Origin of the sequence: Mesorhizobium sp. M0317, from assembly GCF_040321555.1 — a bacterium.
Lineage (GTDB): Bacteria > Pseudomonadota > Alphaproteobacteria > Rhizobiales > Rhizobiaceae > Mesorhizobium.
On the sequence record NZ_JAMYRV010000058.1, the window covers coordinates 1 to 43,013 of the forward strand.

Genomic DNA, 43,013 nt, shown 5'->3' on the forward strand with positions numbered 1-43,013 from the left:
CGCGCGTCTGCTCGCGCCCCGCCCGCCGGCCCTCTCCCCCTCGGGCTCTGCGCCGCCCGCCCCCCCCCCCCCCCCCCCCCCCCCCCCCCCCCCCGCCGGGCCCCGGGGCTCGATGATCAAAGTGGGCTGGCGTTGCGCGTTCTGTCGCGCTCGGCCTCGATGTCGGTGTAGGGGTCGGCATTGGCATCGAAGCCGGTCCAGCCACCGGCTTCGTAGGCGCGTCGGCGGTCTTGCAGATCGACCGAGTTGGACTCGCCAAGAATACGCTCGGCCTCATCGGCGAGTTCGTCGCTGACCCTGGCGGTCACCATCGTGCCACCGCGGCGAACGCCCTCCGCATAGACATGCGCATCCCTTTCGGGGACGCCGGACTCGGTCAGCGCCCCGACGATGCCACCGGCAGCGCCACCGACGACCGCGCCGCCAACGGCGCCGACCGCGGTGGCGGCCAGCCATCCTGCGGCCACGACCGGACCGACGCCAGGAATGGCCATGATGCCGAGCCCTGTCAGAAGCCCGCCGGCGCCGCCAATGACGGCTCCAAGACCGGCGCCGCCGGCTGCATCCTCGGCGGCGTTGGAAGTGTCGCCGTCGTCGTACCAGTCGTCCGAATTGTTGGCGACGATGCTGATGTCGGCCTGCGGCACGCCGATTGCCTCCAGTTCGCCGACGGCATCGGAGGCATCATCGTAGTTGTCGAAAAGTCCGGTTACGGTTTTCATGGTCTTGATCTCCTCGATCTGGTTCAGAGGTTCAGTTGGCGCCGGCAACGACGTTGCCCTGATAATCGAGCGCCACGGTCGTGGTCTTGCCATCCTTGGTGGCCTGACCGCGCCAGATGCCCTGGTCGTCTTTGGTCAGCTTGGACACGCCGGAGAAGCCGGCATCCTGAATGCGGCTCTTCGCCTGATCCTCGGTGAAGCTGTTGGCACCCGGGACCGGGGCGGCCGAATTGGTGGTGTCGGTCGTGCTCACGGCCGGGGTGGTGGAGCTGGTGGTCGACGATGCATTGTCGGCGGAAGCGATCTTCTCGACCATTTCCTGATGCATTTTGAGCGTCGGCAAGGTCTCGGAAGCGAAGGTCTTCAGCTGCGCGTTGTCGCCGTCCTTGGCATAGCTCTCGAACAGCGTGACCGCCTCCGAATGCGCATCGCGCTGCATCTGGACATAGGGCTTGTCGACGGCATCGTTGGCATTCTGCAGAGCCTCCAGATCGGCCTTGTGCTTGGCGTCCAGCTCCGTCGGCACTTTCAGCTTCTGTTCGCCGGCGATGGTCGCAAGCTTGGCGTTGGCGGCGCCGTGATCGTCGATCATCTTCTTGGCGAAATCCTTGACGCCTTGATCCTGGGCCTTGCCTTCTGCGATCTTGCTGGAGTCCACCTCGAACAGGCCGCCGATGGCAGCCTTGTCGACAAAGTCCTGAGCACTGTCGGCGGCGAAGGCGGGCAGGGCGAAGACCATGGCTGTGGCGGTGGCCAGCGAAGCTAGAAGAACACGTGTTTTCATGGACAGAGATCCTCGTTGGGGCACACATCGTGCTGTGAGCCTAACCAGTGCGGCCAAGCTTTGTTCCGCCGCCCAAGCGTTATAACCGGGAGGGTCGATGCCGCGATGATGGCCCCTCATCTTCGGCTTTTGCGCCTTTGCGATGTCGACGCGTGGCGCGGACGGCGACCCGCTCGATGGGGCGCCTTGCAAGTCCATCGCAAAGGGAAACGAGGCCTTCGCCGCCCGCAAATGAACACCGCCCGCGGTGGCCTATCGAGGTTCAGCGATCGTTGCGTTCGAGGCGGCGCGCAACCTCTGTTTGTGCGACCTGCAGCAGCGTGTCTATTTCGAACATCGCCGCCGCATGGCCGCCGTCGCGAATGACACGGCGGGCGCGGTGGAGCAGGTCGGAGACCGTCCGCAGCGTTTCAGCATGGCTCGATCGATTCGACAAATGCGTGCCCTCCATCAGCCACAACCGTTGGATCGGGAGAGTGTTCCCAAAGTTGGCGGCCGGCCGGGTGAATGACTGTGAGCGCAGGCAGCGGAACCATCCTTGTCCGTTGGCCGTTCCCCCTGCCTCAACGAAAGGAACAGCCATGGCCGACAACGACACCCCGAAGGACACCCCGAAGGACACCGCGAAGGACACCCCCAAGGACACCCCGAAGATTTCCGCCCGAGAGGCCCAGGAGGCCCTGGAGAAGCAGGTCGCATCGCTGAAGCGCGAGATCAGCAAGATCAACCGGACGCTTGCCGAGCGCGCAGAAGATGCCGTTGGCGAAGCCGGCGGCTGGTATGGCAGCGCGACCGAGCGCGCGGCACGGGCAACGCAGCAGCTGAGATCGCAGGCGCAGACGGTGTCCGAAGCCGTCCAGCAAAATCCCGGCACCATCAGCAGCGCTTTCGTGCTTGGTGGCATTGCCGGGTTGTTGATCGGCATGCTGCTCGGGCAAAGCCACGAACGCGACCGAAGCTGGTTCTAGCGGCGCATCTTATGACTATTGCGCCCGCCGGCTTTGCTGGCGGGCTTTGTATAGACGCCAGATCACGTGGCTTTGAGTGAAAAACTCCCCGCTCGGGTAAACGGGATTTGTGGTCGGCGCCGCCCGCGCGGCGCCCTCGACAGGTGAGTTGAGTTTCCCTGCCGCGGTCGTATGTTGTTGACCGTAGTGGAGGATCACAAATGCCCATTCGACGCAAAGCCACCGAGGCCGGCGTTTTGCAGCCATCCGAACTCGAGCTGTTGGGCCGTGTATTCGAGCAGCTTAAGCGCGACGGTCAGTCGCCCGAAGCACGCGACGCCATCGCATCCCGAATTATCGCGAACTATATGGCCGGCGTGGTCGACGAAGCCGAGCTCGTCAGTCTTTCGAGGCAACCGCTGGGCCGGTAGTGCGCTTTCCATTCCGGGTTCAGAAGAGTTTCAGGTCGTCAAATCAGAGGGATAAGGCAATGCCGGCTGACCCACCGATAGAGCGACGGTCGCTTATCCGTGATCTCGTTCTGAAGGAAGCGACAATCCGCGTTGGCGACGCCAGTATCAATTGTCTGGTTTGTAACCAGCACGCCCATGGCGCGGAGCTACGGGTGAAGGCCGATATCGCAATCCCCGACCGTTTCGTGCTTCACGTGCCGGTCGATCATACCAGCTATCGCGCCGTGGTGCGGTGGAGACGGAACGAGCGACTTGGGGTGCAGCTTGATTCGGGAAGGCAGGCCTAGATGGCGGTAGCCGGGACGGATCACCCACCTGTTCAAGTGCAGGGTTGATGGGACAAGGCAGGGCTCGTTTGCGGCACGAACGCTTCTTCCATGCTGCTTGCGATTTGCAATCAGTTGCTATAGCGTCTGACTGCTTGCAAATTACAAGCGGTTAATCCGTGAACCGACTATGTGAAGGCGCTGCTTATGGCCAAACTTATCTTGGGAATGAACGTTTCCATCGATGGCTATGTCGATGACCTTGCCGGAAATCTGGTCATGGGCGCACCAAGCCAGAAGCACTTCGAGTACTGGATCGAGACGATACGCAACCATGCCGGCGCTGTGTATGGCCGCCGGATGTACGAGGTCATGCGCTATTGGGACGATGATCACGCGGAATGGGACGCTCCGCTTCGCCAGTTCGCGACACTCTGGCGCAAGCTGCCCAAATGGGTCGTTTCGCGCACACTTTCACGGGTCGGCCCGAACGCCACGCTCATCTCCGGCAATATTGAAACGCAGATTCGCGAGATCGCGGCCGGCACGGAGGGTATCCTGAGCGTTTCCGGTCCGGAACTGGCCGGTCTTATGACCGGGCTGGGCCTGATCGAGGAATATCACCTGCACGTGAGGCCGTTCGTGCTCGGCAAGGGCAAGCCTTTCTTCCACGAGGCAAGGCCTCCGCTGCAACTGGTGTCGAGCACATTGATCGATGACGATACGGTTCATATGATCTATGTGCCGCGAGGCTGAACGATAAGGCGCTTCAGCGCCAACATGCGAACCAACGCGTACGTTCGCAGTGGGCCTGGTCCCGGCCTTCGCACCGAGGTCTCACATGTCAGCTTGCGTGCTGGGTACCCAAGCAGCAGAGGGTCTGCTGTCGTCCGAAAATCTGCCGGTCAGCAATGCGCCCCATGCCGGTCAAAGAGGCCTTGCCGCCGTTCCTCCATAAGCAGACAATGCAGACCTACAAGGACATCGCTTTTACGCCCGAAGCGCCGCTTCGGTTGGTCCTTCAGTGACCTGGCGGCCCAAGGGCGTCGTCCTCCACCGCCCGCCCTCGTCCGCAACTCACCGTTGCCAGCGGCTCTGCTCCTGGCCTTCCCGCGATGACCGAGCGGGTAGTGAAACATCATGGTCAAGCCTGAAAAGCAAGGTCCAACCTAGCCGCCTTTCCAGGCCTGCGTCATCATCGTCCAGCAGTTCAGGATCCTGCGTGCGCCAGCCGGGTCCGTCGGGTCGGCCGGCCGCACAGTTTTTTTCATCCCGCTGGAACATTGGCGAAGGAATGCAGTTGGGGTCGCTGCCGCGTGGTGCCTGTGGGCGATTGGTGGCAACACCTGATCGGCCGCCGCTCCTTTACGAGGCGGCTTAGCGTGTGAGCCAATCCTGCAGCAAAGGCCTTGGGATTGGAACGACCAACAGGAGGCAGTCATGAAGCACCAGACACTCGATCAACTCCAGTCAGTCGCGGACATCAGTCCACTATCGCCGGCTCTGCTGGCTACAAGGACGCAACGGATAGAGCGGTGGGCGGAACTGCTCTATCGAAATCCGACGCGCTCCCTTGTGGCTCTCACCGGGACTGAGCATCTGCATCCCTCTGTCCGCGGAGAAGCGCGCGCGGTCGGATCGGCGATCAGTGTCGCCTTTGACGATCCACTGCTGCGTGCATCGGGCATGCAATCGGATACCTACGGGGAAGCCAGACGCTTCTTCGAACTCTCGGATTGGCAGTTGCATGAGATCGTCTGCAGTTGCCACACCGGCGCCACCATGCAGGCTGGCTGGGCCGCCGGGCGTGTCCGCAGGGTTCTCAATGGGAGCAAAATATTGGCTTGGCTGAGAAAAGGATTCATGCCGCACTGAGACACAGCGCTTGCGCCTGAAGAAGCATGCAGGCTCCAGCAGAGATTGCGTCGGCTCCGCGAAGGCATGGCTGACCTCAATGGAGTAGGCCGGCCGAGTTGCTTGCGACTTCAGAAATGACGTTCACCATTGCTTAGTGGACCTCGTCAGGGTGATCGGCAATTTCGTGAATAGCGAGTACCAGCGCCAGTTTCGACCAACCGGTCGGCAGCGCCCTCGTGACCAAGCGGGGTTACTTATCCTCGGTGCGTCACATGTGCGCTTCGTCAGCGGTATAGCCTGCCAATCCCTCCACAGCCGTTTTGACGCTGCGAAAAGCTCGAGGCGTGAGGGGGCAATTTAACCCAGGAATCCCGAAAACGGCACTTCCGCTTTCGGCCCCGAAATTGAAATCCGAGGCACCCCGCCATCACCCCGGAAAGATCGTAAACCCGCCATCGACGCGGAGCACCTGCCCATTGATAAATCGTGCGCGGGGGCCGGCTAGAAAGGCCACCGCCTCGGCGATCTCCTCCGGCTCGGCATAGCGGTTCAGCGACTTCTTGCTCGAATCCATGCGCTCCGGATCGACCGTGCGGGTCGCCTGGAAGCGTGCCGTCTTCGTGGCGCCTGGGCTGACCGCGTTGATGCGCACGCCGTCGTCGATCAGTTCCTTGGCGAGACAGCGCGTGTAATGCACGACCGCGGCCTTCAAGGTGGAGTAAACGACCTCGGGCGAGCAGCCGAGATGTGCCGCCGCGGAGGCGATGTTGATGACGGAGCCGCCGCCGCGCTGCTTCATCGGCGGCACGAAGGCCTGGCAGACCAGCATCGTGCCGATCATATTGTTCTCGGTGAGCACGCGGATGTCGTCCAGTTCGATGTCGAGGGCGTTGTTCGGGTTCGGCTTGCCGCCCTTGGCGCCGATGTCGCCGCCAGCGCAATTGACCAGCACATGGACGTCGCCGAGATCGGCCTCGATCCTGCGCTTCATCTCGGCCACCGCCTTCTGGTCGCCAATGTTGCCGGTCACCGACGTGACCTTCGTGCCGTGCCGCTTCAGGCGCTCGACCACTTCGCCGAGATTGGCGAACTCGCCGTATTTGGCCGGCGCCGTTTCGTCCATGTCGTGGATCGCGACATTGGCGCCGAGTTCGGCCAGGCGCTCGGCCATCACGCGGCCGAGGCCGCGGCCGGAGCCGGTTACGAAGGCGGTCAATCCATCGAGTTCACGTGCCGTCATCAGATCTTCTCCATCAAACCAAATTTGCGCATGTTGGCGGCGCTGCGCCGGATCATGTCGAGCTCATAGGAAACCAGTGAGACGTCGGCTTCGCGCTCCCAAGGCGTGCGGTAGTCGGCATCGTCGGGCAGCCGGTTGCGCTGCGCGGCCGCCAGGCAGGCGGCAAATTCGCGTGCCGTCTTCTGCGGATAGCCGCGCCACCAGTCGTCGCTGAGATAGCGGACATGCCGGGCCTCCAAGGCGCCCGGTTCGAGAACGGCGGTCATGCGATCGTGGTGTTGGCCAAGAATGGCGAACAGCTCGGCAAACGGCACCGCACCGTCGCCGATGGCGCAGCGGATCAGCCGGTAACCTTCGGTCGTGAACTGCACGCGGTAATCCTTGAGGTGGACATGGCGGACACAGGGGGCGATCACCTTCGTGAAATCGAGCGGCGCTTCGCCGACCGGGAACGTGTTGCCGGTGTCGAAGGTGACGCCCACACTGTCACCACCGAGGGCGCAGAAATCGACGAGTTCCCGGCTGGTAAAGTCCTGGTGGTTTTCGATCGCAAGGACATACCCTTCGGCATTCGCGCGGGGACCCCATTCCACCAATCGCTCTCGAATGATGCCGACGTACTCGCTCCATTTTTCGCCGGCCGCGTTGCGGTCGCCGCAGAGAACCGGCGTCAGCGCCGTCCGGATGATTTTGGCGTTGAGCAGGCGCGCGGCCCGAAACGCATCGTCGAGCGGTTCGCCCACCAGCAGGCCGCCGCTGACGACCGGCGCGATGCGAAGGCCGGCGAGCCGTTCGCGCAGCGCGATCACCGCGTCGTCGGAAAGCTCGGTCAGCCATGGCACCCAGATCTCCAGCACGCGCGCGCCGAGATCGGTCGCGAGCGCGATGAAACCTTCGAGCCCCGCAGGTCTAGGATTGGCGCGTGGCGTGCCGCGGCCCTGGAGGCCGAGATGATAGGTCAGGCCGTAGGGGTTCAGGCCGACCTCGAGCATGAAGCGGTCCTTTGAGTCAGGTGTGGTCATCGCAGGCCGGCGTCCACGGTGATCGACTGCTTGGTGATCATGCGGCTGTCGTCGGCGGCGAGGAACAGTACCGTGCGCGCGATCTCCTCGCCGAGCAGAATCTTGCGGATCACCTGGCGCTGCACGACCTGATCGACCGAACCTTGGGTCTTGTACCAAAGCTCCCGCTGCCGGTCGGTGATGACGGCGCCCGGCTCGATGGCGTTGACGCGGATGTTGTCGGGGCCAAACGCCCGCGCCAGCGCGAAGGTCAGCCCGACCACCGCAGCCTTGGCCGCCGCATAGGGCGCCATCTCTGACGCGCCGAAACGCCAGGCGATCGAGGAAAAATTGACGATCGAACCAAAGCCCACTTCCTTCATGTGCGGATGCACGGCCTGGGCGGCAAAGAAGTGGTGCCTGAGGTTCACATCCTGGGCATGGTCCCATGTCGCCTGGGTCACGTCGGCGACCGGCTGGCGATTGTCATCGGCGGCGTTGTTGACCAGCACTGCGACAGGCCCGAGGCGGTCGCGCACCGTGCCGATCGCGGCCTGGAGGGCGGGGATATCGGTCACATCGCAGCGCAGGAACAGGGGCGCGTGCGCTGCCGCGGCGGCGAGGTCGCGGGCAAGCTGCTCGCCGGCCTCCTGCTGCAGATCAAGAAACGCCACTCGTGCGCCATTGGCGGCGAAGGCGCGGACCGTGTCGGCGCCGATGCCCGACGCACCGCCGGTGATCAGCACGACACGCTCGGACAGGCTCGGATAGGTGACGAAGGACAAGGCGGAACTCTTTTCAGATCAAGCTTCGGTCAGATCGGGTCAGATCAGGCGTTGGGTCGTCGGGTCGAACAGGCACGCCCGCGCCATGTCGATGCCGAGCGTCACCGTCTCGCCCATAAGCGGCGTGCCGTCGGGGTCGAAACGGCCGGTGATCTCCTTGCCGCCCAGGCGCAGGACGGCCATGGTCTCCGCGCCTGTCGGCTCGACGAGCTCGACCACTGCATTGATCTGCGCGATGCCCGGCTTGCGGCGCGCAAGGTCGGGATCGAAGCGGTAGATATGCTCGGGACGGATGCCGAGCACGAGCTGTCGCGGCGTGTCGGATGGGAGCGCCTGGACCATCGGCAGGCTGGCCGTCTTGCCGTCGGCGGTCTGCAACACAACAGTGGCGCGACCGCCTTCCTGGCTCAGTTCGGCGGCCAAAAAATTCATCGCCGGCGACCCCATGAAGCCGGCGACGAACATGTTGGCCGGACGGTTGTAGATCGTGGCGGGATCGTCGAATTGCTGGACCTCGCCCTGGTGCATCACGGCGATGCGCGATGCCAGCGTCATCGCCTCGACCTGGTCGTGGGTGACGTAGACCGTGGTCTTGCCGACGCGGTGATGCAGCTTCTTGATTTCGGTGCGCATGTCGACGCGCAGCTTGGCATCGAGATTGGAGAGCGGCTCGTCGAACAGGAACAGTTTGGGATCGCGCACCAGCGCCCGGCCCATGGCGACGCGCTGGCGCTGGCCTCCCGAAAGCTGTCCGGGCTTGCGCCCTAGCAGCGGTTCGATCTGCAGGAAGGCAGCAACTCGGCTGACGGCCTCGTCCTGCTGCGGCTTCGGGACGCGGCGGCTTTCCATGCCGAAGGTGATGTTCTCGCGCACCGTCATCGTCGGGTACAGGGCATAGGACTGGAACACCATGGCGATGTCGCGGTCCTTCGGCGCCACCGAATTGACCAGCCGCCCGTCGATGCGGATCTCGCCGGAGGTAACGGATTCGAGCCCGGCGATCATCGCCAGCAGAGTGGACTTGCCGCAGCCGGACGGTCCGACCAGCGCGATGAACTCGCCGTTCCGCGCTTCGAGATCGATGCCCTTCAGCACCTCGACCGCGCCGAAGTTCTTGCGCAGCGATCGGATGATCAATGTCGACATGCAATGCCCTTCACTTGATCGCGCCTCATTTGATGGCACCTTGCGTCAGGCCGCGCACAAAATACTTGCCGCCGAAGAGATAGATCAGCAGCGGCGGCAGCGCGCCGATCAGCACGGCGGCGCTCATGACATCGTAGGCGCGCACATTGGTGCCGCTTGCCGTCAGCGCGACGAGCGCTGCCGTGATCGGCTGTTGCTGCCCGGAGGTGAAGACGACGCCGAACAGATATTCGTTCCAGATGCCGGTGAACTGCCAGATCACCGTGACGATCAGGATCGGTGAGGAGAGCGGCAGAATGATCTTGCGGAAGATGCGCCAGAAGCCGGCGCCGTCGATGCGCGCCGCCTTGATCAGGTCGTCGGGGATGCTGACGTAGTAGTTGCGGCAAAACAAAGTGGTGAACGAAATGCCCTGGATGACGTGGATGAGGACGAGCCCGTAGACCGAATTGCTGAGGCCGAGATTGCCGAGGATGAACGCCCACGGCATCAACGAAATCTGGCCCGGAATGAAGACGCCGAGCAGCATGCAGGTGAACAAAGCTTCCGAACCTCTGAAGCGCCATTTCGACAGGATGTAACCGTTCATCGCGCCGACCGCCGTCGAGATGATCGTGGCCGGGATCGTCATCTTCAGGGAGTTGTAGAAGTTGCGCTGCATGCCCTCGCAGGTGCCGCCGATGCAATAGGTGCTCCAGGCCTGGCCCCAGGCATCGAGGCGGAAGCTGCGCGGCAGCGAGATCAACCCGTTGCGCGCGATCTCCTGCTGGTCGCGGAATGAATTCAGCACCACCACCAGCAACGGGACCAGGTAGATCGCCGCGAAGACGACCAGCAGCCCATAGATGGCGAAGCGGGTGAGAAAATGCCGGCGCGACGCGACTGCGGCAGCGCGACGGTCGAGCGACTGGTCCAGGGAGACGTCAGCCATGGCCGGCTTCCTTGCGCCGGCGCCAGACCACCCAGAATGAATAGGGCACCAGCACCACGGCAACAGCGGCAAGCATCATGATGGCGGCGGCCGCACCTTCGCCGATCTGGCCGCGTTGGAACATCAGGTCATAGACGTAGATGGCGGGGAAGGTGGTCGAGATCCCCGGGCCGCCTTTGGTCAGGGCCGCCACGAGGTCGAAGGTCTTGATGGCGAACTGGATCTGGATGACGGCGACCGCCAGGAAGATCGGCGCAATGGTTGGCAGAAGCACCTTGCGATAGATGCGGAATGTCGATGCGCCGTCGATCTGCGCGGCCTTGACGAGGTCCTGATCCACCGAGCGCAGGCCGGCCAGGAACAGCGCCATGGCAAAGCCCGAGGCCTGCCAGACGCCGGTGATGATCACCGCGTAGATCGCATAGTGCCGGTCGCTGGCCAGTGCGAAACTGAAGCTCGTCCAGCCGAAACCGCGCACCATGGCCTGGATGCCGTCGGTCGGATTGTAGAGCCAGCTCCAGACCGTGCCGGTGACGATGAAGGAGACGGCCAGCGGATAGAGGAAGATCGTGCGCCATGCCGCTTCGCCGCGCACGCGCTGGTCGATCAGGATCGCCAGCAGCAGTCCCACCGCCATCGAGCCGACGATGTAGAAAGCGCTGAAGAAAAACAGGTTGTTGTAGGCGATGTTCCAGCGCCGGTTCGCCCACAGCGACGCGTAGTTGTCCAGGCCGACGAAGCCGTAGGTCGGCAGCAGCGAGGAGTTGGACAGCGAGATATAGAGCGTCCAGCCGGTGAACACGAAGACGTAGACGAAGCTCGCCACGAGTGAGGGGCCGAGCACGAGCAAGGGCATCGCGGAGCCCAGCCGCTCGCGCCAGGGGCGGGCGGGCGTCGGTACCGACAGGATCAGGTCTTGATTTGACATTCAGAGTACAGCATTGGCAGAGCACGGGACTGAAAGGGAGGACGGCCGGGCGGATAGGCATCGCGCCCGGCCATTCCCGTCTATTTCTGTGCTTCCGCCGCGTCGGCCATCGCATTGGCGCCATCCTCGGGCGACATGTCCGGTGTCGCCACGAACTCGGTAATGGAGTCCATGATCGCGCCGCGCATCTTCTGCGGGATGGTCATGTTGTGCGCCATCGAGCGGACCAGCGTGCCGTCCTTGATCGAAGCCTGCAGATCCTTCTGCGAGAGCTGCTGGCACGGATTGAAGCCCTTCGACAGATCGATATCCAGGCGTGCGGGGATCGAGCCCTTGGCCTGGTTGAAGACCGTCTGGAAGTCGGGCGACAGGATCAGGCTGGCCAGCAGCTTCTGGCCGTCGATGTAATCCTGGTCCTTCTGCTTGAAGAACACGACCGAGTCCGAGTTGAGGATGAAGCCGGGTTTGCCCCAATCGGTCGGCGCCTGGGCGCAGACATAGTCGGTGCCTTCCTTGAAGCCGGCGGCGGTCAAAAGGCCGATCGTCCAGTCGCCCATGATGTGGAACGCCGCGTCGCCCTTGCCGACCAGCGCCGACATCGAATCCCAGTCGCGGCCGACCATGCCCGGATCCATGTATTTGCTCGTCATCAGGCGCATCTGCGTGAAGGCCTTGACCATTCCCGGGCTGCGCATGGACTCGACATCGCCTTCCACAAAGGCCTTACGGTAGAGATCGATGTCCTGGCCGTAGAGCACGACCTCGAACACCGTCGAATCCGTCCAGTCGGCGGTCGAATGCGAGATGCAGATCTTGCCTGTGGCGACGATCTTGTCGCAGGCCGCATTGAACTCGGCCCAGGTCTTCGGCATTTCCGCTACGCCGGCCGCCTGCATGACCTTGGGCGAGGCCCAGAGCCAGTTGATGCGGTGGATGTTCATGGGCGCGGCGACCCATTTGCCGGTCGGCTTCATCACCGGAAGCAATTCCGGCGCCACCACTTTCTCCCACCCTTCCGAGGCCGCCAACTCGTCGAGATCGGCGGTCATGCCGGTCTCGTTCCATTCGGCGATCTCAGGGCCCTTGAGCTGCACGGCAGGCGGGGCATTGCCGGCGATCACGTCGGCGCGCAGCTTGGCCAGCGTATTGGCGGTGTGGCCGGCGATCGAGGTCTGTTCCCATTTGCCGCCCTTGGCGGTGAACATCTCGCCGAGCTTGGCGATCGCCTGGGCGTCCGATCCGGTCGCCCACTGGTGCAAAAGGTTCGTCTTGGGTTCGGCGAAGGCTGCCCCGGCGAAAAATGTGCACGCAGCAGCGGCCGCAAGCGCGGTCATGACGGACTTCATCGTTTCACTCCCATATCGTGTTGCACGGTTCGTCTCGACCGCTTATGGCCGCGGTTTGAAGCCGCCGCCGGCGAGATGCGTCAATCTCGAGTTCTTTCCAAGATGACATATTGGAGCTATCAGTCAACGATGTTTATGTTGAGTCATGACAAAACCTTCGCTTAGAACCTGGCTGATCGACAGACCCTCCGCGTCGCCGGAGAGCATGATCGTGCGCTGCCTGAGCGAGCGCGGCGCACTCTCCGCGTTGCAGATCGCACGCGCCACCGGTCTGGCGCGCTCGACGGTGTCAACCGCGCTTAACGGCTTGAAAAGGTCTGGAATGGTGATCGAAGCCCCGACCAGCCGCGACGGCATCAGAGGCATCGGCAGGCCAGCCGCGGCGGTGACGCTCAATCCGACAGCGGGCACCTGCGTCGGCATTCACCTGGCTCTTCAGCAGATACGGCTCATCGTCGCCGATGTCTCGCATTCCGTCATTGCCGAACAAAATATTCCAATGGGGCTGGACTACCAGCCGCAACAGGCGGCCCAGGCGGTCAAATCGGCGATTGCCCAATCCTACAGGGAAAATGGTCTGCCGATGGCGGGGCTCCTGGGGGTTGGTGTCTCCGTCTCCGGCCCTGTCAGCCGCGATGGAGTGGTGCTGCGCGCAAGCATGGTTCCAACATGGGCCGGCGTCAACATACGAGATGTGTTCGGACCCGTCCTGGAACAGCCGATCTTCGCCGACAACGAGAGCAACTGCGCGGCCATTGCCGAGCTGATGTGGGGTGCGGCCGTCGGCCAGGACGATTTCGTGCTGTTCAAGATCGATCTGGGTGTCGGCGGCGCCATTGTCCAGCATGGCCGGCTGGTGACGGGCATCGCCGGCGGCGCCGGCGAATTCGGCCACATCAGCATCGATCCCGGCGGCGACCTTTGCCGCTGCGGCAATCGCGGATGCCTGGAGCTCTACGCGAGTTTTACCCGGCCGCTGGAACAGATTTCGCGTGTCGTTGGGCGGCAAGTCACCATGGACGATGTCATCGCCATGGCCGAGCAGGGCGACGTCAGGGCGTTGCGGATGATCGAGGATACCGCCGAGATCGCCGGCCGGGGTCTCGGCCTGATCGGCTCGGTGCTCAATCCGCCGCTCATCATCATCGGCGGCCACATGGCTTTGGCAGGGGACATTCTGTTGACGCCGCTGATCGCGTCCTATGAACGCCATACGCTGATCAAGTCCCGCGATGTCGCTCCCGCCCTGCGCACGCGCATCATCGTTGGCAAGCACACCGAGAACGATGCTTTGCTGGGCGCGGTCGGCCTCGTTTTGAGACACCAGACGAAGGAACTGTCGCTGGGGTGATCGTCAGGACCTGCCTGTGCTTGTTCAAGTCAATTGCATGTGTCCGCAGCCTTGAGCGCTTCGGCGCGGGACGATTTGGGCAAATCCGCGATCCGCCGGACAGAAGCGTAAAACCTTGGATAGTCGCCCGAACACAGGTCGAACAAGCGAAGAAAGGCCGGAACCTGTTCACCGTAGACAGAAGTTGCGGCGAGCTTTGCGTTGTTGATCGGGGCAGCGAACCAGGCGTCGTATCCCCGGTATCCCGCCCAGTGCTTGTCGCGCATCTGCCGGTAGCGCGCCCGCATCCTCTCGATCGCGGCTTTCTTTGCAGTCGCCATCTGCTCCGGGGTACGGGGACTACCATAGACCTGCCTTAGCTCGTCGCGCGTCTTCGCCACCAGCCCGAGAAAATCGGCGCTGCGTTTGCGATCGGCTTCGTAGCGGCGCAATCCGGCCCGGTCGCCGGCCGCGCGCAGCCATTTCCTGACGCCGCTGGTTTCGACGGCAACGGCGAATGCCTCGTTGAATGCGGAATCGCCATCCACATAAAGCCGCTGATGCGCCAGTTCATGAAAAACAAGGCTTGCGAGATAGGTGTCGTCCTGACGCAGCATGGTGCTCAGCAGCGGGTCACTCGACCAGCCAAGCGTGGAATAGGCGGTGACGCCCGAGACATAGACGTCGAGGCCTTGTCTTTGAAGCTCGACAGCGCTTTCAGCCGCGGATTTCCGGGAGAAATAACCCCGGTATGGAACGCAGCCGAAGACCGGAAAGCACCATGTCCGTGGCGCGAGCGAGAATTGCGGCGCGGCAAAAACGGCCCAGGTCACGGCATCGCGATGGATGTCGACATAGCTGCGGTAGCTGCTGTTCTCGGGCAATGCCAGTTCATCCGTCGCAAACCGTCTTATCGCGCTGGCCGACGCCAATTTCGCGCGCAATGCCTCGGGCGTCGAAGGGTCAAGGATGAGTTTCCCGACATTCCTGCGCGCGGCCATGATCTGCGCGTGACCCTGCAACGACTGCGCGTAGTAGGAAATGCTCGTGCAGCCGGTCGCCCCGGACGCCATGATCGCCGCGGCAAGCATCCGAAGAACGCGCTTCACTGTTTGCCCACCCTTGCCCATCTCCCCATGCAGCAAACGTCCTGGTCCACCTCAAACAGGAGGCACCGGTTTCCGTCAAGAGCTGCAGGGGCAGGGGGCGACACCGACCTGGGCAGGGCAATGCGGGCATTCGCCTAGGATTGACGAAAGTCCACCGCAGGGCGGAGCGGGCGAGATACGGACCGTCCGTTGGGACGCCGTTCCCCCAAGCTGCCGCGCGCTACTGGTCCGAAAACTTCACGCTCACGCCGCGCTGGCGAAAATAAGCCTGCATCAACTTACGGCCCGAGCGGTTGTTCTGCGCCAATTTGGCCGGATCGAACACCGCCTGTTTTGCGCCCTCTCGCGTCAGCGCAGCCTTGAGCGTCGCGATATGGGCGTCGATGTCGGCATTGTCCGCCCGCAGCGAGGCATAGATACTTTCGGTCGCTTCGGCCACAGTCGGTTCGCTCACAGATGTCGTCCTTTGGTTGGTTGGGCGGCGGCTTTACCACAGATTTGCGGCTCCGACGATATCGACCGAACCGTCAGAGCACAGCGCCCAGGGCGCAAAACCGCAAAACGTATGTATTCGGCCCTGCTAAACATTGCCCGGCAGGCGAATGGGTCTAACTATCGCTAGGAAACGGGGGGAATCAGGTGGCTGCCAATCGTCGAAACGACATCTCATCGTCCGAGCGAGGGCTAGGACGGATTCTTGCGGCAGGCAATGCCCATCCGCGAACAGCTCTGCCTACCGTCGCAACCATCGTCACGACGGTAGCTGCGCTGTATTTCGGTCGTGAGGTGTTCCTTCCCATTGCCATCGCGCTGCTTTTGACCTTTGCGCTGGTGCCGATGGTCTCCGCACTGAAGCGTGTCGGCTTGCCTCGGCTGCCCGCAGTGCTTCTGAGCGTGATTGGCGCATTCGCGGCCCTGGGCCTGTTCAGCTTCATTGTTGCGACCCAGGTAAGCGAGCTTGCTCAGAACATTTCCGTCTACCAGACAAACATTCTGACCAAGGTGCGTTCCCTCAAGGAGACGGGGGTTGGTGGCGGCATAATTGCCAGGCTGAGCGGGGTGATCGAGCGTGTCGGTCAGGAGATCGACAAGCAGGATGTGGCGCCGCCTGCGGCCGACAAGCCCCGGCGTGAGCCCGTACCGGTCGAGATCGTCGCCCGCGAGAGACCTCTGGAGGTATTGCAGAACATCATCGGACCGTTGATCAGCCCGCTGGCTTCAGCTGGCCTGATCATCATCGTCGTCATCTTCATGTTGCTTGAGCGCGAGGATCTGCGTGACCGGTTTATCCGCCTCGTCGGCTATGGCGACCTCCATCGCACAACGCAGGCATTGCAGGATGCCGGCAAACGGGTTGGCCGCTATCTGATCATGCAATTGGTGGTCAACATCGTCTACGCGATACCAATCGCGATTGGCCTTTGGGTGCTCGGCATTCCCAACGCGCTGCTGTGGGGATTGCTGGCACTGGCGCTGCGCTTCGTTCCCTATATCGGCCCTGTTATCGGCATGCTGCTGCCCTTGTTTCTGGCCTTGGCGGTTGCGCCCGGCTGGTCGCTGGTGCTGTGGACCGCCGCACTGTTTGTCGTCATGGAATTGGTAACCGGCAACGTCATCGAACCGTGGCTCTATGGCTCGCGCACGGGACTTTCTCCTTTGGCAATCATCGTTGCGGCAATTTTCTGGACATGGTTGTGGGGGCCGCTCGGCCTGGTCCTTTCGACGCCGCTGACAGTTTGCCTCGTCGTCCTCGGGCGACATGTTCCGCAGTTCGAATTTCTCGACGTCCTGTTTGGCAACGAGCCCGTCCTTGAAGCTCACGCCCGGCTCTATCAACGGCTCCTGGCCGGTGATCCGGACGAGGCAACTGACCATGCCGAGGAGATCCTCGAGGAGAAGTACCTGATCGATTTCTACGGCACGGTCGCCATTCCTGCTCTCCTGTTGGGCGAGCAGGACCGCATGCGTGGCGTGATGGGCGATCAAGAGCGAAGGCAGGTGGCGGCGAGCGCCCAAATTCTTGTGGCAAATCTTGCCGACGATGCACAGGAAGAGGCAAGCGAGGAAGATGCGCCGACAACCACCGCCGAAGGGACCGCGAGCAAGGAAACAGATGGCATCGAAGAGGAAGAGATCGAACTGCCCGACGGCAAGGACATGTCGGTGCTTTGTGCCGGCGGTCGCGGCGAACTCGACGATGCCGCTGCCGCCATGCTCGCTCAGGTGCTGGAGGTGCAAGGTGCTACGGTGGCGAAGGCCAGTTTTGTCGATATGGAGCCGGCAGGTATTCGTCGTCTCGAACTAGAGGCGATCGACACCGTCGTGGTCGGTTTCCTGAACCGGGATTCGCTCAAGCATGCCCGCTTTCTGGTCCGGAGACTGAAGCGCGCCAAGGCAGGTTTGAGAATTGGGATTGTGTTCTGGTCAGACGCGGAGCAGGGCGATGTCGGGCAAGAAAGGCAAGCTTTGGCCGCCGACATCAGCGCCGATTTCGTAGCGCACGGCATGGTCAACGCTGTGCTTGGCGCACTTTCTCCAGCGCCGGCCGTTCCCCTCAAAGTCGTTTCGAAACGCCGCGATCGACGCCGTCCGGCCCCTCGAAAACGGGCCCCGGCCCAGGCGACGGCCGCAACAGCCTAGCCGCACCGCCATGTTTCAGATTTCCGCGCCGGCGCTGAAATGTCTGGTGCGACGGCAAGATCGTCCCCACTCGCAAACCATGGAACAATCTCGCGGCCTTGCGGTTCCTAACGTCGAAGGAGACCCCCCATGCTTAGATTCCTTATCCGCCTCGGCGCGATCTATGCGGCGTTCCAGATCGGCCGGGAGTTCGGCCGCAAGGAGACCGAAGTCGTGCTCCTGCCGCCGCCCGTTGACTACGAGCGGCACCCGACGTCAAGAAACGAAACCGAGTTCGGAGAGACATAGGACCGCTCAATCTGTCTGGTCGATCTGGCCCATGCTGGCGCCGTCCTTGCGGGGGGCGCATTATCATGCGAACGGACCGGCCACTTGGCTGTGCCAGGATCGATCCTCGCAACGCAATAGTTGAGCCGTTATCTCTGCCGTTCAAACGCGGCACAGCGAGGTTGACCGTGCGTCGAGGAATGAGTCTCTCTCAGATCTTGGCGTTGAGCCGATGGAGAAGGCATGATCAGCACGGGCAAGCACGACCCTAAGAAAGTGGAAGGGTATGAAGCACTGGTGCTGTCAATTGCCAGGGAGAGCGGGCATCACCGAGGATCAAGCGCGCGACCTTGTTCGCCTGATCGGCACCGGCCGCAATTCGCTGCTCCGTGAGGCGCGGCAGCTGCTCCGGCAGCGCCTGGCTATTTTAGACCAAAGGTGCTCAGAGCACGGCTATCCCGTCGCCTTCTGCTGCCCGGCGGTCATCGCTTTGAGAGCTCGGACCACTTCTGCAGGTCCGGCGGGTTTCATCACTCTTACGCCAGACGAGAACGCTTCGGGGGTTTCCTCGACCCCCAAGCCGGAATAGACGATGAAAGGAACCGCCCGCCCTGCCAAGGTTTTTGCCGCGTCAACAGCCTCGCCGTCCGACAGCCTGACGTCCAGGATCGCTGCGGCGGGGGTATGGTCCGCAAGAAAACGTTTCGCCTGGGAACATGTCGCAGCCAATGCCACGGCAAAGCCCGCCTCCGAAAGAGTGGACTCCATATCCAGTGCTATCAAGGCTTCGTCGTCGACGACAAGGACCAAGGGTTTGCCCATGCGCGGATGATCGCACGTTTGTAGATGGAAGACGAGTCGAGGCTACGACCCTTTTAGGGTCCGTTTCCCGTACGCAGCGGGTCGAGATCGCGAGCAATGGGAACCAACTGATCCAAGCCGCATTATATTTGGTTGGACTGGACAAGGTGTTTGGGATGCATGAAGCAACACAGGCGACTGTTGTCGCCTTCGAAAACCCGGGAGTGTCCAGCAATGACAGTCTGGATTTCGATTACAAGGATTTCTTCGAAAACGGCGCCGTTGCCCTGCATCTGGTGAACGCAGACGGCGTGATCGTGCATGCCAACCAGGCTGAGCTCGACCTTCTCGGCTATCCCGCAGAGGACTACCTCGGTTGCCACATCGCCGAGTTCTATCCCGACCGGGACGTCATAGAGGACATTTTGGGTCGCCTTGCCAATGGCGAGAAGATCGTAAGATATCCGGCGCGATTGAGGGCCAGCGATGGATCGATCAAGCACGTCGAAGTCACCTCAAGCGGACATTTCCGGGACGGCAAGCTGATCAACACCCGGTGCTTCACGGTCGATGTAACCGACTTGGTGCACACCCGCTCGGAGCTCAGGCAGCATGACAGTACCTATCACCAGATACTCGACGGCCTACCCGTCGCCATCTACACGACCGATCAGGATGGGACGATCACCTATTACAACCGCGCCGCGGCCGATCTGGCAGGCAGGGAGCCTGAAATCGGCAAGGATAAATGGTGCGTGACGTTCAAGCTGTTCACTGCCGACGGCAAGGAATTGCCGCACGATGAATGCCCGATGGCCATCGCGCTCAAGGAGAACAGGCCGGTCCGCAATCAGGAAGCTGTTGCGCAGCGTCCCGATGGATCGTTTTTTCCGTTCCTGCCCTACCCGACACCCCTGCGGGACGAGCACGGCGCTCTGATTGGCGCCGTCAACATGCTGCTGGACCTGACGGACCGCCAACGTGCCGAAGAAACCAGGCAGCACCTCTCGGCGATCGTGGAATCCTCATTTGACGCTATCGTCAGCAAGGATCTCAACACCATCATAAAAAGCTGGAACCAGGGCGCCGAACGGCTTTTCGGCTATACCGCCGAGGAAGCGATTGGCCGGTCGGTGACCATGCTGATCCCCGAAGACCATCAGGACGAGGAACCCCGCATCCTCCAACGCATTCGCCGTGGCGAGCGCGTCGAACCATTCGAAACGACCCGCCAGCGCAAGGACGGCAGCCTGGTTCCGGTTTCGCTGACGATATCGCCCGTGCGTAACGCAACAGGGCAGATCACCGGCGCATCGAAGATAGCGCGAGACATCACGTCGGCGAAGGAGAATGAATATCGCATCCGCATGCTGATGCGCGAGGTCAACCACCGGGTGAAAAACCAGTATTCGGTCATCCTGTCGATGATCCGGGAGACCAACAAGCGATCGGAGACGCCAAAACAATTTGAAACCCAGGTGCGCGAGCGCATCATGGCGTTGTCACGATCTCACGACCTGCTTGTATCGGCGGATTGGAAGGGTGCCACGATCAGCGACCTTTTGGCGGCCCAGGTCGAGCCTTTCCCGCGGGGGGATTTGATCGAAATGTCGGGCCCATCATTGGTGCTCAGTCCCAACGCAGTTCAGTATCTCGGGATTGCCTTCCACGAACTGGCGACCAACTCGGCCAAATACGGGGTGCTCTCAGGGGACAAGGGCCGGATCTCGGTCACATGGGGCATCACCGGTTCCAGTGCTTCGAGGCTCTTTCACCTCACCTGGGTCGAAACCGATGGTCCGCAGGTTCAGACTGTCGGACAAGGTGGCTTTGGAACCGTGGTGCTGAAGCGGGTCGCGCCCGCAGCGGTTAGTGGGCAGGGAATTCTCAAACACGGTCCGCATGGCATAACATGGAGCTTGGAAGCGCCTTTGGCTTCCGTGGCAGCTTCTGCCGTCCATGAAGCTTAGAAGCACGAAGCAGCCCGGCGACGAGCATTCGTCAATTGGAAGCCCTTGATGCGGCCTTTGCCGAGCGAAAACCCCGTTTCCGCTAAAGATCGCCAGAGCCATTGCTAAAGTCGACAGAGCAAATCACCGGCAGAGGGCGCATTTCGTTGCACGGAACGGGACAGGACCGGCGTAGCCAGAGGCGAGGTAACTATGGACATCGACGAGTTCCGTGCGACCCTTCAGGGAGTAGAGCCCCCGGCGAATCTTGGGATGGCGCTCCACGCTCTATGGTGGGATAGACAGGGCGATTGGGAGCGGGCGCATGAGTGTGTGCAGGCCAACGAATCTGATCCGGCCTCTGTATGGGTTCATGCCTATCTGCACCGCAAAGAAGGCGACCTTTCTAATGCAGCCTACTGGTACCGCCGCGCCGGGCAGCCTGTGGCAACTGGCAAGCTAGACGCAGAGTGGGAGTCGATTACAGAATCACTTCTTGCAGGATAGTGAGGGGTCGCCCAAGGGGCAGCCTAGCGCCTCATCGCCCCCGTAGAGGCGAAACTCACCTCCGCCCGATGGGATCGGCTGGAGCCCAGGAGGTCCGAACGTTTCCGCATAAATTGATGCAGCGAGATTGTTCTCGCGATTCCGTAAGGTCTCTGTTTAATAAGCTATATCTAATATTGACTACTTTCTGTCGCTCAAAAGTCGCAGACTTCATTTTACTGATCACCGTTAGCTTCTTGGTAGCTCTCATGACTATAAACTTCTTGCGGGCGAATAGCTTTCATGCTGCCTTCGCGCACTCAGGAATCAGGGAGCTTAGGCATGGCGGAGCGGATTGCGCGTGATGGGTTTTGGGTTTTGCATCTCGCGCGCTTGCCGCAAGTCGTGTCGCTTCGCTCCAGCACTTCCGCCTTGACGATCCTAACTGTTGCCCTTGCGCTGAGCGCCGCGCCGGCTCGGGCCGATGGCGGCAATGGTAGCAGCGCAGGCGCTGGACAAGGTGGCGTTGACGGCGCGCTCGCGAGTGCCACGGGTCAGAATGCCGCCAATGGCGCGACCGCTGGTGGCGGTGGTGGCGGCATTGACCTCACGACGGGTGACGGGGCGCCAGGAGGATCGGGAGCGGTAAGTGGGACAGCTAACAACCCAAATGGCGTTGCCGGTGCCACTGGTGCTACGGGTCTGGTCATCTCGACAGACGGGACCATTGCAACCAGCATCAGCGGCGGGGCCGGCGCTTTGGGCTCCCCTGGCACGAATGGCGTCGTCAGGAGCGGCGGCGGTGGCGGTGGCGGTGTGGGCGTCAGTGCCACGGCCGACGTTACAGTCAATGGCACGGGATCGGTGAGTGGTGGCACTGGCGGCCGAGGTGGGACCAATGGCAACAGCGGCAGCGGTGGTGGCGGCGTCGGCATATTCTCGTCCGCAAACGTGTTTGTAGAGGCGGGCGGCAGCGTTACCGGCGGCACGAGTCTCTCCACAATTGGGGTCCAAGCAGGTGGTGGCGGCGGCGCGGCTGCCATCGTCCTGATGGGCGGCGGGACAATCCAGAACAGCGGGAATCTGCTCGGGGGTGCCGGTGGAAGAACAGTTCTCGGCGGCGGTGGGGACGGTGGCGCCGCTGTTCTGCTGCTTTCAGGTGGAACCGTCATCAACAAGCTAGGTGCGACGATCGTTGGCGGCAGTGGCGGTCAGGGCTCCTTGGCAGGCGGCGATGGCGCCGCAGGGATCAAGGGCGCCAACATCGCGGTCATCAATGCGGGTACGATCAGCGGCGGTGCCGTCGGCACCGGTGGCGGAACGCCGGCAGCCGGCAAAGCCATCCAGTTCACCGGCGGCGTCAATTCGCTGGAGATTCAGGCCGGCTCCACCATCACAGGCAATGTGGTCGCTTTCAGCGCCGCGGATACATTCAAGCTGGGTGGCGATATCAGCGCCAGTTTCGGTGTGTCGCAGATCGGCGCTGGCGCCAAATATGACGGGTTTGGGTTCTACGAGAAAACCGGAAACAGCACCTGGACCCTAACGGGGACGACAACTGCCGTCACGCCTTGGACCTTGTCCGGCGGGACCCTGCAAATTTCGAGTGACAACAATCTGGGCGCCCTGTCGGGCGGCTTGACCTTCGACGGCGGCACGTTGCGCACGACCACCAGCTTCGCCACCAATCGCAATGTCCTGATCAATTCGACCGGCGGGTTCGACACGGTGGCAGGCACGCAGTTGGACGTGTCAGGCCAGGTGACCGGCACCGGCACACTGGTCAAGAGCGGCGCCGGCACCCTCAACGTCACCAATTTGTCCAACAGCTATACCGGTGGCAACATCGTCAATGCAGGAACGCTTGCCGGCAACACCGTGGCGATCCGTGGCGACATCCTGGACAACGGCGCTGTCTCGTTTCTCGACCTCGGCCCCCACACCTTCGGCGGAAATATCTCCGGCTCGGGCAGCGTCGACATCGAAGGCTTCGGCACGCTGACGCTGACCGGTGCCAACACCCACAGCGGCGGCACCAAGGTCGGGACCGGCAAAAGCATCTCGGTCGCGTCGGACCAGAATCTGGGTGCCGCTACGGGCCTGCTGACACTCGACGGCGGCGAACTCGGCACGACAGCAAGCTTCGCCATGAGCCGCGATGTCAAGCTCACTTCCGCCTATGGCTACTTCCGCGCGGCGGCGGGTACGACGCTGACCGCGAATGGCGAGCTGAGCGGCGTGGGCGGCGTCTACAAGGAGGGCGCCGGCACCCTGGTGCTCAACGGCGACAGCACCTATTCCGGCCGTACCACGGTCGACGGGGGCAAGCTCGTCGTCGAAGGTTCGCTTGGGAATACCGAAACGACGGTCAACAGCGGCGGCACGCTGGGCGGCTCCGGCTCGATAGGCGGCGCGGTGATCGTCGCCGATGGCGGCGTGCTGGCCCCCGGCTCCAGTCCGGGTACGCTTACGGTCGGATCGCTCAGCCTGAGCTCCGGTTCTATGCTCGACTACGAGCTCGGCCAGGCAGGAATTGTCGGCGGCGGTGTCAACGACCTGATCGAGGTGACCGGAGCGCTGACGCTGGACGGCAGCCTCAACATCACCGATGTAGGCGGCTTTGGCCCTGGCGTCTACCGGCTCATCAATTATGGCGGCGCCCTCACCGACAATGGTCTCGAACTCGGCAATCTGCCGGCCGGCGTCACGGCGGCCGATTTGACGGTGCAGACTTCTGTCGCCAACCAGGTCAATCTTATCAGCAGTGTCGGTAACGACCTGTTGTTCTGGGACGGTGACGCGGCCGGGAATGCCAACAACGAGCTGGTCGATGGCGGCAACGGCACGTGGACTGCGGCAAGCCCGACGTGGACGACGAGCACCGGCCTGGTGACCGGCGCGATGAAGCCGCAACCCGGTTTCGCCATCTTCCAGACGCTTGGCGGCACCGTCACCACCGACGACAGCGCCGGCGCGCTGGAGGTTACCGGCATGCAGTTCGCTGCCGATGGCTACGGCATCGAGGGCGACTCCGTCACGCTCGCCGGCGCCGGTGGCGAGAGCATCATCCGGGTCGGCGACGGCACGGTGGCCGGAGCAGGTTACACCGCCACCATCGCCTCCGTGCTAACCGGGACCAGCAGCCTGACCAAGACCGATGCGGGCACGCTGGTGCTGTCCGGCGCCAACACCTACACGGGCGGCACCACCGTCCTGGGCGGCGTGCTATCTGTTTCAGCCGACAACAATCTCGGCGTTGCCGCTGGCGGCCTGACGCTCTCCGGCGGGACGCTGCGCAACACAGCGGCGTTCAGCTCGGCGCGCGACGTCACGCTTTCGTCGGCCGGCGGCACCTTCGACACTGTGGCCGACCTGACCTTGTCCGGTGCGATCTCTGGCGCTGGCAGCCTTGCCAAGACCGGCGCCGGCACGCTGACGCTTACGGGAACGAACAGCTATGGCGGCAACACGTTGGTCAGCGCTGGCACGCTGGTCGGCGATGCAACCTCGATTCGTGGCGACGTCGGCAATTCCGGCACTGTCGTGTTCGACCAGGCGGCGGACGCCAGCTTCGCCGGCGATATCTCCGGCACCGGCGCAATGATGAAGGATGGCGCCGGCGTGCTGACGCTGTCAGGCACGTCGCTGCTGGACTGGACCGTCAATCAAGGCGGCCTCGTCTCGGCAGCCGAGCGCTTCGGTGGCGATGTCGCGATCGGCGCCGGCGCCTCCTTCACATTCGACCAAGTCGCCTCCGCCAGCTATGCCGGCGTGTTCTCGGGCGCCGGTACGTTCATCAAGGACGGCCAAGGCACGCTGCTGCTTGCGTTGGACAACTCAGGCTTTACCGGCGCCACTACGGTCAGCGGCGGCACGCTTGCCGCGGGCGCTGCGAACGCGTTCAGTTCCTCCTCGCAGTTTTCCGTCGCCTCGGGCGCCACGCTCGATCTTGCCGGCACGTCCCAGACGATTGCGGGGCTGAGCAACGCCGGAACGGTGCGCATCGCGGGTGGCGTCCCAGGCGACACACTTACCGTAAGCGGCGACTATGTCGGCAATAGCGGCGCCGTCGTTCTCAACGCTGCGCTCGGTGGTGACGGTTCGCCGACAGACATGCTGGTGATCGCCGGCAACACGTCAGGGACGGGTACCCTTCAGGTCGTCAATTTCGGCGGGTCGGGCGCCCAAACGGTCGGAGGCATCAAGATCGTCGACGTCGGCGGCGTCTCGAACGGCAGCTTCTCGCTCGACGGCAATTATACCTTCGAAGGCGATGCAGCGGTCGTCGCGGGCGCCTACGCATACAGGCTCTACAAGAACGGCGTCAGCACACCGGCCGATGGCGATTGGTATCTGCGCTCGGCCCTGGTCAACGGCGATCCCGATCCGCAGCCACTCTATTCGCCCGGCGTGCCGCTGTACGAGGCCTATGAAGGGGTGCTGCAGGCCTTCAATGAACTGGGCACCATGCAGCAACGCATTGGCAATCGGTCGTGGGGCGAGGGTGCTACGCCGCAAGGTGCGGACCTGCCAGGCCAGGGCTCGGTCGACGGCAAGGCGATATGGGCGCGCATCGAAGCTGCCCATGCCGAGATCAAGCCGGAGACGTCGACCTCCGGCACGAACTATGACGTGACCACCTGGAAGCTGCAGGCCGGCGTCGATGGCCTGCTGCACGAAAGCGACGCCGGTACCCTGATCGGAGGGATTACGGCCCACTACGGAACCGCGTCGTCGGACGTCTCCTCGATCTTCGGGGCAGGGTCGATCGCTGCCACCGGCTACGGCGTCGGCAGCACGCTCACCTGGTTCGGCAGCGGTGGCTTCTACGTCGACGCGCAGGCCGAGGCGACATGGTATGACAGTGACATCCGGTCGGCCACGCTGGGCACCACGCTTGCGGACGGCAACAACGGTTTCGGCTACGGGCTGAGCATCGAGACCGGACAGAAGATCGCCCTCAACGGCAACTGGTCGCTGACGCCGCAGGCCCAGCTTGCCTATTCCTCGGTCGACTTCGACGCGTTCACCGACCCGTTTGGCGCCGTCGTGTCGCCCGGCAGCAGCAACAGTCTCGTCGGCCGCCTCGGCCTCTCCGCGGACTATGAAGACCAGTGGGTGGACGATGCGGGGCAAGTCAGCCGCACGCACATTTACGGGCTCGGCAACCTTTACTACGACTTCCTCGACGGAAATGATGTCGATGTGTCTGGCACGAAACTGGTCAGCGAAAATCAGGCGCTGTGGGGCGGTGTCGGCCTTGGTGGCTCGCTGAGCTGGGCGGACGGTCGCTACGCCGTCTTCGGAGAAGGGACAGCGCGGACAAGCCTCAAGGATTTTGGCGATAGCCACGCCCTGGGCGCCAAGCTCGGGTTCGCTGTGAAATGGTAGCGGCGATCAAGCTGGACATGTCGACTTTGGCTTGAGGGTCGTGTCCGGCACGGCTATGGAATCCGGACTTGCGGGCCACCCGGCTCGTCGCCCTCGGACGTTTCCTTACCGGCTGCCGGCATCAAGTACCAGGCTCGCATCCGAAGCACCCTGGCGGTCGATCACAGGGATGCCAGCGCGCTGGACATGCGCTCCAGTCCTTGGCGCAACAGAGGACGCGGGCAGCCGACATTCAGGCGAATGAAGCCTTCGCCGCCAGGCCCATAGACGCGGCCGTCATAGAGATTAACCCCGGCCCGATCGACAAAGAATTTCTGAATTCCACCCACTCGGCGATCGAGCGCGCACGCATCCAACCACACCAGAAACGATGCGTCGGGCCGCATGGGCGTGATGCCTGGAAGGTGTTCACCGGCGAACTCGCAAACCAGATCGATGTTGCCGGCGATGTAGCGCGTGAGTTGGTCGAGCCACGGCGCGCCGCTGCTGTAAGCAACCTCCAGGGCCAGGCGGCCGAAAAAGTTCGCATTCACCATGAATGACGCCTGCATTGCGGCAAGAAGCGCCTCGCGGCGCTTTTTGCTGGCTACCGAAATGGTTGCCGAAGGAACCCCGGCAAGATTGAAAGTCTTCGTTGGAGCGGTGCAGATGAACGATTTCTCGGCAGCATCTTCCGAGATGGAGGAGAAGACGATGTGGGGGCGATCCGACAACCTTATGTCGCAGTGAATGTCGTCGGATATGACCAGGATCCCATGGCGCTCGCAGATGTCGTTGAGCGCCGCCAATTCTTCGCGTGTCCAGGCCATTCCGGCAGGGTTGTGAGGATTGCACAGCAGGAATGCCTTGGCACCGCCGGCCGCCAGTTTCTCGAAATCCTCGAGATCGAGCTCATATCTGTTGTTCTGCAGCCTCAGCCGGTTCGTAAGCAGAACCCGCCCGTTTCCCTGAACCACTTCGAAATAGGGCGAGTACACGGGCGACTGCACAATGACGCCGTCACCGGGCTTGGTGAAGGTTCGCAGTATCGCAGCCACCGACGGCATGATCGCCGGCGCGGGAAGCAAGGTCTCCAGTTTCGGCGACCAGTTGTGCCGGTGCGCGAACCACGATTGCACGATCTCATAGTGGCGCGGATCGCGGCGTGTGTAGCCGTAAATGCCATGCTCCGCGGCCTCGCGCAGTCGCGCGATGACGGTTTCCGGAGCGCGGAAATCCATATCCGCCGTCCACAGCGACAGCAGGTCCTGGCCCTCGACCTGAGGAGAGAACTCGTCCCACTGGTTGGCCCATTTGACGGATCCGAACTGCTGACGGTCGTGGATCTGGTCGAAATCTATTCCCGCGATATGTCGTTGCCCAAGCGCCGATGCGGGCGTGTCTGCACAAGCCATTTGATAGTCACCTTGCCGCGGGCATTGCTTGTGGCATCATCAGCGCCTCCTAGGATTTGTGGCCACGCGCCATTTGGCGCTCCACATATTGCGAGTAACGCGACATGCCGAAGCAAAAGCTCCAGTAGACCAGCCCCGCAAAGAGGTAGCCGGTTGATGAGATCGTCGGGCCTGCCCAGTTCGGATCGACGCGCGCCGTTTCGATGGCCTTCAGGAAATCCGCGATGCCGACGATGGCGACCAGAGTCGTGTCTTTGAACAGACCGATGAAGGTCGAGACGATGCTCGGTATGACGATCGTCAACGCCTGAGGGAGGACGATCAGGCGCATCATGTCGAAGTAGCCGATCCCGAGCGCCTTGGCCGCTTCGTACTGGCCCTTCGGGATCGCCTGAAGGCCGGCTCTCACGACCTCGGCCATATAGGCGGACGAGAACAACGCTATCGCGATGAGCGGGCGCAACAGACGATCAGGCGTCAGATAATCCGGGACGAAGAGCGGCATCATGAAGTTCGCCATGAACAACACTGTGATAAACGGCACGCCGCGGACGACTTCGATGAACGTGACGCAAACCGTCTTGACGAAAGGGAGTTCCGACCTGCGTCCAAGCGCCAGGATAACCCCGATCGGAAGCGAGAAGACGATACCCACGATCGACATCAGCAACGTGATCAAGAGACCGCCCCAGAGCGTCGTATCGATGACAGGCAAATGAAGCCAGGCAACGCCGCGCACGAGAACGAACGCGGCCACGGGGAAGACGAGGAAGAACAGCAACGCCGCCATTTTGCGCCGCGGAGCCTTCGTCCACAGGAGCCAGCCGATGAGGATGGCGCCGATCGCCTGCGCAAGGTCCACGCGCCACCGCTCGGAAACCGGATACGCGCCGTATCGCAGGTAGTCGAACTTCTCGGCGATGAAAGGCCAGCAAGCCCCCTGGCTGTTCGCACGGCAAGCTTCGTGGCCGCCGCTCCAGACCGCGTTGAAGATCGCAAAGCTCAGGAAGTGATGCAGCAGCCACGCGGCGAGGAGGACAAAGCATATTGTCAGCGCGCCTGAAGACGGCGTCGAAAACAGGTTCTTTTTCATCCAGCTCACTGGACCCGGTCGAACGTCCGCGGGAGGCGCCATGGCTGGTATGAGCGCGCTGATCACAATTGGCGAACGCATGGACTGATCGCTCACCCGTCACCTCTCAACGATTGCAAAATGTTGGTTGCACGCGTTCATGGCCAATGACGTGGCAAGGGAGATAACGAGATAGACCGACAGGGTAATCGCCATGACCTGGACGGCGGCTCCGGTCTGGTTGAGCACCGTGCCTGCAAAGATCTGAACGAGGTCGGGATAGCCGATGAACACGGCAAGCGACGAGTTCTTGATGAGATTGAGATACTGGCTTGTCAAAGGGGGAATGATGATGCGCAGCGCCTGGGGAACGACGACCAGACGAAGCGTCTTGCCCGGCGCCAGCCCCAGCGCATGCGCAGCCTCGGTCTGGCCCTTTGGCACTGCCTGGATTCCACCTCGCACGATCTCGGCGATGTATGAACCGGTGTAGACCGACAGACCGATCAGGAGAGCGGCAAACTCCGGATAGAGCTGATGCCCGCCTTGAAAATTGAAACCCCGTAGCTGCGGGGCGACGAACGAGACCGGCTCGCCAGCCGCCAGGAATACGACCAGCGGAAATCCTATCAAGGTCGCCAGACTGACCAGAAGCACCGGCAGCTGCCTGCCCGTCCGTCTCTGGACGCTCCTGGCGCGAAACCAGAATGCAACGCAGCAGGAAATGGCCGCAACGAATGCCAGGCCCACCAGACCCGCTCCCGGATGCAAATGAATCTCCGGAACGATGAGGCCGCGATTGTTGAGGTAGATGCCGCCGGGCATGGCGATGGACGCCTTCGGCGAGGGCAACGGCTTGAGGACGGCGTTGTACCAGAACAGCAGCTGCAGCAATAACGGAACATTTCGCACAAGCTCGACATAGGCGGTCGCCACCTTCGAAACGATCCAGTTCGGCGACAGGCGGGCAACGCCGATGACGAAGCCAAGCAAGGTCGCGAACAGGATTGCGAGGAGACTGACGTAGAGGGTGTTGACCACTCCCACCCAGAACGCCTGACCGTAGCTGGACAATGCATCGTACGGTATCAGGGTTTGATTGATGTCGAAGCCGGCAGACTCATTCCAAAAGTCGAATGAGAGCGGAATCCCCCGGACCCGCATATTCGATGCAGTCTGCATGCCGATGCCCAGGGCCAAGGCCAGCAGGCAGCCGGCGAGCAAGAGCTGGTAGAAGATGCCCCGCACCTTCGTATCGTGCAGCGACAACCTCCTGCGCGACGGCGCGGGAAGCGACAAATGGGACATGGGCTGTTCCTATCGGGTCCGTGCAAGGCGCTGACGGTAACACGCCAGCGCCTTGCAACCATGCCTTTGCCTAAAGCGCGTCGGGTTTGAACGGACTCAGGCGACGCGCTTTAGGGTCTTCGGTATGCATGTCGTTGTCTCAAAACCGGGGCCATTTTTGAGCGACATGCATTAGCGGATCGGCGGAGCGTACTGAACGCCGCCTTTGTTCCAGAGCGCGTTCATGCCGCGCTCCATTTTCAGCGGCGAATCCTTGCCGACATTGCGATCGAACACTTCGCCGTAATTGCCGACCTGTTTGATCACCTCGACCGGCCAGTTATCGCCGAGCCCGATGTCCTTGCCTATGCTGCCTTCCACGCCAAGCAGGCGGCGGATGCTGGGATTGTCCGACGATTTCATGGCATCGACGTTCTTGGAGGTGACCCCGTATTCCTCCGCGGCCACCATGACGTAGAGCGTCCACTTCGCCACATTGAACCACTGGTCGTCACCCTGCCGCACCGCCGGGCCAAGCGGCTCCTTGGAGATCAGCTCGGGAAGAACAATGCTGTCGTCCGGCTTGGCCATGCGAAGCCTCGACGCGTTCAAGGTGGAGGTGTCTGCGGACAAGACGTCGCAACGCCCCTCCTCATAAGCCTTCACCACAGCTTCCTCGTCCGCGAAACCAACCGTCGTGTACTTGATCGACTGCGAGCGAAAATAGTCGGCAAGGTTCAACTCGGTCGTGGTGCCCTGGGTGACGCATATCGATGCGCCGTCGAGCCCCTTGGCCGACGTGATGTTGTCGGCCTTGCGCACCATGAACCCCTGGCCGTCATAGAAATACGTGCCGGCAAACAGTATGCCTAGCGACGTATCGCGGGACGATGTCCAGGTTGCGTTGTGCGCGAGAATGTCGATCTCTCCCGACTGCAAGGCGGTGAAGCGATCCTTTGGCGTCAATGGGATGAACTTGACCTTTTGCGCATCCCCGAGCACGGCAGCGGCCACGGCGCGACAATAATCGACGACAAATCCGGTCCATTTGCCTTCATTGTCGGGGAGGCTGAAGCCAGCCGTGGCCGAATTTGTGCCACAGGTCAGCACGCCATTTTTCTTGACATTGTCGAGGGTTGCGGACCACGCCGAGGAGGCGGTGCACGCGATAGCGAGGGCAAGTAGGCCCTTGAACGTTGATCTCATTTCGGCATTCCCCTGTTATTGTTGAAGGGAATGTGCTCTCCAGGTGAACTATTCGTCAAATCGATTGTTCTCATGGTCAAAATGAGCGCCCTTCATAATTGCGCGGCACCCGCTCGCAGGTACAAAGGCGTTCGAGGGTGCAACAGGCGATAGCGCGCGCGATCTATTTTACGGCGGATCCCGGTGTTCCGACCGTGCCTTGGTGTCTCTTGGTCCGCGATTCGTTGTAGATTCCCACGATGATTTCCCGGAGCCACCTGGTTCCCGGGTCATTCGCCATCTGGCGGTGAACAATAAGCCAGGCATTCACATTCGCTATCGGAAGGGGTGGCGGGACCAACGTCACCTCACTCCTCTCATCCAGCATTTGCAGGATGGCATCACCGCAATGGGTAATCAGTTCAGTGCCGCGAAGCGCCCAGGGCAGCACCGGATAGTTCGAGATGGTCGCAACGACATTGCGGCGAAGACCCATCTGTTTGAGGGCGGCATCCGCGAGGCCTTCCGCCAGGCCATCTGCGGAAATCTGGAGGTGAGAACTGGCCAGATAGGTTTCCAGCGTCATTGCGCTTCTGGCGATCTTGCTTCCGCTCCACACCGCGCAAAACAATCGGTCCTGGCCAAGCTCCACCTTCAAGAGACCTGGGTCGTCGCGTATCGCTGCTCCCGTCAGCGCGCAGTCAACTTGTCTCAGATAGACCGATGAACCGATTTCGGGTCCGTTTGCGGGAATGACGTTCAGCGTCGCGCCAGGAGCTTGCCTGGAAAATTCTCGAATGAGGCCCGGGATGAAAACCATGGCATGATAATCTGTAAGTCCAACGCGAAAGTTGCGCCGCGTCGTTGCTGGATTGAAGATCTGATGCCGGTCGATCGATGCGCGGATCGTTGCGAGTGCGGCGGAAATATTCGACAGCAGCTCAACTGCCCGGGGAGTTGGCCGCATCTCGCCGCCATCTCTGGTGAACAATTCATCCTGCAATAGATACCGAAGCTTCGACAGGGAGTGGCTTACAGCGGATTGTGTTCTGCCTAATTCGGTAGCCGCCCGCGTGACGCTCCTTTCCCGCATCATCACGTCAAAGACCCGCAATAGATTGAGGTCGATATCGTTATAATTCATGGAATTACCTCATCTGCGACCTGAGATCGCACCAGGCGGCACTACCGCGTTGGTTGCGACGGTGACAGATGGGGCACGAAGAGTGAAGACAGAGGTTCGGCGCTACGCCTTTGAAACTCTGGCGGACCAGGTGACGACGACCGCCGCATGGCTCCGCGGCATTTCTGCGCCTGGCTTGGCGAGCAAGCCGGCAATCCGCCATGAACCCAGGGCGAGCATGTGAAGTAAAGTCAGCCGCACCCGCTGGGATGGGAAATCGCAGCGGTTTCAATGGCTTGATGGTGGCGGAGAGAGCGGGATTCGAACCCGCGTTACGGTCTCCCGTAAACACACTTTCCAGGCGTGCGCCTTCAACCACTCGGCCACCTCTCCGTCCTTGCATTCGCGCCGGCCGGTTTTGCCACGCGGGTTGGGGAGATGCATCCCTTTGGGATTTGCGGGAAGACCCGCTTGATGGACACCGCCAACCAGCGGATGCCCTTCCCGGCGCCCGTCAATCAAACAGGCGCGGGGCTCATCTAGTCGATCCGGCGCCGAATGCCAAGCCATTACGGCAGTCTATTCGCTTTGCCGGCCACGCATCGTTTCGCGGGGCGTTGAACGCCTCCGCTTCTAAGGCGCTTCGGTTCTGAATGGTGTGCACGGGCAAGGCGGCAGGGCCGGCCGTGCTTGACTTCGCCCCTCGCCACCTGTCGAGTGCGGCGGAGGCTTTGCGGGGGCAACGTCCAGACATGACATCGAGCAATGAACAGCCGGCCAGCGGAACGCCGGCCGGAGGCATGCCAGGCGGGCTGACGCCGGCAGGGCGTCCGGACAGCGGGCTGTCCTTCGTGCCCGTGGTCTGGCTCCTCTTCGTGATGGCATGGTCGGTCTACTGGCTGGTCTCGGCGCGGTGGCTGTTCGAGAGTTCCGGCCTGCCGGACAGGGTCTTCTATTTCGTGCTTGGCGGACTGGCCTTCGACATCCTCACCATCGTGTGGGGGCTTTATCTGCTCGGCCTCGCCTTAAGCCGTTCCGCGCGCTTTCCGCGTCATTTCACCATCTGGCAGATCACCACTATCGCCTGGCGGCTGGCCGAGCAGGTCTATGCGCTGACCGTGCCCGATTTCACCGTCTCCGCCAGGGAGCTTGCGATCGCCGCCACCGAAATCGTCATCGGCCTGTTTTGCATTTACCTGCTGCGCCGCCGCGACGAGGCCAAGGCCTTTTATGCAAGGCCGGAAGCGCAGGCACCGTCAGCCTTTAGTTCGATCGTCGCCGCGCTGGCCGGCATCATCCTCGGCGCCGTCGTCGGCACTGTCGCCGGCTTCGCGCTTGGCGCGGGGATCGCCGAAGCCACCGACATCAGCTGTTTCGAAGGCGGCTGCGGCTACTTCGCGGTGTTCATCGGCCTTGCCGGGCTGGTGGTCGGGGCCATTGGCGGCGGCGTCCTCGGCGTCTGGCTCGTCCATCGGCGGAGCCGAAAGGTGGCCATATAGGCGGGCGATAGGCTTCAAATTCGCGTATGGCGATTGCACGCGGGGCGTGCGCATTCTATTCCTCGCCTTTGACCGGAAGGTCCTCGGGAGGAACTTGAGGACCGGGGAAGATTTCGATGTTGCGTTTTTTGTTTCGCCTCGCGGCCATGATCGCACTCTCGGTCGCCGTCATCATGGCCGTGCTCGACGCGACGCGCTCGGTGGCGGCTTCCACATTGGTCATGACGCCGCTGAATTCGAGCTGGCTGGCGGTTTCGCCCGACACCCGCGCGGCCTTCGAGACCTTCGTGCGCGCCAAGGTCAATCCGATGATATGGGATGGCGGCATCGCCTGGGTGCTTGCCCAGCCGGGGTTTGCCGTGTTCGCGGTGCTTGCCTTCATCCTCTATGCGATCGGCTACCGGCGCCGGCGGCGCGGCGGAGAATTCGCGCCGGGCTGATGGGTTGTCCCAGCGGACTTGCGACGACAACGCGGCAATCGTCCACAGCTGTCACCGCATTGGGCATGTTTTTCCAACGGGGGGCATGCTTTTCCAAAAGGTCAAAATTCCGCGTGAATTTTGTTTCGGGCCGTGCCAGATTGCCTTGAGCGGGAGGGGAGTACACTCCTGGCTGATGCCGCATGCCTGCCGGAGAACCGGGCAGGCGGACGGCGCGTAACGGAAAAAAATAACCGACAGGGTGTGGATCACATGAAACGTATCGTTCTCGGCCTCCTGGCCGCAACCGCAATGGTTCTTCCGGCTTTCGCCGCGGATGTCCAGCCGGCCATCCTCTACGATCTCGGCGGCAAGTTCGACAAATCCTTCAACGAGGCTGCCTATCACGGCGCCGAAAAGTTCAAGACCGAGACCGGCACCGCCTATGTCGAGTTCGAAGTGTCGAACGCCTCGCAACGCGAGCAGGCGCTGCGCCGCTTCGCCGAGGACGGCCGCAACCCGATCGTCATGGCCGGCTTTGCCTGGGAGGATGCGCTGAAGGTGGTCGCGAAGGAATATCCCGATCTCAACTTCGCCATCATCGACGATGCCGTCGATATGCCCAATGTCCGTTCGCTTGTGTTCAAGGAAAACGAAGGCTCCTATCTCGTCGGCATCCTGGCGGCGATGGCCTCGAAGTCCAAGAAGGTCTCCTTCATCGGCGGCATGGACATTCCGCTGATCCGCAAGTTCGAATGCGGCTATGTCGGCGGCGCCAAGGCGGCCGGTGCGACCGATGTCATCCAGAACATGACCGGTGACACGCCCGCGGCGTGGAACGATCCGGCCAAGGGCGGCGAGATCGCCAAGACACAGATCGACCAGGGCTCCGACGTGGTCTATGCCGCGGCCGGCGGTACCGGCGTCGGCGTGCTGCAGGCGGCGGCGGATGCCGGCAAGCTCGGCATCGGCGTCGATTCCAACCAGAACGGCCTGCAGCCCGGCAAGGTGCTGACCTCAATGCTGAAGCGCGTCGACGTGGCCGTCTACACCGCCTTCATGGACGGCAAGAACGGCACCTTCAAAGGCGGCCTGCAAAATCTCGGCCTCAAGGAAGGCGGTGTCGACTACGCCATGGACGACAACAACAAGGCGCTGGTCACCGACGAGATGAAGGCTGCCGTCGAAAAGGCCAAGGCCGACATCATCGCCGGCACGATCCAGGTGCACGACTACACCGCCGACAACGCCTGCCCGTATTGATCTGTATCCATTAGAGTTGAAACCGCCGGGCGAGAGTCCGGCGGTTTTGTTTTTGGGTTTGACGGGGGCCGCAACTTGAGAGGCGAGAGTGAAGCCGACCATCGGACCGATGACCGAACGCGATGTTGATGCAGTGGCGCGACTGCGCATCGCCGCCTTTTTCGAGGGCAGCGCAAGAACGTTGAATGAGGACGTCGCCGGGCTTCGCGAGTTGCTCAATGGAGATGGCTTCGAGGCGGCGCTTGTGGCGCGGATAGGGGACGTCCCGGTCAGGACCTGCCTGCTGGTTCGCCACGAACTTGAACCCGCGCATGAGCTGACGCCTTGGCTGGCGGGATTGGTCGTCGATAGCGACCACCGCGGCAAAGGGATCGGCCGCGCGCTGGTTGCAGCCATCGAAGCGCATGCAACCGCGATCGGTGTGGAGAGGACCTACCTCTATACGTGGGTGGCGCGAGACTTCTATGCCGGGCTCGGTTGGGCAGTGGTCGAGTCGTTTGAGCAGGACGGCTACCCGATGCTGCTGATGTCGCGCGAACTCGGCCTATAGCTGTCCGACGAGATAACCCAGCGCAAACACCACGATCAGCGCGATGGCGATGACGGCGCCGCGCCGGCCACCGAGCGAATGCACGCCGACGCCATAGGGCTTCCGCTCCAGTCTGCCGATCACCGGCTTCGCTTCGTCTTGGCCGACCACACGCATCTGCGGCAGTTCGGCGATGCGTTGCGAGATCAGCCGCCAGCGATCGCCGTCGCCCGAGGGCCGCCCCGTGCGGTCGAAGACATGCATGCGCTCGGCCAGCCGCATCACCGTGTCGCGGAAGGCGGGATCGATCTCCAGGTCGCGCTCGGCACGCTCGCGGTCGCGATCGTTCATCAGGCCAAGCACATAGTCGCCCGCCCGCGCAACGCGATCGCTTTCACCGGCCATCGGCTTCTCCTTGCTACCAGTGCGGCGGTTTGGTTATCGGCACGTCGGGGGCCGACTGTTCCTCCAGCGCCATGAAGCGCCCGGTCAGCGCATCGAGCTTGCGCTGCATGCGTTCGATCGCCGTCCACTGTTCGGCGATCTGGCCCGACAGTTCCTCGATGGTCTTTTCCTGCTCGGCGGCGCGGATTTCCAGCGTCGTCAGCCGGTCGACAGGCATGATCATTCGAAACTCCCCAGGTCCTGGTGCACGCAGTTGCAGCATGATGCGACTGTTGAGCCTTGCATATTAGTGAATGTGAAGGTCTGCGGCCACGTTCGAAATTGACAAGCGCACCGGGATTTGTCGAGAGTGGCCACTGCGCCGCCAATTGGCACGGGTGGGGCATCATGCTAGGCGTTTTGACCAAGCGATAAAAAAATAAGAGTGGGACAGGCTGCATGGCGCAAGCCGCAATCGAACTGATCGGCATCAACAAGAGTTTTGGCGCCGTTCGCGCCAATCGCGACATCAATCTGGAGATCGCACGCGGCACCATCCACGGCATCGTCGGCGAGAACGGCGCCGGCAAGTCGACGCTGATGTCGATCCTCTACGGCTTCTACCAGGCCGACAGCGGCGAGATCCGTGTCGGCGGCAAGGCGGCGTCGATCAAGACCTCCAACGACGCCATCGCGCTCGGCATCGGCATGGTGCACCAGCACTTCATGCTGGTCGACAATTTCACCGTGCTGGAAAACATCATCCTCGGCGCCGAAAGCGATGCGCTGTTGAAAAAGAGCATCGCCAAGGCGCGCTCCGAACTGGAGCGGCTCGAGCGCGAATACGGGCTGGAAGTCGATCCCGACGCCATCATCGAGGAATTGCCGGTCGGCCTGCAGCAGCGTGTGGAAATCCTCAAGGCGCTTTATCGCGGTGCCGAAATCCTGATTCTCGACGAGCCGACGGGCGTGTTGACGCCGGCCGAGGCCGACCATCTGTTCCGCATCCTCAGGCAATTGAAGGACCAGGGGAAAACGGTGGTGCTGATCACCCACAAGCTGCGCGAGATCATGGCCATCACCGACAATGTCTCGGTCATGCGCCAGGGCACGATGGTGGCGACGCGCGAGACCAGCAAGACGACAGTCGGCGAACTGGCCGAACTGATGGTCGGACGGCGCGTGCTGCTGCGGGTCGAAAAGGGCGAGACGGAGGCCGGCGCGGTCAAGCTCGCGGTCAAGAACCTGACGGTGAAAGACCAGCGCGGCGTCACCATGGTCGACGACATCTCCTTCGATATCCACGCCGGCGAGATCGTCGGCATTGCCGGTGTCGCCGGCAACGGCCAGTCCGAACTGCTCGAGGCGATTTCCGGCATCAGGCGCGCGGTTTCCGGCTCGGTGATGCTCGATGGCAAGCCGATCGACCTGACCGGGGCCGCCGATCCCGGCGAGTTGCGCGACCGTGGGCTCGCCCATGTGCCGGAGGACCGCCATCATGTCGGCCTGGTGCTGGCCTTCGAGGAGAACGAGAATTCGATCCTCGGCTACCATGACGACCCGCGCTACCTGAAAGGGCCGTTCCTCAACATCGACGCCATCATGGCTGATGCCAAGGACAAGATCGAGAAATATGACATCCGGCCCGGCAATCCGCGTCTGAAAACGGCGAATTTCTCCGGCGGCAACCAGCAGAAGATCGTGCTGGCGCGAGAAATGGAGCAGGACCCCGGTGTTCTGATTGTCGGCCAGCCGACACGCGGCGTCGATGTCGGCGCCATAGAATTCATCCACAAGCGGCTGATTGCCATGCGCGACCAGGGCAAGGCGGTGCTGGTGGTGTCGGTCGAGCTCGACGAGATCCGTTCGCTGTCCGACCGCATCCTGGTGATGTTTGCCGGGCGCATCGTCGGCGAACGCGGCCCGGAGGCGACCGAAGGCGAGCTTGGTCTGCTGATGGCAGGCGTCGATCGCCAGGAGGCGGCAGAGTGAGCACGCCTTACGCCAAGCTGCCGGCCTGGGCCGATTATGGGCTGATCCCGCTGATCAATCTGTCAGTGGCCTTCATCGTTGCCGGTTTCGTCGTCATGCTGGTCGGCGAAAACCCGTTTCGTGCCGCCGTCATCCTGGTCGAGGGCGCTTTCGGCAAGGGAACCGGCATTGCCTTCACGCTGTTCTATGCCACCACCTTCATCTTCACCGGCCTGTCTGTGGCGGTGGCCGCGCATTGCGGCCTGTTCAACATCGGGACCGAGGGCCAGGCCTATATTGCCGGCCTTGGCGTGGGCGTGGTCTGCCTCGCCTTCGACACTGTGCTGCCGTGGTGGCTGACCTTTCCGCTGGCGATCGTCGCCGGAGCCGCCGTCGGTGCGCTGTGGGCGCTGATTCCGGCCTATCTGCAGGCCAAGCGCGGGTCGCACATCGTCATCACCACCATCATGTTCAACTTCATCGCGGCCTCGATCATGGTCTACCTCCTGGTTGGGCCGTTGAAGCCGGCGGCGTCGCAGGCGCCGCAGACGCGCAACTTCCTCGCCGGCGCCGAACTGCCCAAACTCAACTGGATCATCGAACTGTTCGGCGCCAAGATCCGCTCGGCGCCGTTCAACATCTGCTTCCTGCTGGCGCTGCTCATGGCATTCCTGGTCTGGCTGCTGATCTGGCGCACCAAGCTCGGCTACGAGATGCGCACCTATGGCCACAGCCCGAAAGCGGCGCGCTATGCCGGCATTTCGGAGACCCGCATCATCATCATCGCGATGATGATTTCGGGCGCGCTGGCCGGCATGATGACGCTGAACCCGGTAATGGGCGACCAGCACAATGTGGCGATCGATTTCGTCTCCGGCGCCGGCTTCGTCGGCATTGCCGTGGCGCTGATGGGCCGTCTGCATCCGGTCGGCATCGTGCTGGCGGCGATCCTGTTTGGCATGCTCTACCAGGGCGGCGCCGAACTTGCCTTCGAAATGCCGGCGATTTCCCGCGACATGATCGTCATCATCCAGGGCCTGGTCATCCTGTTTGCCGGTGCGCTGGAGCACATGTTCCGGCCCTACGTCCAGGCGCTGTTCGCCTCGTTCAGTCCAAGGTCGGTCGGCATCGAAGCGGTCAAAGGGAAGGGCGCCTGAGATGGACGTCTTCATCGCCATCGTGCAGATCCTGGACTCGACCATACGCCTGTCGGTGCCGCTGCTGCTCGCTTGCCTCGCCGGCCTCTATTCGGAACGCGCAGGCGTTTTCGACATCGGGCTGGAAGGCAAGATGCTGGTCGGCGCCTTTGCAGGTGCGGCCGCCGCTTCGGTCTTCCATTCGGCCTTCCTCGGTCTCGGCATGGCGATCGTGATGTCGGTCGCCTTTGCCCTGGTGCACGGCTTCGCCTCGATCACCCATCGCGGCAACCAGATCGTCTCCGGTGTGGCCATCAACTTCGTCGCCGCCGGCTCGACCATCATTCTGGGCCAGGCCTGGTTCCAGCAGGGCGGGCGAACGCCGGCGCTGCAGCCGGGCGAGCGTTTCGAGGCCATCACTCTGCCTGGTGCTGCCGCGATCCACGACGTGCCGATCATAGGGCCGATCTATTCCGAGCTGCTCTCTGGCCATTCGATCCTGGTCTATCTCGCTTTCGCCATGGTGCCGTTCACCTGGTGGGTGTTGTTTCGCACCCGCTTCGGCCTGCGCCTGCGCGCCGTCGGCGAGAACCCGGCCGCCGTCGACACCGCCGGCATCTCGGTCGCCTGGCTGCGCTACCGGGCCCTGATCTGCACCGGTGTGCTGACCGGCATTGCCGGCGCCTACCTCTCGATGGTGCAGAATGGCGGCTTCGTGAAGGACATGACCGCGGGCAAGGGGTACATCGCACTGGCGGCGCTGATCTTTGCCAAATGGCGACCGGTCAACGCTATGTTCGCCTGTCTTCTGTTCGGCTTCCTCGACGCGGCGGCGATCCGCCTACAGGGTTCGCCGCTGCCGTTGATCGGCAAGGTGCCGGTGCAGTTCATGCAGGCGCTGCCCTATGTGCTGACCGTGATCCTGCTTGCCGGCTTCATCGGCAAGGCGATCCCGCCGCGCGCCGGCGGCGTGCCTTATGTCAAGGAACGTTGATCCGGGCGCCCAGGAGCACTGTGTCGAACATGCGGCTGGTGCTCGAAAGGCGCCAGGAAAACGCAAATGGCCGGGTTTTGACCACGATCGTCGGAGAGAACGTCTAGATGTCGCATGATCTGTTCGAAGCCGCGCAGGAGGCCATGGCCAAGGCCTACGCGCCCTATTCGAAGTTTCCGGTGGGTGCGGCCTTGCGCACCGAAGACGGCCGTGTCTTCACCGGCGCCAACATCGAGGTCGCGTCCTATCCGGAAGGCTGGTGCGCCGAGACCACGGCGCTCGGCCATTACATCATGGGCGGCGGCGGCAAGATCGTCGAGATCGCCGTCATTGCCTCGCGCATGGCCAAATGCTCGCCCTGTGGCGGCTGCCGGCAAAGGCTGGCGGAGTTCTGCCGGCCGGACACGAAGCTCTATCTTTGCGACAACACCGGCGTGGTCGAGACCGTGACCATGGGCGACATGCTGCCCTACGGGTTTCGTGGCGACATTTTGAAGTGAGAGTTGGCTGATATGAAGGAAGCTCTGGACCACCTCGTCGAAAGGCTGGACGGGTTAGCGCCGACAACGGCGATGGTGCTGGGGTCGGGCCTTGGCGGGCTTGTCGACCAGGTCGAGAATGCCGTGCGCATCTCTTATGCCGACCTGCCGGGTTTCCCCCGCAGCGGGGTGACTGGCCATGCCGGCGAGGTGGTCGCGGGGCTTTTCGCCGGCACGCCGGTGCTGATGCTGTCCGGCCGCGCCCATTATTACGAGCACGGCGTTGCTGCGGCGATGCGGCCGGCGCTGGAGGTGCTTGCCGGCATCGGCATCACCAAGCTGATCCTTACCAATGCCGCCGGCTCGGTCGATCCCGACATGCTGCCTGGATCGGTGATGCTGATCACCGATCACATCAATTTCTCCGGCTCCAACCCGCTGATCGGCGAGCCGAGCGACCGCCGCTTCGTCGGCCTGACCGAAGCCTATGATGCCGGCTTGCGCGCGGCGATCGAACGGGCGGCGAAGGCGACAGGGACGGCGCTGCACAAGGGCGTCTATATGTGGTTTTCCGGTCCGTGTTTCGAAACCCCTGCTGAAATCCGCATGGCCCGCGTCATGGGCGCCAAAGCGGTAGGGATGTCGACCGTACCGGAGGTCATTCTCGCCCGCTTCCTTGGGCTTCGCGTAGCCGCCTGTTCGGTGATCACCAATCTCGCCGCCGGGATGACCGGGGCGGAACTGTCGCACCAGGAGACCAAGGACATGGCGCCGATCGGCGGCGCACGGCTGGCGACGATCCTTGCGCATGTGTTCCAGGATGGGTTGCCGGAGCCGAAGGGCGCCGCCTGATGCTTCCGCAGGAAATCATCCGCCGCAAGCGCGACGGCCAGAAACTGTCCGCACAGGAGATTTCGGCTTTTGTCGCGGGCGTGACTTCGGGCAGCGTCTCGGACGGCCAGGTCGGCGCCTTTGCCATGGCGGTTTTCTTCAACGGCATGAACCGCGACGAGGCGGTGGCGCTGACGCTCGCCATGCGGGATTCCGGCGATGTGCTCGACTGGTCGGACCTGCCGGGTCCGGTCACCGACAAACATTCGACCGGCGGCGTCGGCGACAATGTCTCGCTGATGCTGGCGCCGATCGTCGCCGCTTGCGGCGCCTATGTGCCGATGATCTCCGGCAGGGGCCTTGGCCATACCGGCGGCACGCTGGACAAGATGGATGCCATCCCAGGCTATATCAGCCAGCCGGATATCGCGCGCTTCCGCAAGACGGTGCTCGAGACCGGCTGTGCCATCATCGGCCAGACCGCCGATCTCGCGCCCGCCGACCGTCGCCTCTATGCGATCCGCGATGTGACAGGAACGGTGGAATCGGTGCCGCTGATCACTGCCTCTATCCTGTCGAAGAAACTCGCGGCCGGCCTGCAGTCGCTGGTGCTCGACGTCAAGGTCGGCAATGGCGCCTTCATGGAGAAGTCGCGCGACGCGACAGCACTTGCCAACAGCCTGGTCGAGATCGCCAACGGCGCCGGCCTGAAGGCCTCGGCGCTGGTCACCGGCATGAACGAGCCGCTGGCGTCGGCGGCCGGCAACGCGGTCGAGGTGCGCAACGCCGTCGATTTCCTCACCGGGAGGCTCCGCGACAAGCGACTGGAGGATGTGACGCTGGCGCTGGCCGCCGAGATGCTGCAATCGGCAGGGCTGGCGTCGTCCAATCAGGACGGTCTCAGGCGCGCGGCCGAGACGCTGGCCGGGGGGGGGGGGGGGGGGGGGGGGGGGGGGGGGGGGGGGGGGGGCGGGGGGGGGGGGGGGGGGGGGGGGGGGCGGGGGGGGGCGGGGGGCGGGGGGCGGGGGGCGGGGGGGGGGGGGGGTGG

General features: G+C 62.6%; 41 protein-coding genes and 1 tRNA gene. 21 read left to right on the plus strand and 21 right to left on the minus strand.

The genetic code is table 11. The annotated features are described in order from the left end of the window. Positions 1-116: 116 nt before the first annotated feature. The 3 genes from NKI88_RS28595 to NKI88_RS28605 form a co-directional block, all read right to left on the minus strand. On the minus strand, positions 117-722 hold the full coding sequence (locus tag NKI88_RS28595; protein ID WP_023704148.1) for a general stress protein: 606 nt from the start codon (positions 720-722) through the stop codon (positions 117-119). 31 nt (positions 723-753) lie between these two features. Further along, complete coding sequence (locus NKI88_RS28600) at positions 754-1,506, minus strand: DUF4142 domain-containing protein (RefSeq protein WP_023733543.1); 753 nt, start codon at positions 1,504-1,506, stop codon at positions 754-756. A 262-nt stretch (positions 1,507-1,768) separates the two neighbouring features. Continuing rightward, positions 1,769-1,957, minus strand: a complete 189-nt coding sequence (locus NKI88_RS28605) for a hypothetical protein (RefSeq protein WP_023671089.1) — start codon at positions 1,955-1,957, stop codon at positions 1,769-1,771. Positions 1,958-2,087: 130 nt separating this feature from the next. Here NKI88_RS28605 and NKI88_RS28610 point away from each other — a divergent pair, with 130 nt between their 5' ends. From NKI88_RS28610 to NKI88_RS28625, 4 genes are all read left to right on the plus strand, one after another. Continuing rightward, entirely contained in the window at positions 2,088-2,474 is a 387-nt protein-coding gene (locus NKI88_RS28610) for a hypothetical protein (RefSeq protein ID WP_352650446.1), read from the plus strand. A 200-nt stretch (positions 2,475-2,674) separates the two neighbouring features. Next, positions 2,675-2,884, plus strand: coding sequence for a hypothetical protein (locus NKI88_RS28615; RefSeq protein WP_023671091.1), 210 nt, complete (start codon positions 2,675-2,677; stop codon positions 2,882-2,884). A 515-nt stretch (positions 2,885-3,399) separates the two neighbouring features. Continuing rightward, a complete protein-coding gene (locus tag NKI88_RS28620; RefSeq protein ID WP_352650725.1) occupies positions 3,400-3,948 on the plus strand; it encodes a dihydrofolate reductase family protein in 549 nt (182 codons plus the stop codon). Between the two features lie 684 nt (positions 3,949-4,632). Then, positions 4,633-5,067 carry a hypothetical protein gene (locus tag NKI88_RS28625; RefSeq protein ID WP_023671095.1) on the plus strand — a complete coding sequence of 145 codons (435 nt, stop codon included), beginning with the start codon at positions 4,633-4,635 and terminating at the stop codon, positions 5,065-5,067. 409 nt (positions 5,068-5,476) lie between these two features. Here the strand turns inward: NKI88_RS28625 and NKI88_RS28630 are convergent, their stop codons facing one another. From NKI88_RS28630 to NKI88_RS28660, 7 genes are all read right to left on the minus strand, one after another. Beyond that, positions 5,477-6,289 carry an SDR family NAD(P)-dependent oxidoreductase gene (locus NKI88_RS28630; protein ID WP_352650448.1) on the minus strand — a complete coding sequence of 271 codons (813 nt, stop codon included), beginning with the start codon at positions 6,287-6,289 and terminating at the stop codon, positions 5,477-5,479. Next, positions 6,289-7,281 (minus strand): sugar phosphate isomerase/epimerase family protein, encoded by a 993-nt coding sequence (locus NKI88_RS28635; protein ID WP_352650450.1) that lies wholly within the window; start codon positions 7,279-7,281, stop codon positions 6,289-6,291. Before NKI88_RS28635 ends, NKI88_RS28630 begins: the two co-directional genes overlap by 1 nt. A gap of 26 nt (positions 7,282-7,307) precedes the next feature. Beyond that, on the minus strand, positions 7,308-8,075 hold the full coding sequence (locus tag NKI88_RS28640; RefSeq protein WP_352650452.1) for an SDR family NAD(P)-dependent oxidoreductase: 768 nt from the start codon (positions 8,073-8,075) through the stop codon (positions 7,308-7,310). A gap of 39 nt (positions 8,076-8,114) precedes the next feature. Beyond that, a complete protein-coding gene (locus NKI88_RS28645) occupies positions 8,115-9,221 on the minus strand; it encodes an ABC transporter ATP-binding protein (protein WP_352650454.1) in 1,107 nt (368 codons plus the stop codon). 25 nt (positions 9,222-9,246) lie between these two features. Next, on the minus strand, positions 9,247-10,152 hold the full coding sequence (locus NKI88_RS28650; RefSeq protein ID WP_023671100.1) for a carbohydrate ABC transporter permease: 906 nt from the start codon (positions 10,150-10,152) through the stop codon (positions 9,247-9,249). Further along, positions 10,145-11,080 (minus strand): carbohydrate ABC transporter permease, encoded by a 936-nt coding sequence (locus NKI88_RS28655; RefSeq protein WP_023831735.1) that lies wholly within the window; start codon positions 11,078-11,080, stop codon positions 10,145-10,147. Before NKI88_RS28655 ends, NKI88_RS28650 begins: the two co-directional genes overlap by 8 nt. An 80-nt stretch (positions 11,081-11,160) precedes the next feature. After that, positions 11,161-12,426 (minus strand): ABC transporter substrate-binding protein, encoded by a 1,266-nt coding sequence (locus tag NKI88_RS28660; RefSeq protein ID WP_023754311.1) that lies wholly within the window; start codon positions 12,424-12,426, stop codon positions 11,161-11,163. 145 nt (positions 12,427-12,571) lie between these two features. Between NKI88_RS28660 and NKI88_RS28665 the strand changes: the two genes are divergently transcribed. Next, positions 12,572-13,777, plus strand: coding sequence for an ROK family transcriptional regulator (locus NKI88_RS28665; protein ID WP_352650458.1), 1,206 nt, complete (start codon positions 12,572-12,574; stop codon positions 13,775-13,777). Positions 13,778-13,806: 29 nt separating this feature from the next. Here NKI88_RS28665 and NKI88_RS28670 read toward each other — a convergent pair whose 3' ends face one another. Both NKI88_RS28670 and NKI88_RS28675 read right to left on the minus strand, forming a co-directional pair. Next, positions 13,807-14,886 carry an aminopeptidase gene (locus NKI88_RS28670; RefSeq protein WP_352650460.1) on the minus strand — a complete coding sequence of 360 codons (1,080 nt, stop codon included), beginning with the start codon at positions 14,884-14,886 and terminating at the stop codon, positions 13,807-13,809. 199 nt (positions 14,887-15,085) lie between these two features. Further along, positions 15,086-15,319 carry a hypothetical protein gene (locus tag NKI88_RS28675; protein ID WP_023686482.1) on the minus strand — a complete coding sequence of 78 codons (234 nt, stop codon included), beginning with the start codon at positions 15,317-15,319 and terminating at the stop codon, positions 15,086-15,088. 185 nt (positions 15,320-15,504) lie between these two features. Here NKI88_RS28675 and NKI88_RS28680 point away from each other — a divergent pair, with 185 nt between their 5' ends. Both NKI88_RS28680 and NKI88_RS28685 read left to right on the plus strand, forming a co-directional pair. Beyond that, complete coding sequence (locus NKI88_RS28680) at positions 15,505-17,505, plus strand: AI-2E family transporter (RefSeq protein WP_352658778.1); 2,001 nt, start codon at positions 15,505-15,507, stop codon at positions 17,503-17,505. A 129-nt stretch (positions 17,506-17,634) separates the two neighbouring features. Continuing rightward, positions 17,635-17,793 (plus strand): hypothetical protein, encoded by a 159-nt coding sequence (locus NKI88_RS28685; RefSeq protein WP_023726519.1) that lies wholly within the window; start codon positions 17,635-17,637, stop codon positions 17,791-17,793. 432 nt (positions 17,794-18,225) lie between these two features. On the opposite strand, the gene NKI88_RS28690 is transcribed toward NKI88_RS28685, so the two are convergent. After that, positions 18,226-18,594 carry a response regulator gene (locus NKI88_RS28690; RefSeq protein ID WP_023737601.1) on the minus strand — a complete coding sequence of 123 codons (369 nt, stop codon included), beginning with the start codon at positions 18,592-18,594 and terminating at the stop codon, positions 18,226-18,228. A gap of 155 nt (positions 18,595-18,749) precedes the next feature. Between NKI88_RS28690 and NKI88_RS28695 the strand changes: the two genes are divergently transcribed. From NKI88_RS28695 to NKI88_RS28710, 4 genes are all read left to right on the plus strand, one after another. Beyond that, the gene (locus NKI88_RS28695) at positions 18,750-20,543 is read left to right on the plus strand and encodes a PAS domain S-box protein (RefSeq protein ID WP_352658780.1); all 1,794 of its coding nucleotides are present in this window, start codon (positions 18,750-18,752) and stop codon (positions 20,541-20,543) included. Positions 20,544-20,735: 192 nt separating this feature from the next. Next, positions 20,736-21,029: a hypothetical protein gene (locus tag NKI88_RS28700; protein ID WP_023704064.1), complete on the plus strand. Its 294-nt coding sequence runs from the start codon at positions 20,736-20,738 to the stop codon at positions 21,027-21,029. 463 nt (positions 21,030-21,492) lie between these two features. Next, positions 21,493-21,657 (plus strand): hypothetical protein, encoded by a 165-nt coding sequence (locus NKI88_RS28705; RefSeq protein ID WP_156932558.1) that lies wholly within the window; start codon positions 21,493-21,495, stop codon positions 21,655-21,657. A gap of 110 nt (positions 21,658-21,767) precedes the next feature. Next, positions 21,768-26,399, plus strand: coding sequence for an autotransporter outer membrane beta-barrel domain-containing protein (locus NKI88_RS28710; RefSeq protein WP_352658782.1), 4,632 nt, complete (start codon positions 21,768-21,770; stop codon positions 26,397-26,399). 161 nt (positions 26,400-26,560) lie between these two features. Here the strand turns inward: NKI88_RS28710 and NKI88_RS28715 are convergent, their stop codons facing one another. The 6 genes from NKI88_RS28715 to NKI88_RS28740 all read right to left on the minus strand — a co-directional run bounded on the left by NKI88_RS28715 (position 26,561) and on the right by NKI88_RS28740 (position 32,853). After that, entirely contained in the window at positions 26,561-27,793 is a 1,233-nt protein-coding gene (locus NKI88_RS28715; RefSeq protein WP_352658784.1) for a MalY/PatB family protein, read from the minus strand. Between the two features lie 49 nt (positions 27,794-27,842). Then, complete coding sequence (locus tag NKI88_RS28720; RefSeq protein WP_502909504.1) at positions 27,843-28,967, minus strand: amino acid ABC transporter permease; 1,125 nt, start codon at positions 28,965-28,967, stop codon at positions 27,843-27,845. Positions 28,968-28,985: 18 nt separating this feature from the next. After that, positions 28,986-30,173, minus strand: coding sequence for an amino acid ABC transporter permease (locus NKI88_RS28725; protein ID WP_352658786.1), 1,188 nt, complete (start codon positions 30,171-30,173; stop codon positions 28,986-28,988). 171 nt (positions 30,174-30,344) lie between these two features. After that, positions 30,345-31,358 (minus strand): amino acid ABC transporter substrate-binding protein, encoded by a 1,014-nt coding sequence (locus NKI88_RS28730; RefSeq protein ID WP_023671115.1) that lies wholly within the window; start codon positions 31,356-31,358, stop codon positions 30,345-30,347. A gap of 163 nt (positions 31,359-31,521) precedes the next feature. Then, the gene (locus NKI88_RS28735; protein WP_023726526.1) at positions 31,522-32,481 is read right to left on the minus strand and encodes a LysR family transcriptional regulator; all 960 of its coding nucleotides are present in this window, start codon (positions 32,479-32,481) and stop codon (positions 31,522-31,524) included. A gap of 282 nt (positions 32,482-32,763) precedes the next feature. Continuing rightward, positions 32,764-32,853: transfer RNA gene (locus tag NKI88_RS28740), tRNA-Ser, on the minus strand. Between the two features lie 359 nt (positions 32,854-33,212). On the opposite strand from NKI88_RS28740, the gene NKI88_RS28745 reads away from it, so the two are divergent. The 4 genes from NKI88_RS28745 (at position 33,213) to NKI88_RS28760 (ending at position 36,191) form a co-directional block, all read left to right on the plus strand. Next, positions 33,213-33,959: a hypothetical protein gene (locus tag NKI88_RS28745; RefSeq protein WP_352658789.1), complete on the plus strand. Its 747-nt coding sequence runs from the start codon at positions 33,213-33,215 to the stop codon at positions 33,957-33,959. 116 nt (positions 33,960-34,075) lie between these two features. Next, positions 34,076-34,399 (plus strand): hypothetical protein, encoded by a 324-nt coding sequence (locus NKI88_RS28750; RefSeq protein WP_023683176.1) that lies wholly within the window; start codon positions 34,076-34,078, stop codon positions 34,397-34,399. Between the two features lie 252 nt (positions 34,400-34,651). Further along, entirely contained in the window at positions 34,652-35,641 is a 990-nt protein-coding gene (locus NKI88_RS28755) for a BMP family lipoprotein (RefSeq protein WP_023683177.1), read from the plus strand. An 88-nt stretch (positions 35,642-35,729) separates the two neighbouring features. Beyond that, a complete protein-coding gene (locus NKI88_RS28760; RefSeq protein ID WP_352658791.1) occupies positions 35,730-36,191 on the plus strand; it encodes a GNAT family N-acetyltransferase in 462 nt (153 codons plus the stop codon). Here the strand turns inward: NKI88_RS28760 and NKI88_RS28765 are convergent. Together NKI88_RS28765 and NKI88_RS28770 are read right to left on the minus strand one after the other, a co-directional pair. Beyond that, complete coding sequence (locus NKI88_RS28765) at positions 36,186-36,575, minus strand: hypothetical protein (RefSeq protein ID WP_352658793.1); 390 nt, start codon at positions 36,573-36,575, stop codon at positions 36,186-36,188. The two genes, NKI88_RS28760 and NKI88_RS28765, sit on opposite strands and share 6 nt — an antisense overlap. A gap of 13 nt (positions 36,576-36,588) precedes the next feature. Then, positions 36,589-36,795, minus strand: coding sequence for a SlyX family protein (locus tag NKI88_RS28770; RefSeq protein ID WP_196813821.1), 207 nt, complete (start codon positions 36,793-36,795; stop codon positions 36,589-36,591). Positions 36,796-37,013: 218 nt separating this feature from the next. Between NKI88_RS28770 and NKI88_RS28775 the strand changes: the two genes are divergently transcribed. The 6 genes from NKI88_RS28775 to NKI88_RS28800 all read left to right on the plus strand — a co-directional run. Then, a complete protein-coding gene (locus NKI88_RS28775) occupies positions 37,014-38,546 on the plus strand; it encodes an ABC transporter ATP-binding protein (RefSeq protein WP_023755056.1) in 1,533 nt (510 codons plus the stop codon). Next, positions 38,543-39,682 carry an ABC transporter permease gene (locus NKI88_RS28780; RefSeq protein WP_023686470.1) on the plus strand — a complete coding sequence of 380 codons (1,140 nt, stop codon included), beginning with the start codon at positions 38,543-38,545 and terminating at the stop codon, positions 39,680-39,682. The genes NKI88_RS28775 and NKI88_RS28780 overlap by 4 nt, the downstream gene beginning before the upstream one ends. Position 39,683: 1 nt before the next feature. Beyond that, the gene (locus NKI88_RS28785; RefSeq protein WP_023683182.1) at positions 39,684-40,655 is read left to right on the plus strand and encodes an ABC transporter permease; all 972 of its coding nucleotides are present in this window, start codon (positions 39,684-39,686) and stop codon (positions 40,653-40,655) included. Positions 40,656-40,762: 107 nt separating this feature from the next. Beyond that, a complete protein-coding gene (gene cdd, locus NKI88_RS28790; RefSeq protein ID WP_023683183.1) occupies positions 40,763-41,155 on the plus strand; it encodes a cytidine deaminase in 393 nt (130 codons plus the stop codon). 12 nt (positions 41,156-41,167) lie between these two features. Beyond that, a complete protein-coding gene (locus tag NKI88_RS28795; protein ID WP_023707594.1) occupies positions 41,168-41,986 on the plus strand; it encodes a purine-nucleoside phosphorylase in 819 nt (272 codons plus the stop codon). After that, positions 41,986-43,013 (plus strand): thymidine phosphorylase (locus NKI88_RS28800; RefSeq protein WP_352658795.1); only part of this gene is annotated, 1,028 nt, incomplete at its 3' end. The genes NKI88_RS28795 and NKI88_RS28800, both read left to right, overlap by 1 nt.

Coding starts and splice junctions, on each gene's coding strand:
- NKI88_RS28595 (WP_023704148.1), bottom strand. CDS start 722: ATGAAAACCGTAACCGGACTTTTCGACAACTACGATGATGCCTCCGAT.
- NKI88_RS28600 (WP_023733543.1), bottom strand. CDS start 1,506: ATGAAAACACGTGTTCTTCTAGCTTCGCTGGCCACCGCCACAGCCATG.
- NKI88_RS28605 (WP_023671089.1), bottom strand. CDS start 1,957: ATGGAGGGCACGCATTTGTCGAATCGATCGAGCCATGCTGAAACGCTG.
- NKI88_RS28610 (WP_352650446.1), top strand. CDS start 2,088: ATGGCCGACAACGACACCCCGAAGGACACCCCGAAGGACACCGCGAAG.
- NKI88_RS28615 (WP_023671091.1), top strand. CDS start 2,675: ATGCCCATTCGACGCAAAGCCACCGAGGCCGGCGTTTTGCAGCCATCC.
- NKI88_RS28620 (WP_352650725.1), top strand. CDS start 3,400: ATGGCCAAACTTATCTTGGGAATGAACGTTTCCATCGATGGCTATGTC.
- NKI88_RS28625 (WP_023671095.1), top strand. CDS start 4,633: ATGAAGCACCAGACACTCGATCAACTCCAGTCAGTCGCGGACATCAGT.
- NKI88_RS28630 (WP_352650448.1), bottom strand. CDS start 6,289: ATGACGGCACGTGAACTCGATGGATTGACCGCCTTCGTAACCGGCTCC.
- NKI88_RS28635 (WP_352650450.1), bottom strand. CDS start 7,281: ATGCTCGAGGTCGGCCTGAACCCCTACGGCCTGACCTATCATCTCGGC.
- NKI88_RS28645 (WP_352650454.1), bottom strand. CDS start 9,221: ATGTCGACATTGATCATCCGATCGCTGCGCAAGAACTTCGGCGCGGTC.
- NKI88_RS28650 (WP_023671100.1), bottom strand. CDS start 10,152: ATGGCTGACGTCTCCCTGGACCAGTCGCTCGACCGTCGCGCTGCCGCA.
- NKI88_RS28655 (WP_023831735.1), bottom strand. CDS start 11,080: ATGTCAAATCAAGACCTGATCCTGTCGGTACCGACGCCCGCCCGCCCC.
- NKI88_RS28660 (WP_023754311.1), bottom strand. CDS start 12,426: ATGAAGTCCGTCATGACCGCGCTTGCGGCCGCTGCTGCGTGCACATTT.
- NKI88_RS28665 (WP_352650458.1), top strand. CDS start 12,572: ATGACAAAACCTTCGCTTAGAACCTGGCTGATCGACAGACCCTCCGCG.
- NKI88_RS28670 (WP_352650460.1), bottom strand. CDS start 14,886: ATGGGCAAGGGTGGGCAAACAGTGAAGCGCGTTCTTCGGATGCTTGCC.
- NKI88_RS28685 (WP_023726519.1), top strand. CDS start 17,635: ATGCTTAGATTCCTTATCCGCCTCGGCGCGATCTATGCGGCGTTCCAG.
- NKI88_RS28690 (WP_023737601.1), bottom strand. CDS start 18,594: ATGGGCAAACCCTTGGTCCTTGTCGTCGACGACGAAGCCTTGATAGCA.
- NKI88_RS28695 (WP_352658780.1), top strand. CDS start 18,750: ATGCATGAAGCAACACAGGCGACTGTTGTCGCCTTCGAAAACCCGGGA.
- NKI88_RS28700 (WP_023704064.1), top strand. CDS start 20,736: ATGGACATCGACGAGTTCCGTGCGACCCTTCAGGGAGTAGAGCCCCCG.
- NKI88_RS28705 (WP_156932558.1), top strand. CDS start 21,493: ATGGCGGCAATGGTAGCAGCGCAGGCGCTGGACAAGGTGGCGTTGACG.
- NKI88_RS28715 (WP_352658784.1), bottom strand. CDS start 27,793: ATGGCTTGTGCAGACACGCCCGCATCGGCGCTTGGGCAACGACATATC.
- NKI88_RS28720 (WP_502909504.1), bottom strand. CDS start 28,967: ATGCGTTCGCCAATTGTGATCAGCGCGCTCATACCAGCCATGGCGCCT.
- NKI88_RS28725 (WP_352658786.1), bottom strand. CDS start 30,173: ATGTCCCATTTGTCGCTTCCCGCGCCGTCGCGCAGGAGGTTGTCGCTG.
- NKI88_RS28730 (WP_023671115.1), bottom strand. CDS start 31,358: ATGAGATCAACGTTCAAGGGCCTACTTGCCCTCGCTATCGCGTGCACC.
- NKI88_RS28735 (WP_023726526.1), bottom strand. CDS start 32,481: ATGAATTATAACGATATCGACCTCAATCTATTGCGGGTCTTTGACGTG.
- NKI88_RS28745 (WP_352658789.1), top strand. CDS start 33,213: ATGACATCGAGCAATGAACAGCCGGCCAGCGGAACGCCGGCCGGAGGC.
- NKI88_RS28750 (WP_023683176.1), top strand. CDS start 34,076: ATGTTGCGTTTTTTGTTTCGCCTCGCGGCCATGATCGCACTCTCGGTC.
- NKI88_RS28755 (WP_023683177.1), top strand. CDS start 34,652: ATGAAACGTATCGTTCTCGGCCTCCTGGCCGCAACCGCAATGGTTCTT.
- NKI88_RS28765 (WP_352658793.1), bottom strand. CDS start 36,575: ATGGCCGGTGAAAGCGATCGCGTTGCGCGGGCGGGCGACTATGTGCTT.
- NKI88_RS28775 (WP_023755056.1), top strand. CDS start 37,014: ATGGCGCAAGCCGCAATCGAACTGATCGGCATCAACAAGAGTTTTGGC.
- NKI88_RS28785 (WP_023683182.1), top strand. CDS start 39,684: ATGGACGTCTTCATCGCCATCGTGCAGATCCTGGACTCGACCATACGC.
- cdd (WP_023683183.1), top strand. CDS start 40,763: ATGTCGCATGATCTGTTCGAAGCCGCGCAGGAGGCCATGGCCAAGGCC.
- NKI88_RS28795 (WP_023707594.1), top strand. CDS start 41,168: ATGAAGGAAGCTCTGGACCACCTCGTCGAAAGGCTGGACGGGTTAGCG.